The sequence below is a fragment of the Pseudoxanthomonas sp. JC1303 genome, assembly GCF_058448525.1.
In genome coordinates this window covers 1,763,171-1,817,027 of the sequence record NZ_CP185958.1, presented here as the reverse complement: position 1 = coordinate 1,817,027, position 53,857 = coordinate 1,763,171, and the positions used below count along the sequence as shown (strand labels likewise).

Annotated in this window: 59 protein-coding genes and 1 pseudogene (1 of these 60 only partly in view); 34 read left to right on the top strand and 26 right to left on the bottom strand. The window is 68.6% G+C overall.

All coding sequences use genetic code 11. From position 1 onward, the window contains the following. Positions 1 to 89: 89 nt before the first annotated feature. From ACORQU_RS08020 to ACORQU_RS08000, 5 genes are all read left to right on the top strand, one after another. A complete protein-coding gene (locus ACORQU_RS08020) occupies positions 90 to 1,220 on the top strand; it encodes an NADH:flavin oxidoreductase/NADH oxidase (RefSeq protein WP_491644447.1) in 1,131 nt (376 codons plus the stop codon). 74 nt (positions 1,221 to 1,294) lie between these two features. Continuing rightward, positions 1,295 to 2,170, top strand: coding sequence for an NAD(P)-dependent oxidoreductase (locus ACORQU_RS08015; protein WP_491644445.1), 876 nt, complete (start codon positions 1,295 to 1,297; stop codon positions 2,168 to 2,170). A 326-nt stretch (positions 2,171 to 2,496) separates the two neighbouring features. Next, complete coding sequence (locus ACORQU_RS08010) at positions 2,497 to 2,925, top strand: XVIPCD domain-containing protein (RefSeq protein WP_271647849.1); 429 nt, start codon at positions 2,497 to 2,499, stop codon at positions 2,923 to 2,925. A 44-nt stretch (positions 2,926 to 2,969) separates the two neighbouring features. Further along, entirely contained in the window at positions 2,970 to 3,818 is an 849-nt protein-coding gene (purU, locus tag ACORQU_RS08005; protein WP_271647850.1) for a formyltetrahydrofolate deformylase, read from the top strand. A gap of 239 nt (positions 3,819 to 4,057) precedes the next feature. Then, on the top strand, positions 4,058 to 4,813 hold the full coding sequence (locus tag ACORQU_RS08000) for a glutathione S-transferase family protein (RefSeq protein ID WP_271647851.1): 756 nt from the start codon (positions 4,058 to 4,060) through the stop codon (positions 4,811 to 4,813). A gap of 108 nt (positions 4,814 to 4,921) precedes the next feature. On the opposite strand, the gene ACORQU_RS07995 is transcribed toward ACORQU_RS08000, so the two are convergent. Then, positions 4,922 to 5,815, bottom strand: coding sequence for a LysR family transcriptional regulator (locus tag ACORQU_RS07995; RefSeq protein ID WP_491644443.1), 894 nt, complete (start codon positions 5,813 to 5,815; stop codon positions 4,922 to 4,924). Between the two features lie 117 nt (positions 5,816 to 5,932). Here ACORQU_RS07995 and ACORQU_RS07990 point away from each other — a divergent pair, with 117 nt between their 5' ends. The 5 genes from ACORQU_RS07990 (at position 5,933) to ACORQU_RS07970 (ending at position 10,344) form a co-directional block, all read left to right on the top strand. Next, entirely contained in the window at positions 5,933 to 6,568 is a 636-nt protein-coding gene (locus ACORQU_RS07990; RefSeq protein WP_491644441.1) for a glutathione S-transferase family protein, read from the top strand. A gap of 40 nt (positions 6,569 to 6,608) precedes the next feature. Then, on the top strand, positions 6,609 to 7,379 hold the full coding sequence (locus tag ACORQU_RS07985; protein WP_491644439.1) for an enoyl-CoA hydratase/isomerase family protein: 771 nt from the start codon (positions 6,609 to 6,611) through the stop codon (positions 7,377 to 7,379). 67 nt (positions 7,380 to 7,446) lie between these two features. Next, positions 7,447 to 8,121: a peroxiredoxin-like family protein gene (locus ACORQU_RS07980; protein ID WP_491644437.1), complete on the top strand. Its 675-nt coding sequence runs from the start codon at positions 7,447 to 7,449 to the stop codon at positions 8,119 to 8,121. A 50-nt stretch (positions 8,122 to 8,171) separates the two neighbouring features. Beyond that, complete coding sequence (locus tag ACORQU_RS07975; protein WP_491644436.1) at positions 8,172 to 8,888, top strand: SDR family oxidoreductase; 717 nt, start codon at positions 8,172 to 8,174, stop codon at positions 8,886 to 8,888. Positions 8,889 to 9,180: 292 nt separating this feature from the next. Continuing rightward, positions 9,181 to 10,344 carry a serine hydrolase domain-containing protein gene (locus ACORQU_RS07970; RefSeq protein WP_491644435.1) on the top strand — a complete coding sequence of 388 codons (1,164 nt, stop codon included), beginning with the start codon at positions 9,181 to 9,183 and terminating at the stop codon, positions 10,342 to 10,344. 380 nt (positions 10,345 to 10,724) lie between these two features. On the opposite strand, the gene ACORQU_RS07965 is transcribed toward ACORQU_RS07970, so the two are convergent. The 4 genes from ACORQU_RS07965 to ACORQU_RS07950 form a co-directional block, all read right to left on the bottom strand. Next, entirely contained in the window at positions 10,725 to 10,940 is a 216-nt protein-coding gene (locus ACORQU_RS07965) for a tautomerase family protein (protein ID WP_491644433.1), read from the bottom strand. Between the two features lie 100 nt (positions 10,941 to 11,040). After that, positions 11,041 to 11,529 (bottom strand): DUF1097 domain-containing protein, encoded by a 489-nt coding sequence (locus ACORQU_RS07960; protein WP_491644431.1) that lies wholly within the window; start codon positions 11,527 to 11,529, stop codon positions 11,041 to 11,043. Further along, on the bottom strand, positions 11,529 to 12,452 hold the full coding sequence (locus ACORQU_RS07955) for an SDR family oxidoreductase (RefSeq protein ID WP_491644429.1): 924 nt from the start codon (positions 12,450 to 12,452) through the stop codon (positions 11,529 to 11,531). Before ACORQU_RS07955 ends, ACORQU_RS07960 begins: the two co-directional genes overlap by 1 nt. 75 nt (positions 12,453 to 12,527) lie before the next feature. Then, a complete protein-coding gene (locus tag ACORQU_RS07950; RefSeq protein ID WP_491644427.1) occupies positions 12,528 to 13,265 on the bottom strand; it encodes an SDR family oxidoreductase in 738 nt (245 codons plus the stop codon). A gap of 122 nt (positions 13,266 to 13,387) precedes the next feature. Between ACORQU_RS07950 and ACORQU_RS07945 the strand changes: the two genes are divergently transcribed. Continuing rightward, complete coding sequence (locus ACORQU_RS07945) at positions 13,388 to 14,284, top strand: LysR family transcriptional regulator (RefSeq protein WP_491644425.1); 897 nt, start codon at positions 13,388 to 13,390, stop codon at positions 14,282 to 14,284. A 62-nt stretch (positions 14,285 to 14,346) separates the two neighbouring features. Here ACORQU_RS07945 and ACORQU_RS07940 read toward each other — a convergent pair whose 3' ends face one another. Further along, the gene (locus tag ACORQU_RS07940) at positions 14,347 to 15,237 is read right to left on the bottom strand and encodes an alpha/beta fold hydrolase (RefSeq protein WP_491644423.1); all 891 of its coding nucleotides are present in this window, start codon (positions 15,235 to 15,237) and stop codon (positions 14,347 to 14,349) included. 120 nt (positions 15,238 to 15,357) lie between these two features. On the opposite strand from ACORQU_RS07940, the gene ACORQU_RS07935 reads away from it, so the two are divergent. Next, on the top strand, positions 15,358 to 15,954 hold the full coding sequence (locus ACORQU_RS07935; RefSeq protein WP_491644421.1) for a CGNR zinc finger domain-containing protein: 597 nt from the start codon (positions 15,358 to 15,360) through the stop codon (positions 15,952 to 15,954). 41 nt (positions 15,955 to 15,995) lie between these two features. Here the strand turns inward: ACORQU_RS07935 and ACORQU_RS07930 are convergent, their stop codons facing one another. Continuing rightward, complete coding sequence (locus ACORQU_RS07930) at positions 15,996 to 17,330, bottom strand: APC family permease (RefSeq protein ID WP_491644419.1); 1,335 nt, start codon at positions 17,328 to 17,330, stop codon at positions 15,996 to 15,998. Between the two features lie 198 nt (positions 17,331 to 17,528). Here ACORQU_RS07930 and ACORQU_RS07925 point away from each other — a divergent pair, with 198 nt between their 5' ends. Continuing rightward, on the top strand, positions 17,529 to 18,134 hold the full coding sequence (locus ACORQU_RS07925; protein WP_491644417.1) for a TetR/AcrR family transcriptional regulator: 606 nt from the start codon (positions 17,529 to 17,531) through the stop codon (positions 18,132 to 18,134). A gap of 99 nt (positions 18,135 to 18,233) precedes the next feature. Further along, a complete protein-coding gene (locus ACORQU_RS07920; protein WP_491644415.1) occupies positions 18,234 to 18,923 on the top strand; it encodes a type 1 glutamine amidotransferase domain-containing protein in 690 nt (229 codons plus the stop codon). 147 nt (positions 18,924 to 19,070) lie between these two features. On the opposite strand, the gene ACORQU_RS07915 is transcribed toward ACORQU_RS07920, so the two are convergent. Next, positions 19,071 to 19,973: a LysR family transcriptional regulator gene (locus ACORQU_RS07915; protein ID WP_491644413.1), complete on the bottom strand. Its 903-nt coding sequence runs from the start codon at positions 19,971 to 19,973 to the stop codon at positions 19,071 to 19,073. A gap of 97 nt (positions 19,974 to 20,070) precedes the next feature. On the opposite strand from ACORQU_RS07915, the gene ACORQU_RS07910 reads away from it, so the two are divergent. From ACORQU_RS07910 to ACORQU_RS07895, 4 genes are all read left to right on the top strand, one after another. Next, positions 20,071 to 21,132, top strand: a complete 1,062-nt coding sequence (locus ACORQU_RS07910) for an aldo/keto reductase (protein ID WP_491644411.1) — start codon at positions 20,071 to 20,073, stop codon at positions 21,130 to 21,132. A 28-nt stretch (positions 21,133 to 21,160) separates the two neighbouring features. Then, entirely contained in the window at positions 21,161 to 22,165 is a 1,005-nt protein-coding gene (locus tag ACORQU_RS07905) for an aldo/keto reductase (protein WP_491644409.1), read from the top strand. Positions 22,166 to 22,204: 39 nt separating this feature from the next. Next, positions 22,205 to 23,200: an aldo/keto reductase gene (locus ACORQU_RS07900; protein ID WP_491644407.1), complete on the top strand. Its 996-nt coding sequence runs from the start codon at positions 22,205 to 22,207 to the stop codon at positions 23,198 to 23,200. Positions 23,201 to 23,439: 239 nt separating this feature from the next. Continuing rightward, a complete protein-coding gene (locus tag ACORQU_RS07895; RefSeq protein WP_491644405.1) occupies positions 23,440 to 24,435 on the top strand; it encodes an aldo/keto reductase in 996 nt (331 codons plus the stop codon). Between the two features lie 22 nt (positions 24,436 to 24,457). Here the strand turns inward: ACORQU_RS07895 and ACORQU_RS07890 are convergent, their stop codons facing one another. Further along, entirely contained in the window at positions 24,458 to 25,270 is an 813-nt protein-coding gene (locus tag ACORQU_RS07890) for an SDR family NAD(P)-dependent oxidoreductase (protein WP_491644403.1), read from the bottom strand. Positions 25,271 to 25,398: 128 nt separating this feature from the next. Between ACORQU_RS07890 and ACORQU_RS07885 the strand changes: the two genes are divergently transcribed. Together ACORQU_RS07885 and queF are read left to right on the top strand one after the other, a co-directional pair. After that, a complete protein-coding gene (locus ACORQU_RS07885) occupies positions 25,399 to 25,734 on the top strand; it encodes a winged helix-turn-helix transcriptional regulator (protein ID WP_491644402.1) in 336 nt (111 codons plus the stop codon). Beyond that, on the top strand, positions 25,731 to 26,549 hold the full coding sequence (gene queF, locus ACORQU_RS07880; RefSeq protein WP_491644400.1) for an NADPH-dependent 7-cyano-7-deazaguanine reductase QueF: 819 nt from the start codon (positions 25,731 to 25,733) through the stop codon (positions 26,547 to 26,549). Before ACORQU_RS07885 ends, queF begins: the two co-directional genes overlap by 4 nt. 83 nt (positions 26,550 to 26,632) lie before the next feature. Here the strand turns inward: queF and ACORQU_RS07875 are convergent, their stop codons facing one another. Beyond that, a complete protein-coding gene (locus tag ACORQU_RS07875; protein ID WP_491644398.1) occupies positions 26,633 to 27,175 on the bottom strand; it encodes a cytochrome b in 543 nt (180 codons plus the stop codon). Then, positions 27,172 to 28,269 (bottom strand): catalase family peroxidase, encoded by a 1,098-nt coding sequence (locus tag ACORQU_RS07870; protein ID WP_491644396.1) that lies wholly within the window; start codon positions 28,267 to 28,269, stop codon positions 27,172 to 27,174. Before ACORQU_RS07870 ends, ACORQU_RS07875 begins: the two co-directional genes overlap by 4 nt. A 159-nt stretch (positions 28,270 to 28,428) precedes the next feature. Between ACORQU_RS07870 and ACORQU_RS07865 the strand changes: the two genes are divergently transcribed. Together ACORQU_RS07865 and ACORQU_RS07860 are read left to right on the top strand one after the other, a co-directional pair. Then, on the top strand, positions 28,429 to 28,956 hold the full coding sequence (locus tag ACORQU_RS07865) for an RNA polymerase sigma factor (RefSeq protein ID WP_491645006.1): 528 nt from the start codon (positions 28,429 to 28,431) through the stop codon (positions 28,954 to 28,956). Then, complete coding sequence (locus ACORQU_RS07860) at positions 28,953 to 29,699, top strand: anti-sigma factor family protein (RefSeq protein ID WP_491644394.1); 747 nt, start codon at positions 28,953 to 28,955, stop codon at positions 29,697 to 29,699. Before ACORQU_RS07865 ends, ACORQU_RS07860 begins: the two co-directional genes overlap by 4 nt. Before the next feature lie 94 nt (positions 29,700 to 29,793). Here the strand turns inward: ACORQU_RS07860 and dmeF are convergent, their stop codons facing one another. After that, complete coding sequence (gene dmeF / locus ACORQU_RS07855) at positions 29,794 to 30,780, bottom strand: CDF family Co(II)/Ni(II) efflux transporter DmeF (protein ID WP_491644392.1); 987 nt, start codon at positions 30,778 to 30,780, stop codon at positions 29,794 to 29,796. A gap of 56 nt (positions 30,781 to 30,836) precedes the next feature. Between dmeF and ACORQU_RS07850 the strand changes: the two genes are divergently transcribed. From ACORQU_RS07850 to ACORQU_RS07840, 3 genes and pseudogenes are all read left to right on the top strand, one after another. After that, positions 30,837 to 31,109: a metal/formaldehyde-sensitive transcriptional repressor gene (locus ACORQU_RS07850; protein ID WP_271647891.1), complete on the top strand. Its 273-nt coding sequence runs from the start codon at positions 30,837 to 30,839 to the stop codon at positions 31,107 to 31,109. A gap of 72 nt (positions 31,110 to 31,181) precedes the next feature. Continuing rightward, positions 31,182 to 31,679, top strand: a pseudogene (locus ACORQU_RS07845) (flavin reductase family protein); the annotation flags it as partial. After that, on the top strand, positions 31,589 to 32,509 hold the full coding sequence (locus tag ACORQU_RS07840) for an alpha/beta fold hydrolase (protein WP_491644390.1): 921 nt from the start codon (positions 31,589 to 31,591) through the stop codon (positions 32,507 to 32,509). The pseudogene ACORQU_RS07845 and the gene ACORQU_RS07840, both read left to right, overlap by 91 nt. 10 nt (positions 32,510 to 32,519) lie before the next feature. Here the strand turns inward: ACORQU_RS07840 and ACORQU_RS07835 are convergent, their stop codons facing one another. The 5 genes from ACORQU_RS07835 to ACORQU_RS07815 all read right to left on the bottom strand — a co-directional run bounded on the left by ACORQU_RS07835 (position 32,520) and on the right by ACORQU_RS07815 (position 37,630). Then, positions 32,520 to 33,005, bottom strand: coding sequence for a cupin domain-containing protein (locus tag ACORQU_RS07835; protein ID WP_491644389.1), 486 nt, complete (start codon positions 33,003 to 33,005; stop codon positions 32,520 to 32,522). Between the two features lie 35 nt (positions 33,006 to 33,040). Then, a complete protein-coding gene (locus tag ACORQU_RS07830; protein WP_491644387.1) occupies positions 33,041 to 33,943 on the bottom strand; it encodes an NAD-dependent epimerase/dehydratase family protein in 903 nt (300 codons plus the stop codon). Positions 33,944 to 34,102: 159 nt separating this feature from the next. Beyond that, the gene (locus ACORQU_RS07825) at positions 34,103 to 36,292 is read right to left on the bottom strand and encodes a glycoside hydrolase family 3 N-terminal domain-containing protein (protein ID WP_491644385.1); all 2,190 of its coding nucleotides are present in this window, start codon (positions 36,290 to 36,292) and stop codon (positions 34,103 to 34,105) included. A gap of 125 nt (positions 36,293 to 36,417) precedes the next feature. Next, on the bottom strand, positions 36,418 to 36,561 hold the full coding sequence (locus tag ACORQU_RS07820; RefSeq protein ID WP_271647897.1) for a hypothetical protein: 144 nt from the start codon (positions 36,559 to 36,561) through the stop codon (positions 36,418 to 36,420). A gap of 106 nt (positions 36,562 to 36,667) precedes the next feature. Then, positions 36,668 to 37,630, bottom strand: a complete 963-nt coding sequence (locus ACORQU_RS07815; protein ID WP_491644383.1) for an aldo/keto reductase — start codon at positions 37,628 to 37,630, stop codon at positions 36,668 to 36,670. 135 nt (positions 37,631 to 37,765) lie between these two features. Between ACORQU_RS07815 and ACORQU_RS07810 the strand changes: the two genes are divergently transcribed. Continuing rightward, on the top strand, positions 37,766 to 38,587 hold the full coding sequence (locus tag ACORQU_RS07810; RefSeq protein ID WP_491644381.1) for a class I SAM-dependent methyltransferase: 822 nt from the start codon (positions 37,766 to 37,768) through the stop codon (positions 38,585 to 38,587). Positions 38,588 to 38,590: 3 nt separating this feature from the next. After that, positions 38,591 to 38,845, top strand: a complete 255-nt coding sequence (locus ACORQU_RS07805; protein WP_491644379.1) for a DUF2164 domain-containing protein — start codon at positions 38,591 to 38,593, stop codon at positions 38,843 to 38,845. 11 nt (positions 38,846 to 38,856) lie between these two features. Here the strand turns inward: ACORQU_RS07805 and ACORQU_RS07800 are convergent, their stop codons facing one another. Next, positions 38,857 to 40,437 carry a phospholipase effector Tle1 domain-containing protein gene (locus tag ACORQU_RS07800; protein WP_491644378.1) on the bottom strand — a complete coding sequence of 527 codons (1,581 nt, stop codon included), beginning with the start codon at positions 40,435 to 40,437 and terminating at the stop codon, positions 38,857 to 38,859. Positions 40,438 to 40,448: 11 nt separating this feature from the next. Continuing rightward, the gene (locus tag ACORQU_RS07795) at positions 40,449 to 41,087 is read right to left on the bottom strand and encodes a hypothetical protein (RefSeq protein ID WP_491644376.1); all 639 of its coding nucleotides are present in this window, start codon (positions 41,085 to 41,087) and stop codon (positions 40,449 to 40,451) included. Positions 41,088 to 41,253: 166 nt separating this feature from the next. Here ACORQU_RS07795 and ACORQU_RS07790 point away from each other — a divergent pair, with 166 nt between their 5' ends. Beyond that, a complete protein-coding gene (locus ACORQU_RS07790) occupies positions 41,254 to 41,796 on the top strand; it encodes a pseudouridine synthase (RefSeq protein ID WP_491644374.1) in 543 nt (180 codons plus the stop codon). A 117-nt stretch (positions 41,797 to 41,913) separates the two neighbouring features. Here ACORQU_RS07790 and ACORQU_RS07785 read toward each other — a convergent pair whose 3' ends face one another. Then, on the bottom strand, positions 41,914 to 42,333 hold the full coding sequence (locus ACORQU_RS07785; protein ID WP_491644372.1) for a hypothetical protein: 420 nt from the start codon (positions 42,331 to 42,333) through the stop codon (positions 41,914 to 41,916). A gap of 102 nt (positions 42,334 to 42,435) precedes the next feature. Next, a complete protein-coding gene (gene hrpB, locus ACORQU_RS07780; RefSeq protein ID WP_491644370.1) occupies positions 42,436 to 44,940 on the bottom strand; it encodes an ATP-dependent helicase HrpB in 2,505 nt (834 codons plus the stop codon). 70 nt (positions 44,941 to 45,010) lie between these two features. Here hrpB and ACORQU_RS07775 point away from each other — a divergent pair, with 70 nt between their 5' ends. Beyond that, positions 45,011 to 45,805: a TatD family hydrolase gene (locus ACORQU_RS07775; RefSeq protein ID WP_491644368.1), complete on the top strand. Its 795-nt coding sequence runs from the start codon at positions 45,011 to 45,013 to the stop codon at positions 45,803 to 45,805. 18 nt (positions 45,806 to 45,823) lie between these two features. On the opposite strand, the gene ACORQU_RS07770 is transcribed toward ACORQU_RS07775, so the two are convergent. From ACORQU_RS07770 to ACORQU_RS07750, 5 genes are all read right to left on the bottom strand, one after another. Beyond that, entirely contained in the window at positions 45,824 to 46,333 is a 510-nt protein-coding gene (locus ACORQU_RS07770) for a hypothetical protein (RefSeq protein ID WP_491644366.1), read from the bottom strand. 67 nt (positions 46,334 to 46,400) lie between these two features. Further along, positions 46,401 to 47,336 (bottom strand): 2-dehydropantoate 2-reductase, encoded by a 936-nt coding sequence (panE, locus tag ACORQU_RS07765; protein ID WP_491644365.1) that lies wholly within the window; start codon positions 47,334 to 47,336, stop codon positions 46,401 to 46,403. 95 nt (positions 47,337 to 47,431) lie between these two features. After that, on the bottom strand, positions 47,432 to 48,460 hold the full coding sequence (locus tag ACORQU_RS07760) for an OmpA family protein (RefSeq protein ID WP_491644363.1): 1,029 nt from the start codon (positions 48,458 to 48,460) through the stop codon (positions 47,432 to 47,434). A gap of 99 nt (positions 48,461 to 48,559) precedes the next feature. Next, positions 48,560 to 49,363, bottom strand: coding sequence for an ABC transporter permease (locus tag ACORQU_RS07755; protein WP_491644361.1), 804 nt, complete (start codon positions 49,361 to 49,363; stop codon positions 48,560 to 48,562). Beyond that, positions 49,360 to 50,325 (bottom strand): ABC transporter ATP-binding protein, encoded by a 966-nt coding sequence (locus tag ACORQU_RS07750; protein ID WP_491644359.1) that lies wholly within the window; start codon positions 50,323 to 50,325, stop codon positions 49,360 to 49,362. Before ACORQU_RS07750 ends, ACORQU_RS07755 begins: the two co-directional genes overlap by 4 nt. 142 nt (positions 50,326 to 50,467) lie before the next feature. Here ACORQU_RS07750 and ACORQU_RS07745 point away from each other — a divergent pair, with 142 nt between their 5' ends. The 5 genes from ACORQU_RS07745 to ACORQU_RS07725 form a co-directional block, all read left to right on the top strand. Continuing rightward, on the top strand, positions 50,468 to 51,178 hold the full coding sequence (locus tag ACORQU_RS07745) for an FAD-binding oxidoreductase (RefSeq protein ID WP_491645005.1): 711 nt from the start codon (positions 50,468 to 50,470) through the stop codon (positions 51,176 to 51,178). A 95-nt stretch (positions 51,179 to 51,273) separates the two neighbouring features. Further along, the gene (locus tag ACORQU_RS07740) at positions 51,274 to 51,609 is read left to right on the top strand and encodes a hypothetical protein (protein ID WP_491644357.1); all 336 of its coding nucleotides are present in this window, start codon (positions 51,274 to 51,276) and stop codon (positions 51,607 to 51,609) included. Beyond that, positions 51,606 to 52,247, top strand: coding sequence for a hypothetical protein (locus ACORQU_RS07735; protein WP_491644356.1), 642 nt, complete (start codon positions 51,606 to 51,608; stop codon positions 52,245 to 52,247). The genes ACORQU_RS07740 and ACORQU_RS07735 overlap by 4 nt, the downstream gene beginning before the upstream one ends. Beyond that, positions 52,244 to 52,438 (top strand): helix-turn-helix transcriptional regulator, encoded by a 195-nt coding sequence (locus ACORQU_RS07730; protein ID WP_491644354.1) that lies wholly within the window; start codon positions 52,244 to 52,246, stop codon positions 52,436 to 52,438. The genes ACORQU_RS07735 and ACORQU_RS07730 overlap by 4 nt, the downstream gene beginning before the upstream one ends. A gap of 90 nt (positions 52,439 to 52,528) precedes the next feature. Continuing rightward, positions 52,529 to 53,857: the 5' portion of an alpha/beta hydrolase gene (locus ACORQU_RS07725; protein ID WP_491644352.1), read on the top strand. It continues 132 nt past the right edge of the window; the window shows 1,329 of its 1,461 coding nt (coding positions 1–1,329); it begins with the start codon at positions 52,529 to 52,531; its stop codon lies beyond the right edge, outside the window.

The window sequence follows — 53,857 nt, the reverse complement described above, 5'->3', positions numbered from 1 at the left end:
GCCTGAACGCTTCGTCTTCATCGACGGGCTCTGGGCGTGACGCTGCGATCCAGCCGTCCCGGTTGATGCGTGAACGCGCAGGGTGCCCAATGGCACGCCCCCTCGCTTTTGAACCGCCCGTGAGCCAGCTGTTCTCGCCCCTGTCCCTTGGCCCGTTGACCCTGCCCAATCGCGTGGTGATCGCGCCGATGTGCCAGTACTCGGCCGAGGAAGGCCAAGCCACCTCGTGGCATGCGCAGCACCTGGGCAACCTGGCCCAGTCCGGCGCCGGGCTGCTGATCCTGGAAGCCACCGCCGTCGAGGCGCGCGGCCGCATCACCTGGGGCGACCTGGGCCTGTGGGACGACGCCACCGAGGCGGCGCTGCGCGGGGTGGTCGACAACCTCCGCGCCTGGTCGCCGATGGCGCTGGGCATCCAGCTGGCCCATGCCGGGCGCAAGGCCTCCACCCACAAGCCATGGGAACATGGCGGCGCGGCCATCGCGCCGGACGCCGAGCACGGGTGGCAGACCGTCTCGTCCAGCGCGCACCCGTTCAACGCCGGCGACCCGGCCCCCGAGGCACTAGATCAGGCCGGCATCGACGCCATCGTGGCCGCCTTCGCCGACAGCGCGCGCCGCGCGCATGCGCTGGGCTTCGACCTGATCGAACTGCATGGTGCCCATGGCTATCTGCTGCACCAGTTCCTCTCGCCGCTGAGCAACGATCGCACCGACGGTTATGGCGGCACGCTGGAACACCGGATGCGATTGCCGCTGGAGGTGTTCGACGCGGTGCGCGCGGCGGTGCCGGCCAGTGTGGCGGTGGGCATGCGCATCTCGGCCAGCGACTGGGTCGAGGGTGGCTGGGATGTCGCCCAGAGCACGGTCCTGGCCCAGGCGCTGGAGGCACGCGGTTGCGATTTCCTGCATGTCTCCAGCGGCGGCCTGGATCCGCGCCAGCAGATCACCCTGGGCAATGGCTACCAGGTGCCGTTCGCCCGTGACATCAAGGCCCAGCTCAAGGCGATGCCGGTGATCGCGGTCGGCCTGATCACCGACCCGCAGCAGGCCGAGGGCATCGTCGCCAGCGGCCAGGCCGATGCGGTGGCCCTGGCCCGCGGCGTGCTCTACGACCCGCGCTGGCCGTGGCATGCCGCCGCCGCGCTGGGCGCCAGCGTGCATGCCGCCCCGCAGTACCTGCGCTGCCAGCCGCGCAGCGCGAAGGACTTGTTCGGCTGATCCCAGGCCGGCGTCCGCGCATCGCTCACGGTGCGCGGATCACAGTGAGGCTTTCTCTTTTCGGAGTCATGAAGATGCAGATCGGATTCCTGGGCCTGGGCAACATGGGCGCGGCGATGGCACGCAACCTGCTCAAGGCCGGCCACACGGTACAGGTGTGGAACCGCAGCCCCGCCTCGCGCGAGGCGCTGGCCAAAGAGGGCGCGCAGGCCTGCGACACTCCGCAGGCGCTCGCCGGCGCGGAGGTGATCGTCTCGATGCTGGCCGATGACGCGGCCGTGCGCGAGAGCGTGGTCGACAGCGGCCTGCTCGCGGCGCTGCCCCGGGGCACGGTGCACGTGAACATGGCGACCGTCTCGGTCGCCTTCGCCCGCGAGCTGGCCGCCCAGCACGCCGCACGCGGCGTGGGTTACGTGGCCGCCCCGGTGATGGGCCGTCCGGACATGGCCGCCGCGGCCAAGCTCAACATCATCGCCGCAGGCAAGGCCGACGACCTGGCCCGCGTGCAGCCGGTGCTGGACGCGCTGGGGGTGAAGACCTGGGTGTTCGGCGAGGCCCCCGAGCAGGCCAACGCGATCAAGCTGGCGGTGAACTTCTGCCTGGCCAGCGCGGTGGGCACGATGGGCGAAGCCAGCGCCTTCGTGCAGGGGCATGGGCTGGCGCCAGCGGACTTCATCGAACTGATCACCAGCACGGTGTTTGCCGCACCGGTGTATCAGGGTTATGGCGGCCTCATCGCGCGCGAGCAGTACGCCCCGGGCGGTTTCAAGCTGGCACTGGGACTGAAGGACGTGGGCCTGGCGCTGGCGGCGGGCGAAGCCGTGCGCGTGCCGATGCCGCTGGCCAGCACGCTGCGCGACGGCCTGCTGGAAGGCGTGGCGCAGGGCGACGGCGACCTGGACCTGGCCGCGCTGGCCAGGGTCAGCGCGCGCCGCGCCGGGCGAGGATGATTTCGCTCCCTGGACCTGTTCCCTCGGGCAAAACGATGAAGTGCGGGATTCTCCGCTTTGCTGTTGGCGGCGCCCGCCGGTTGCCCGATGCATCTTGATGCTCGCGCCGCCGGACAGCCTCGGTGGACCGCCGCCAGTGAGCGAGGCCGCAACCCGCTGAACGCCTGGCCACGCTGTGCGCCGCGCCACGGATCGCCGCGGCGCGGCTTGAGCATGGCCATGCCCTGCCGCTAAGGTGCGATGCGGCGCGCACCAGGCGCGCGAGGTGTCAACGGAGGACACATGCACCATCGCCACGTGAGCCCCTGCCAGGAGCGAGCGCCGCAATGACGGCGGCCACACCCGCGCAGGCCCACACCTCCGAGGTGATCGGCCCGGACCATCCCGAGCATCCCGAGCACCGGCTGTACGCGCAGATCGCACGCGGCGTGCACCAGCTGGATGCGGAAGTCGGCCGCGCGCCGGACGAGGCCAGCGCGCGCATGATCGCGCGGCTGATGCCGCTGGCCCGCGAGAAGGGCTTCCGGCGCGTCGACCACGTGGTGCTCAGCCGCCACATCGGCTTGGTCGAACAGGGCGAAAACGTGTTCCTGGTGCAGGGCCGGCTGGACGATCCCGCGCACAAGCGCGCCTTCATCAGCACCGACGAGGCGACCGGCACGCCGGTGGCCGATTCGCTGCGCCGGCTCGATGCCGCCAACGCGCGGCGACGCCGGCGCAACAAGCGCGGCCACGCCGAAGAAGACGACGACTGAAACCGTCGCGACCGCGCGCGGGGTCCGCGTAAGATGCGCGGCCTATGCGTGACCACATCCTCACCCTGTCCTGCCCGGATCGCACCGGCATCGTCTACCGCGTCAGCGGCCTGCTGTTCGAGTCCGGCTGCAACATCCTGGACGCGCAACAGTTCGGCGACGCCGAGAGCGGCCGGTTTTTCCTGCGCGTGCATTTCGATCTGCCGCAGGCGCTGGACATCGAGGCGCTGCGCGCGCGCTTCGCGCCGTTGGGCGAGGCGTTCGGCATGGACTGGCAGCTGCACGACGCCAACGCCAAGGCACGGCTGTTGGTCCTGGTCAGCAAGCAGGGCCACTGCCTCAACGACCTGCTGTTCCGCACCCACAGCCGGCAACTGAAGGTGGAGATCGCCGCGGTCGCCTCCAACCACGCCGACTTCGGCCCGCTTGCGGCCTCCTACGACGTGCCGTTCCACCATCTTCCTGTCGATGCGTCCAACCGCCAAGCCCAGGAGCAGGCGATCATCGACCTGGTCGAACGCGAGCGCATCGACCTGGTGGTGCTGGCGCGCTACATGCAGATTCTCTCCCCGCATCTGTGCCAGGCCCTGGCCGGACGCGCGATCAACATCCATCACAGCTTCCTGCCCAGCTTCAAGGGCGCCCAGCCTTACCACCAGGCGCACGCGCGCGGGGTCAAGATCATCGGCGCCACCGCGCACTACGTAACCCCGGACCTGGATGAAGGCCCGATCATCGAACAGGACATCGCCCACGTGAACCATGCCATGACCCCGCGCGACCTGGTCCGCCTGGGCAGCGACATCGAGTCGGTGGTGCTCGCGCGCGCCGTGCGCCGCCATGTCGAGCACCGCATCCTGCTCAACGGCCACCGCACCGTGGTGTTCCGATGATGGGCTGGGGACAGCTGCTGAGCCTGGCCTTGATCGCGATGGCCGCCGGGCTGGTCATCGCCCTGGTGGCGGTGGGAATCAAGCTGCTGCTGGAGAAGCGCGGCAAACGCTGACCGCAATGCGCGTGGGAGTCGCCATGGCAGCGATGAGGCTTCCCCGGTGGGGCCTTTCGCCGCCATGGCGGCTCCCACACCGCGATCGCGCTAGGCTGGGGCATCCACGTCGTCTACGAGGATCACATGCACGAGCCGGTCTATCACATCGTGGGCAGCTACATCTCGCCCTACGTGCGCAAGGTGCTGGTAGTGATGGCCCACAAGGGCCTGCGCTACAGCATCGATCCCATTGCCCCGTTCCTGGGCGGCGACGCCTTCCAGCAGCTCAGTCCGTTGCGGCGCATCCCGGTGCTGATCGACGGCAAGCGGGTCATCAACGACTCCACGGTGATCTGCCAGTACCTGGAGGAGCGCCATCCGACGCCGTCGCTCTACCCGGCCGACCTGGGTGAGCGCGCGCAGGCGCGCTGGCTGGAGGAATACGCCGATGCGCGCCTGGGCGAAGTCATCGTCACCGACATGTTCTACCAACGCGGGCCCAAGCGATTCCTGTTCAAGGAGCCGCTGGACGAGGCGCGCTTCAACCGTGCGCGCGATGTGGAATTGCCGGCCAGCCTGGACTGGCTGGAGGCACAGATGCCGTCCGATGGCTTTGTGCTGGGGGCACTGTCCATCGCCGACATCACCATCGCCAGCTTCTTTCGCAACGCGGCGATGGTGCGCGTGGAGGTCGATGCCACGCGCTGGCCGTTGACCGCCGCCTGGCTACAGCGGGTGCTGTCCCTGCCGGAGTTCGCGCGGCTGGCCAGGATCGAGGACGCCGTCGCCCGGGTGCCCCTGCCCGAGCAGCGCGACCTGCTGCTGTCGATGGGCGAACCGCTGAGCGCGGACACCCTCGGCACCATGACGCCCCGCAAGGGCGTGATGCGGCTGGATTGAGCGGGCCGGGAAGGCGTCGGGTGTTTCGGGGCCACGCGGGTAGCTGACCCACGGGCCACGACGCCGGAAGCAGAAGCCGGTCAATCGCAACCAAGCGTGGAGCGTGGCCTAGCCTGAATCTCCTGCCTGATTGACAGCCACCTCGACGAACTCCGCAAATGCGCGGGCCTTGGCCGTGGCCATGCGGCCGCTGGGGAACACCGCCCACAGGTCGATGTCCGGCAGCGACCAGTCCGACAGCACCGCCTGGACGCGGCCATCGGCGAGCTCGGGCGTGAACATCCATTCGGATGCGATGGTGAGGCCCATGTCGGCCAGCACCGCGGTGCGGATGCCTTCGGCGGCGCTGAAACGGGCCCGGCCGCGGACGCTGACCGAGACGCTGCGGCCGGCGCGCTGGAACTCCCAGGTGCTGTCCTGCTGGCTGAAGACCAGGGTCTGGTGCGCGGCAAGATCGGCCGGGGTCTTCGGTCGACCGGCGCGCGCGAGATAGGCCGGACTCGCGATGACCAGGCGTCGTGTCCTGGCAAGTCGACGTGCGACCAGCCCGGTGTCGGCCAGTCGGCCCATGCGCAGCGAGACATCGATGCCTTCGCCGATGAGGTCGATCGGCCGATCATCCAGCACCACGTCGATCTCAAGCTCGGGATGTGCCTCCAGGAACCTGGGCAACGCCGGGATGACGTGCAGCCGCGCAAAGGTGGTCGCAGCCGAGACGCGCAGCCGGCCGGACAGGTTGGCGCCGGCACCACGCGCGGCCAGCTCGGCTTCTTCCACCTCCTGCAGCACCACTTGCGCGTGCTCGTAGAAGCGCAGACCCGCTTCGGTTGGGGTCAGGCCCTGGGTCGAACGCATCAGCAGGCGCACCTGCAGGTGCTGTTCGAGCTGGGCAATGGTCTTGGAGACCGCGGGCTGGCCCAGGCGCAACACACGGGCGGCGGCGGAGAACGATCCGGTCTGGACCACCTGGACGTAGGTGGACATGGCCTGCAGACGATCCAAGGCTATTCCTGCCGGGAATGAGGATTATCGATTCTACCTGTCTGCCATTCCGAGCACGTGGTGTCCAGACTTTGCTGCACCGGGCGCCCGCCGCCCTTCAAAGCACACGAGCCTGTCATGATCGAGGTCTACGCATTCGCCACCCCCAACAGCGTCAAGGTCCCGATCGCGCTGGAGGAACTGGGGCTGGACTACGCCCTGCACACGATTAACGTGAAGCAGGGCGCGCAGCGCCAGGACGCGTTCCGCGCGCTCAACCCCAACGCCAAGGTGCCGGTGCTGGTGCAGACCGATGCCGCCGGGCAGCGCCAGGTGCTCACCGAGTCCGCCGCGATCCTGATGCACCTGGCCGAGACCGCCGGGCAGCTGCTGCCCACCGAGCCGCAGGCGCGTGCACGGGTCTTCGAACAATTGTTCTTCCACGCCTCGGCGGTGAGCCCGGCGTTCGGCAACGCCGGCTACTTCCGCACCCTTGCCCCCGAACCGCAGCCGCTGGCGCTGCAGCGCTTTGCCGACGAGGCCCGCCGCGTGAGCGCACTGCTCGACGGCCTGCTGGCCGAACGCACCTGGGTCGCCGGCGACACCTATTCCATCGCCGACATCGCCCACTTCGGCTGGTTCTGGCGTCGCGCGTTTGCCGGCATTGCGCTGGAGGACTTCCCGCATTTGCAGCGCTGGTACGCCGCCATCGAAGCGCGTCCGGCCGTGCAGCGCGCCATCGCACGCGTCAACGCCCTCGTCCCCGCTCCCTGATCCGTTCCCGTCCCCAACCCCCACCAACCAAGGCACACCCATGTCCCGCTTCGATCGCTACCGCAACGCCTATCCCAATGCCCGCCTGACCCGTACGCCTGCCGGCGTGCTGGAGGTCGCCCTGCACACCGACGGCGGCAAGCTGGTCTTCAACGGCCACACCCACGAACAGTTCGTCGACCTGTTCCACGACATCGGCTCGGATCCGGACAACCGCGTGGTGATCCTCACCGGCAGCGGCGATGCCTTCATGGATGCGATCAGTCCGGATGGCTTCGACTTCTTCACCCCACGCGGCTACGACAAGATCTTCCGCGAGGGCAAGAAGGTCCTGATGAACCTACTCGACATCGAGGTGCCGCTGATTGCCGCGCTCAACGGTCCGGTCCTGCTGCACTCCGAGTACGCGCTGCTGGCCGATATCGTGCTGGCCACGCCGGAGACGGTGTTCCAGGACAAGCCGCACTTCGACTTCGGCATCGTGCCGGGCGATGGCGTCAACCTGCTGTGGCCCGAAGTGGTCGGCAGCATCCGCGGCCGCCATTTCATCCTCACCCGCCAGGTGCTGGACGCGCAGACCGCAAAGGAATGGGGCGCGGTCAACGAGATCGTGCCGGCCGACCAGCTGCTGGTCCGCGCACACGACATCGCCGCCTCGCTGGCAGCGCTGCCGCCGCTGACCGCGCGCTACACCCGCATCGCCCTGACCCAGAAGCTGCGCCGCATCGTCGATGAAGGCGCCGGCTACGGCCTGGCGCTGGAAGGCATCAGCGCCGCCGAGGTCGCCCGCAACGCGGCGCAGGCCAGCTGACCTCATGCGCGGCGTGGCTCCGCGCCATGCCGCGCGCTTCCCGTCCCGACATCCCTGGAGTACACCCATGACCCTGCAAGACAAACTCGACGCCTTCAAGGCGGATTTCGAAGCCGGCAAGCCGCCTTACAGCGTGCCGCGCTCGGTCATCGACACCATGCACAAGGCCACGGCCGAGCTGATCGCCTCCGGCGCCGCACAGCGCGCACGCAAGGCCGGTGACCGCGCACCGGACTTCATCCTCAACGACCCCGATGGCAAGCAGGTCTCCTCGGCCGAGCTGCTGCAGCGCGGCCCGATGATCATTAGCTTCTACCGCGGGGTGTGGTGCCCGTACTGCAACATGGAACTGCAGGCCCTGCAGGCGGCGCTGCCCGAGCTCACTGCCACCGGCGCCAGCGTCGTGGCCATCTCGCCGCAGATTGCCGCCAACAGCCGCAAGTCGGTGCGGCAAAACGGCTTGGACTTCCCGATCCTGTCCGATCCGGGCAATGCAGTCGCGGCTGCGTTCGGTTTGCGCTTTGCCCTGCCGGATTACTTGGTGGACCTGTACGCGTCCATGCGCAACGACCTGCCGGCGTTCAATGGCGACGACAGCTGGACCCTGCCGATGCCGGCGCGCTACGTGATCGCCCAGGACGGCACGATCGTCTATGCGGAGGTCAACCCGGACTACACCTTGCGCCCGGATCCCTCCGAACTGCTGCCTGTCCTGCACCAGCTCGCCAGCCGCGCCGCCTGATCCATCAAAGGCACGCCCGCGTGATCGCGGCCGTGCCGCAAGGAACCCTCATGTCCCGTACTTTCCTGATTACCGGCGCCGGCAAGGGCATTGGCCTGGCGCTCGCCGAGCGGCTTGCCGCCGATGGCCACCATGTCATCGGCATGGCGCGGAACGCGCCACCCTCGTTTCCGGGAGCCTTCATCCCCGTCGATCTGGGCGACGATATCGCCGCCGCGGCCGCCTTCGCCGTGGTCGCCGAGCGCTTCGACCTGGATGGCGTGGTCAATAACGTCGGGCTGGTGCGTCCGGCACTGCTGGCCGACACGACGCTGGCCGATCTCGATGCGGTCATGCAGCTCAACCTGCATCCGGCGCTGCTGGCCGTCCAGGCCACGCTCCCAGGCATGCAGGCGCGTGGCTGGGGCCGTATCGTCAACATCGCCAGCCTGACCGTGCTCGGCACGACGCAGCGTACCGCCTATGCGGCCGCCAAGGCGGCGCTGGTCAGCTTCAGCCGCACGTGGGCGCTGGAGCTTGCGGGCACTGGCATCACCGTCAACACGGTCGCGCCCGGACCCACCGAGACTGAACTGTTTCGTGCCAACAATCCCCAGGGAAGCGCCGGCGAACACCGCTATCTTGCCGGTGTTCCGATGGGGCGCTTCGGGACACCGGAGGAGATTGCCGCAGCAATCGAATTCCTGTTGACCGAGGATGCGGGCTTCATTACCGGGCAGACGCTGCATGTCGATGGCGGCGCCTCCATCGGCAAGCTGGCAATTTAGCGGCGCTCGGTCATGACGTCTGCGCCAGGCGGGCTTCCTCGCAGGTCCCAGGCGAACCGAAGTCAGGCTCCGGCCTGATTTCCATGGAGTCGAGGAGCGGGGTCACATCCCGTCGCTGCTCAATGCGGGTTTGAGCAACTCGTCTCCGAAAAGGGCAGCACGAGGGCCGCCAAGTCCCCTCCGCCCTCCGTGGGATGACTTTGGATCTAGGACATCGCCCTTGGTCTGCTGTACTACTGCGCGCAAGCTTCTCGCTGATCACGGTCGTTCAACCAAGGAATCGGAGGCAGCCATGCGTAGGGATTCTTTCCGCCTGCTGTTGGGGACGTTCGTTGCGCTGATGGCCACCGGTGCCTGGGCGCGGACGTCCAACGCGCAGATCGACGAGGCCGTCAGGGCAGCGATGGCCCGCACCCATGCGCAAGGTGCCGCCATCGCCCTGATCGACGAAGGACAGGTGGCCTATGTCCAGACCTACGGGGCGCGCAACGCCAAGGGCGACCCGCTCACGCCCGACACCATCATGTATGGGGCCTCCCTGACCAAGGCCGTGTTCGGCTATCTGGTCACGCAGCTCGCGTCCGAAGGCAAGCTGGATCTCGATACGCCCATCGCCAGGATGCTTCCCGAGCCACTGCCAAGCTACGGCAACCTGGATGCCTACGGCCACTGGGGCGACCTGGCGGCCGATGCACGCTGGAAGCGCGTGACGCCCCGCCACGCGCTCAACCACAGCACCGGCTTCGCCAATTTCGCCGACCTGGAGCCCGATCAGAAGCTGCGGTTCCATTTCGACCCAGGCAGCCGCTATGCCTACTCGGGAGAAGGGATCTCGCTGCTGCAGTTCGGCATCGAGCAGGGCCTTGGCCTGAGCGTGGAAGGCGAACTGCAGGCGCGCTTCTTCAAGCCCCTGGGGATGACGCGCACCAGCCTGATCTGGCAGGACAGCTTCGGCGGCAACCTCGCCGATGGCTGGGACGAAGCCGGCAAGATCGAGCCGCACGACGACCGCAGCCGGGTCCGCGCAGCGGGCTCCATGGACACGACCATCCAGGATCTGGCCAAGATGGCGGCCGCCATGGTGCGCGGGGAAGGGCTTCCGCCGAAGTGGCGCCAGGCCTTCGCCGCAGGCACCCAGCCCATCACCAGCAAGAGCCAGTTCCCCACGCTGGACAACCAGGCGCCTGCCGCCGAGCAGACCTCGGCCAAGGCCGCCCTCGGCGTGATTGCCTTCACCGGCCCCCAGGGACGGGGATGGTTAAAGGGTGGCCACAACGAAGTCACCGCCAACACGCTGGTCTGCCTGGAAGAGCGCCAGCGCTGCCTGCTGGTGCTGGGCAACGATGTCCGGATCGAAACTGCGTTTCCCGCCCTCGTGCGCGTGGCGCTCGGCGAAACCGGTGTTCCGTATCGCTGGGAGTATGGGGCGGCCAAGGTGCCCGATTCGCCACAGTAGGCCTACGGCGATCGCCTCAACGAGAAGCGCGATCTTCCACCTGTAGCAAGACACAGGCTTGTAGTAGGGAAGGGCATCGTATGGGCGTCGTTTAGGATTGGCCAGCTTTCAAGGACAGTCCCCGGCGGGGCATCGATGCGCGCGGTGCCTGCGTGGGCGCGTCGACGAGGCGAGCCGGGTTGCCTCGGTGGAGATCGCGTTAGTGTCGACAAGCGAATGGGAACGTCCCTGACCGCGCACCGCCGTTGACGAGACGCCTGAGGCTTGTCGGCCGCTAGGGCGCGTGGATCTTGCCGGCGATGGTGCGCGTCCACATGGCCCGGCCGCTGCCATCAGCGAACTGCGGCAGCGACCGGGGACCCACCGGCTCAAGGCGGCGATTAGGTCTTGGGCGGCAAGCCCATCTTCTCCAGGGTCAGGGTCTCGTCGGCACGACCCCAGCCGCCGTCGGCGACTTCGTCGACCAGCACCATCGTGTAGGGGCGAACACCTTCGCCGAAGTATTCGACGAACATGGCGGTGGTGCGGTGGATGATCTCTTCCTTGCGGGCGGTATCGAGGAGGCCTTCGGGGAACTTGTAGTTGGCAAAGGGCATGGTAGCGAATTCCAGAGAGGGGTTAATCGAAAGTGCGCATGGATGCCGCCTGTCATACGCCCCTGCGCGGCCGGCGGCGTGCGCCGCGCAGGACATGCAATCAGGCCGCCGTACGGCCGTGACCCACACGATGCGGAAGGCTTGCGGCCAACCAGCCGGCGATCGAGCCCAGCAGCACCGCTGTGGCCAGTTCCAGCAGCAATCGCACCGAGGGCGGCTGGTGCGCGGCGAACCAGCAGACCAGGCCGAGGAAGTAAGCCAACGGATTGTTCAAAGGCGTCACGCGCGAGGCGGTCAGCACCACCAGCGCGACCACGAACACCACCATTGGCAAGGTGGCCGCGCCCAGTGACGACGCCAGTGCCGCCAATGCCATGGAGGCCACCACGCCGATCGGGAGACCCGCCAGCACACAGCTCAGGTTCGACAGGCCCTGGCGTAGGTTGAGACCGCGCGAGAAATAGCCGATCCAGCCGATGAACATCGCCCAGACCGGGACCTCGATCAGCAGCGTGGCCGTGCCGGCGGCGGCCGCGGCGATCGCCGATTCGCCCAAGGTGCGCGGCAGGCTCTGGGCAGGTGCGGACATCACGCCACCTCGCGCGGGATCTGTGGGCGCAGCAGATCGCCTAGACCGATACGGCGCAGGAACTCGGCGCGCACGCGGTCGGCCACGGCATTGACCACCGCCGCGCCGTCATCGGACGGATCGACATGCACGCGGAACGGTCGCTGGCCCGCCGGCGTGTTGACGATGCCGACCATCGCGCTGGCGACCTCGGCCACGTCGCTGTCCGGTGGCTCGGCCGCCGCAAGACCGTCGTTGGCCTGCTGCGCCAGCCCGCGCGTTGCGCCCTCGGCGTACTCGGCCGCGCGTGCGGTGTCGGCCGGTGTTCCGCTGTGGGCGAAGTGGTTGGTGCCCTGGGTGAAGGCGCCCGGGACCAGGATGCTGGTCTCGATGCCCCAGCGCGCCAGCTCGCTGGCGTAGCTCACCGCCAGCGCATCCATGCCGGCCTTGGCCGCGAAGTACGGCGCCAGGAACGGCGGCGTGCCGCCGCGGGTGCTGGAGCTGCCCACCCACAACAGCAGCCCGCTGCGCTGGCCGCGCAGGTGCGGCAACGCGGCGCGGTTGACCCGCTGGGTGCCCAGCACGTTGACGTCGTAGAGCTGGGCGTACTGCTCGGGCGTGAAGGCTTCGGCCGGGCCGAACACCATGTGCCCCGCGTTGTGGACCAGCACGTCCAGGCGGCCGTGGTCGGCGATGACCTGGGAGATGGCGGCATCGGCCGATGCCTGCGATTGCACGTCCAGTTCCAGCGCGCGCAGGTCGACGCCGTGGCGGCTGGCGTGTTCGCGCAACGCCTGCACCTGCGGCGCGTTGCGGCCGGCGATGTCGCGCATGCTGGCGTAGACGGTATGGCCGGCGGCGGCCAGGGCACGGGCGCCCAGGGCGCCGAAGCCGCTGGAAGCGCCGGTGATCAGGATGACCTGCTTGTCTTGGTGCGTGTTCATGGCATGGGGACTCCGTCGACGCTGCCTGGCGGCAGCGCCTGTGTGGAATGCAGCGGTAGGAAGCGGCGTTGGTGCTTAGGCGAAACCGCCGTTGGCGCGCAGCACCTGGGCGTTGACCCAGCTGCCGTCGGTGCCGGCGAGGAAGGCCACGACGGCGGCGATGTCCTCCGGCGTGGCCAGGCGCTCCAGCGGCGGCAGCTTGGCCAGCTGGGCGATCTGTTCCTCGCTCTTGCCGGTCAGGAACAACTCGGTCCCGGTCGGGCCGGGGGCCACGGCATTGACGGTGATGTTGCGGCCGCGCAACTCGTTGGCCAGGACCTTGACCAGGCCTTCCACACCGGCCTTGGTGGCGATGTACGGGCCGTAGCCAGGGAAGGACTTGGCAATCACGCTGGTGGACAGCGCCACGATGCGTCCCCCCTCGGCCACATGTTGGGCGGCCTGGCCCAGCACCAGGAAGGCGCCACGCAGATTGGTGGCGACCATCGCGTCGAACTTGTCCAGGCTCTCGGCCGTGACCGGCGCCATGTCCATCACCCCGGCGCTGTTGACCACCACATCCACGCGTCCGAAGCGCTCGACGGTCTGCGCGAACAGGGCCGCCACGGCCGCAGCGTCGGCCACGTCGGCCTGCACCGCGATGGCCTGGCCACCGGCGCCGACGATGGCATCCACCGTTTCGGCGGCCTTGGCCGCGTTACCGGCATACCCCACCACCACGTTGAAGCCATCGGCGCCCAGGCGCTGGGCGATGGCGCGGCCGATGCCGCGGGAAGCGCCGGTGACCAGCGCGGTCTTGTTCGAAGTGCTCATGGCGAAATCCTCATCGTGTGCCGGTCGGGCCGGCGGGATGGGGACAGTCTGGCCATTGGCCCTGCTTGGATAAACCAGCGGCAGTTGCCAGAACCATTCAATCTGGGACAACAATAGTGCGTATGGACCGCTTCGATTCCCTGCACCTGTTCGTCCGCATCGTGGAGCTGGGCAGCTTCACCCGCGCGGCGGCCGAGCTGGACCTGCCCCGGGCCACCGCCACCCATGCGATCAAGCAGCTGGAGGCCCGCCTGGGCAGCCGCCTACTGGAGCGCACCACGCGCCAGGTGCGCACCACCGTCGATGGCCAGGCCTTCTACGAGCGCTGCGTGCACCTGCTGGCCGAGCTGGAGGAGGCCGAAGGCGCCGTGCGCAACGTTGCCGCCCGCCCGCGCGGTCAGGTGCGCGTGGAGATGCACGGCAGCCACGCGGTGCAAGTGGTACTGCCGCGCCTGCACGAGTTCCACGCGCGCTATCCGGACATCGCGCTGGTGATCAGCAGCGGCGACCGGCTGGTGGACCTGGTGCGAGAAGGCGTGGACTGCGCGCTGCGCAGCGGGCCGCTGCGTGACTCCTCCCTGGTGGCTCGGCGGGTGGCCACCCTGCACGAGGTGGTCTGCGCCAGCCCCGCCTACCTGGCCGAACACGGCACGCCCACCCATCCCGAACAGCTGGCCCAGCACCAGGCGGTGGGCTTCTTCGCGCCCAACCACGACATCGACTATCCGTTTGCGTTTCTCGTCGACGGCAAGCCGCGCGACTTCCCCATCGGGGGCTGGTTGAAGGTCAACGAGTCGCGCAGCTACGTGGCCGCCGCCGTGCGGGGATACGGGCTGATCCAGATCCCGCCACTGGGCGTGGCCGATGAACTGGCCAGCGGCGCGCTGGTGCAGGTGCTCGCCGACTGGGCCCCACCGCCGATTCCCGTGCACCTGCTGCTGCCCAGCCGCAACCCGCCGCCACGCGTGCGGGTGTTCGTGGAATGGATCACCCAGGTGTATGCCGAGGCGCTGGGCTGACCGGCGCGTCGTTTGAGCGCAGAAGCGCGCTGCCACGTGCAACGACGCGGCGGCGCCCACGGTCAGCGCGTGAGGTTGCGATCCAGGAATTCCAGCATCGCCTTGGCAATCGCATCGCCGTGCGTCTCGATCGCGAAGTGTCCCGTGTCCAGGAACTGCACCTGCGCCTCGGGGAGATCGCCCTTGAAGGCTTCCGCGCCCGCGGGGACGAAGAACGGATCATGCTCGCCCCAGATGGCCAGCAACGGCGGCTGGTACTGGCGGAAGTACGCATGCAGCTGCGGGTACTGTTTGACGTTCTCGCCGTAGTTGGCGAGCAGGTCGATCTGCGGCGCCTCGCCGATGCGGGCGATCGCCGCCGAGGCCAGCTGATACGTTTCCGGCGCGATCAGCGAGGGCTCCTTGACCCCTTCCTCGTACTGCCACCGGATCATCTCGGGCGTGTTGAAGTGGCGCAGCGCCTCGCGGTTTTCGGCGGTCGGATGCGCCCAGGCGGTGCGCGCATCGGCCCAGCCCTCGCTCAGACCTACTTCGTAGGCGTTGCCGTTCTGGCTGACGATCGCGGTGATCTTGTCCGGATGCTGCACGGCCAGCCGCCAGCCCACCGGCGCGCCGTAGTCGAAGACATAGAGGGCGTAGCGGTCGACGCCCTTGGCTGCGGTAAAGGCGTCGATGACCGAGGTCAGCCGGTCGAACGTGTAGTCGAAGCGCGTCCCGGCCGCGACCTCGGTCTGGCCGAAGCCCGGCAGGTCCGGTGCCAGCACGTGATAGCGCTGCGCCAACACGGGAATCAGGTTGCGGAACATGTAGGACGAGGCGCCGAAGCCGTGCAGCAGCAGGACAGTGGGCGCGTTCGCAGGTCCGGCCTCGCGATAGAACAGGCGAACGCCCTGCACGTCGAGCGTGTGGTGGTGCACCGGAACGGCGGCAGCCAGAGCGGGTGTGATGCTCATGAGGAATTCCTTTGCGGATGGGTTGAGAGTAACCTTTCAAAATCACTTTTGAAGGTTACTTGCCCGCAGTCTAGGCGTGCCCGTGATAACCTATCAATCGGTATTTAAGAGGTTATGTTGATGAGCGAGGCACGACGCGATCCCGCCCCGGGTGAACCGCCGCTGGTGGGCGATCACTGGGCGATGGATCTGCTCAACACGCAGGTGCGCAGCCAAGGCCAGGACGTCGATCTGTGGCGCACGGGCGCGGACGTGAGCGCATGGCTGTCGCGCCTGGGGCTCGAAGCCGCTGAGCCGGACGCGCGCAGCCAGGCGGCGTTGCTGACGCAGGCCCGGTCGCTGCGCGCGCTCACGCGCGCACTTGTCGTCAGTCGCAAGGCGGGCCAGGCCGTGCAGCTCGATGACCTCAACCAGCATCTGCACGCGTACCGCAGCACGCCGCATCTGGCGCACGACATCGACGGCCACCTCGTGCTGCAGCGACGGGCGGCGGGTGACGATGCAGCGGCACGGCTTGGGCCGGTTGCCGAGTCAGTGGCCACGCTGCTGGTCGAGGGCGATTTCGCGCTCGTCAAGCAATGCGAGCACCCCGACTGCATCCTCTGGTTCTACGACCGCACCAAGTCGCACAAGCGCCGCTGGTGCAGCATGGCCCAGTGCGGCAACCGGCATAAGGCCGCACAATTCAGAAAACGCAACAGCGACACCGCGTCGTAACGGCGTCCCTTGCCGCAGCGCGTCAGTCGGTCGACGGCGCCTCAGTCGCCCACGCGCACCTTGCGTCCCAGCGCACGCAGGACGCCGTAGATCAGCACCAACACGAACAGCGCGACGCCGATGGCGTGCCATTCCTTCGAGGAGAGCGTGGTGACGATGGCGGCCATTGCGGCCACCGCCAGCAGCGGGATCAGCGGGCCACCCCACAGCACGAAGGGTTCGCCGCGCTCGCGCAGGTCCAGGCGCTGCGCCTGCCAGGCGGCGATGGCGACCAGCAGGTAGACCAGGCAGTTGGACCCGCCGGACACCAGCGCCAGCGCATCGAAGCTGCCGCCCAGCGCCAGCGACCATGCCAGCAGTGCGTGCACCACCAGCGCCAGCAGCGGCACGCGGTGGCGCGGCGTCACCTTGGCGAAGGCCGAGGGCAGGAAGCCGTCGCGGCCCAGCGCGAACAACGAGCGCGAAGAGGCCAGCAGGTTGCCCAGCAGGAAGCCGGCCATCGAGACACAGGCCGTGATCAGCAACAGCACCCGCGCTGGTGCCCACAACGCCGCGGCGGTCTCGGCCAGCGGCACGCCGCTGTTGGCCAGGGCCGGCCCGAGCAGGCCCTGGCCCACGATCTGCAAGCCCAGGTAAAGCGCCACCACCAGCAGGATGGCCACCATCGTCGCGCGCGGCACGTTGCGCGAAGGGTCGCGCACTTCACCAGACGGAATCAGCGCGGTCTCCACGCCTGAATAAGCAAAGATCACCAGCACCATCGACATGCCCAGCGCGCCCCAGGACGGCACCTCTCCGGGCAGGAAACTCACCTGGCTCCAGTCCACGAACCAGATCCCGCACGCCACCAGGACGAACAGCGGCGTCAGCTTGATCGTGGCCAGCGTGGCGATGGCGCGCGAGCCCAGCTTCACCCCGAACGCGTTGAGCGCGAACATCAGCCCATAGACCGCCGTAAGGAACGCCATGCGCGCGGTCGGCGTGCCCAGCGCAGGGATCAGGTTGGCGACCTGGCTGGACAGGGCCGCGGCCACCCCCGCACTGGAAGCGACATTGCCGATCCACATCAGGGAGCCGGCGATGAACCCCGCAAACGGCCCGAACGTGGTGCCCACGTAGGTATACGGCCCGCCGGTGGCGCTGGCGCGGCTGCCGATGGCGGCAAAGCACAGGGTCACCGGGATGATCGCCAACGCGCCGGCCAGCAGCGCCAGCGGCGCGGCCGCGCCCATCTGCAGCGACAGGGTGGCCGGCATGCGGAAGATGCCCCCGCCCACGATGATGTTGATCACCGCCGCGGTCAGGGCGAAGGCGCCCACGGCGCGGATCAGGGCGGCGTCGCCCTGCAGGGGTTTGGGGGTGGGTTGGCTTGGCATGGAAGGGGGTTCGACAGGACGGCGCAGCCTCGCACGGCCGGCGCCCGCGCGCGAGGTTCAGCAACGGCCTTCAGGGTTCCATCCGATCCCGCAGCCGCCTCATCCCGGCCGGCAGCCGAGGACCCGCCCGTACGAAGCATATTCAATGCACCGAAAGCGCCGCTAGACGACTGGTCTACTTTTCGGTAAGGTAGACGCATGAACGCTGCGATGACTCCCCAGACCAAGGACGTGCGTGAGTCCCTGTTGGAGATAGGTCAACAGACCATGGCCGCCAAGGGGTTTTCCGCGGTCGGGCTGAAGGAAATCCTGGACGCCGCAGGCGTGCCTAAGGGGTCGTTCTATCACTACTTCGCATCCAAGGACGCGTATGGCCAGGCGCTGCTGGAACGCTATTTCGCCGCGTATCTGGCCGAGATCGATGCCACCTTGCGTCTGCCGGGGCTGACCATCGCCCAGCGCCTGAAGCGCTACTTCCAGAACTGGCAGGACACCCAGTCCTTCGCCCACTGCCAGGGCAAATGCCTGGCGGTGAAGCTGGGCGCGGAGGTGGCGGATCTGTCCGAACCGATGCGCCTGGCCATGCAACGCGGCACGTCGGGCATCGTGGATCGTCTGACCGCTGCGCTGGAGGCCGGGGTCGGCGAAGGTTCGCTCTCGATCCAGGGCCAGCCGCGGCAGGTGGCCCAGAGCCTGTACCAGCTGTGGCTCGGTGCCAGCGTGCTGGTCAAGGTCTCGCGCGACGTCCAGCCGTTCCAGGCGGCGATGGCCACGACCCGCCAGCTCCTCCAGCTTCCCCAGTAACCCCCGGCCGCACTCGACTCGCACGCGACATCGCACGCCTCCACCCTAGACGACCGGTCTACTTAGTACGTTCGATCCACTGTCAACAGGAGCAACCACATGAAGATCCTCATGGTTCTGACCTCGCACGACCAACTCGGCGACACCGGCAAGAAGACCGGCTTCTGGCTGGAAGAGCTGGCCGCCCCGTACTACGTGTTCAAAGACGCCGGCGCCCAGATCGTGCTGGCCTCGCCCAAGGGCGGCCAGCCACCGCTGGACCCCAAGAGCGACTCGCCCGATGCGCAGACCGATGACACCCGCCGCTTCATGGCCGATGCCGACGCCAAAGCGCAGCTGGCCAACACCGTGCGCCTGGACAGCGTGTCGCAGGCCGATTTCGATACGGTCTTTTATCCTGGTGGCCACGGCCCGCTGTGGGACCTAGCCGAAGACCGCACCTCCATCGGCCTGATCGAGTCCTTCATCGGCGCCGGCAAGCCGGTGGCCCTGGTCTGCCATGCGCCCGGCGTGCTGCGCCACGTCAAGGCCGCCAATGGCCAACCGCTGGTCCAGGGCAAGCAGGTCACCGGCTTCACCAATAGCGAGGAAGCGGCGGTACAGCTGACCGAGATCGTGCCGTTCCTGGTCGAGGACGAACTCAAGGCCAAGGGCGGGCTGTATTCCAAGGGTGAGGACTGGAGCAGCCATGTGGTCAGCGACGGCCTGCTGATCACCGGCCAGAATCCCGGTTCATCCAAAGAGGCCGCCAACCTGCTGCTGAAGCAACTGTCGGCATCGGCGGCTTGATCCATCGGTGAGACCGGCCGGGCTGGACGCGGGATGCCCCTCGTCTCGAAAGGACGCATCCAATGCCGGTCCCCCTGGGCAGGCCCACGCTTTCTCCGCGAAGGCGTGGGCCTGTGCCGACCGACCAACGGGTCCTGCACCAGCCCATTAGCCCCGATCCGTCGGCCCTTCGCGCAGAAAATCCACGAACACCCGCAGCTTCGGCGGCAGGTGCTCGCGCGCCGGGTAGTAGATGTGGAAGCCGGCGAACGGCTGCTGCCAGTCCTCCAGCACGCTGACCATCCGACCGGCCGCCAGGTCGGCCTGCGCGAATTCGCTGAAGGATTGCACCAGCCCCATGCCGCCGCGCGCGGCCGCGTAAGCGACCTCGCTGTCGTTGCTGATCAGCGGCCCGTGCACCTCGACCTCGAAATCGCGTCCGTCGCCGGTGAACTCCCACGGCATCAGCCGACCACTGGTGAGCCGGTGCACGATGCAGGCGTGATGCACCAGGTCGGCCGGCGTCTGCGGCACGCCGTGACGGGCGAAGTAGTCCGGCGTGCCGACCACCACCTGGCGGTGCATCGGTCCGATCGGCAGCGCCACCATGTCGCGCGCCAGCGACTCGCCCAGGCGCACGCCGGCATCGAAGCCCTCGGCCACCAGGTCGACCATGTAGCGGTCCACGAACAGCTCCACCTGCACCTGCGGATAGCGCGCGTGGAACTCGGGCAGGCGCGGCATCACCAGGCGTTCGGCCACCAGCCGCGGCAAGGTGATGCGCAGCAGCCCGGCCGGCGTATCGCGCACGGCGTCCAGGTCTTGGAAGGCCGCATCGATCTGGTCCAGCCCCACCCGCACCTGTTCCAGGAAGCGCGCGCCGTGTTCGGTCAGGCCCACCCGGCGCGTGGTCCGGTTGAGCAGGCGCACGCCGAGCTGGCGCTCCAGCGCGCGCACGGTCTGGGACAGCGCCGATGGGCTGACGCCCAGCTCGTCGGCCGCACGGCTGAAGCTGGCATGGTGGGCGACGCGGCTGAAAGCGACGACGGCGGGGAGCGGACTGGGCGACATTGTGAAGCTGGACTTCAAGGCAGATGCGGATTGGCCCAGTTTATCCACATGGCGCCCGGGGGCGATCCTGTTCATCCCTCCCCACGCGGTGACCGCCATGTCGCTCGACCATTACCGCCTGCTGGGCCGCTCCGGCCTGCGTGTCAGCCCGCTGGCCCTGGGCACGATGACCTTCGGCCAGGACTGGGGCTGGGGCGCGGATGAAGCCGAGGCCGGCCGCATCCTTGACGCCTATCTGGAACGCGGCGGCAACTTCATCGACACCGCGAACTTCTACACCTTCGGCAGCGCCGAAACGCTGCTGGGCAAGCTGCTGCGGCACCGGCGCGAGCGCGTGGTGCTGGCGACCAAGTACAGCCTGAGCATGGACGCGGCCGACCCCAACGCCGGTGGCAACCATCGCCGCGCGATGCTGCGCGGGGTCGAGGCCAGTCTCAAGCGGCTGAACACCGATGCCCTGGACCTGCTCTACCTGCACGCCTGGGACGGCACCACGCCGGTGGAGGAAGTGATGCGCGCCTTCGATGATCTGGTGCGCGCCGGCAAGGTCATGTATGCCGGCATCTCCGACACGCCGGCCTGGCAGGTCGCGCGCATGCAGACCCTGGCCGACCTGCGAGGCTGGAGCCCGCTGGTGGCGCTGCAGGTCGAATACAGCCTGCTCCAGCGCAGCGTCGAGCACGAGCTGCTGCCGATGGCCGCAGCGCTCGGCCTGGGCGTGGTGGCCTGGTCGCCGCTGGGCGGTGGCGTACTGACCGGCAAGTACGGCGCGGCCGATCTCACGCCACCGGCCGAGGCCGGACCGACCGGCACGCGCCGCGAAGTGGCCATCGCCAATGGCGCGCTCACCCCACGTGCGCTGGACATCGCCGCGGTGGTGCGCGCGGTCGCCGCCGAGACCGGCCACAGCGCGGCACAGATCGCCCTCGCCTGGGCCCTGCAGCGGCCCGGCCCGGGCGCGATCCCCATCATCGGGGCGCGCACGCTGGCGCAGCTGGAAGACAACCTGGGCGCGTTCGAGGTCCACCTCACGCCTGCGCAATGCGCGCGCCTGGACGATGCCAGCGCATGTCCGGCGCCATTCCCGCACGACTTCCTGCGCTCGCCCCTGGTGATGCGCAACCTGTTCGGCACCACGCGGCTGGAGCCGCGCGCCTGATTCCGATTCCACGCAAAGGAGCATCGACATGAAGACCCGCACGCTAGGCCGCAACGGCCCCACCGTCTCCGCCCTGGGCCTGGGCTGCATGGGCATGAGCCACGCCTACGGCGGCTACGACGACACCGAGTCGCTGGCCACGTTGGACCGCGCGCTGGAGCTGGGCATCAACTTCTGGGATACGGCCGACATCTACGGCCCGCATAGCAACGAGCAGCTGGTTGGCCGGGCGCTGCAGGGCCGGCGTGAGCGCGTGTTCCTGGCCACCAAGTTCGGCTTCATCGCCAACAGCGGCCAGTTCGGCACCGCGCAGGGGCCGAAGGTCGACGGAGCGCCCGCGTACGTGCGCCAGGCGGTCGAAGCCAGCCTGCAGCGCCTGGGCACTGACCATATCGACCTGTACTACCTGCATCGCCTGGACCCGGCCACGCCGATCGAAGACACGGTCGGAGCGATGGCGCGCCTGGTCCAAGAAGGCAAAGTGGGCTACCTGGGACTTTCGGAAGTCTCGGCCGACACCTTGCGGCGCGCGCACGCCGTGCATCCGATCACCGCGCTGCAGAGCGAGTACTCGCTGTGGACGCGCGAGCTGGAAGGCAACGGCGTGTTCGACACGGTCCGCGACCTGGGCATCGGCTTGGTGCCGTTCTCGCCGCTGGGGCGCGGCTTCCTCACCGGCGCGATCACCGCGCAGGACCAGCTCGGCGAGGGCGACTTCCGCCGCAGCAATCCGCGCTTCCAGGCCGAGGCGCTGGCCGCCAACCTGCGTCTTGCCGACACGGTCAAGGCCATCGCAGCCGACCTGGGCGCCACCCCAGCCCAGGTCGCCCTGGCCTGGGTCCTGGCGCAGGGCGAGCACATCGTGCCCATCCCCGGCACCAAGCGCCGCAAGTATCTGGAGGACAACGCCGGTGCCGCCACGCTGGTGCTCGATGCCGACGCGCTGGCGCGGCTGGACGCGGTGTTCCAGCCCGATGTCGCCGGCCCGCGCTACGGCGCGACTGAGCTGGCACTGGTCGATCGCGGCCATTGAGCTGCCCTCCCCCCTTTTCGTTCCGTCAGGAGTTTCCGCATGAAGACCCGCACGCTGGGCCGCAACGGCCCCACCGTCTCCGCCCTCGGCCTGGGCTGCATGGGCATGAGTGCCTTTTATGGCGGCCGTGGAGAGGACGCTGCGTCCATCGCCGTCATCCACCGCGCGCTGGAGCGCGGCGTCACCCTGCTCGACACCGCCGACATGTATGGCCCGCACACCAACGAGGTGTTGGTCGGAAAGGCGATCGCCGACCGGCGTGACCAGGTGTTCCTGGCCACCAAGTTCGGCATCAAGCTCGACCCGGACGATCCGTCGGTGCGCGGCATCGACGGCAGCCCGGCCTATGTGCAGGCCGCCGCCGAGGCCAGCCTCAAGCGCCTGGGCGTGGATCACATCGATCTGTACTACCAGCATCGTGTCGATCCGTCCGTGCCGATCGAAGACACGGTCGGTGCGATGGCGCGCCTGGTCGAACAGGGCAAGGTGCGTTACCTGGGCCTGTCCGAGGCCGGGCCGGAGACGATCCGCCGCGCGCATGCCGTGCATCCGATCACCGCGCTGCAGACCGAATACTCGCTGTGGTCGCGCGATCCGGAGGACAACGGTGTGCTGGACACGGTGCGCGAACTGGGCATCGGCTTCGTGCCGTACTCGCCGCTAGGCCGCGGCTTCCTCACCGGCGCGATCCGCTCGGTAGAGGATTTCGACGCCGATGACTACCGTCGCCACAGCCCGCGCTTCCAGGGCGGCAACTTCGCCGCCAACCTGGCGCTGGTGGACCAGGTCAACGCCATCGCCGCCGACAAGGGCTGCACGCCGGGCCAACTGGCCTTGGCGTGGGTCCTGGCCCAGGGTGAGGATCTGGTGCCAATCCCGGGCACCAAGCGCCTGCAGTACCTGGAGGAAAACCTCGACGCACTGGACGTGCATCTGAGCACGGCAGACCTGGCCGCGATCGAAGCGGTGTTCCCCACCGACGCCGCGTCCGGCACGCGCTATCCCGAGACGATGATGTCCTCGCTGAGCCGGTGATACCGGGTGCAGGCACGCGAACGCCCCGTGCTTGCGCGCGGAGCCGCGTGTTGCCGGTTTCGCCATCGACCAGCGGCGTGATGCCTGCGGAGCCGGCCCGCGGGCACACCGGGGCCGGCCGCGCCATGCGCACCATCTGGAACAATGCGATTCGCGGTGATTGCCTTGTCTCGACGTCACCGGTCGGCGCGTGGACGGACAATACGCACCGATCCGTTCGACCCACAGGAGTTACCGCGATGAAGACCCGCACCCTCGGCCGCAACGGCCCCACCGTCTCCGCCCTGGGCCTGGGCTGTATGGGCATGAGCCAGTCCTACGGCAACCGTGTGGACGATGCCAGCGCGATCGGGGTGATCCACCACGCGCTCGACCACGGCGTGACGCTGCTGGACACCTCGGACATGTACGGCCCGCACACCAACGAAGTCCTGCTGGGCAAGGCCATCGCCGGCCGGCGCGATGCGGTGTTCCTGGCGACCAAGTTCGGCTTCACCTTCGCTCCCGGCGCGACGCGGCCCAGCGGCGTCAGTGGCCGACCCGAGTACGTCCGCGCCAGCCTGGAGGCCAGCCTCAAGCGCCTGGGCACCGACCACATCGACCTGTACTACCAGCATCGCGTCGATCCGACCGTGCCGATCGAGGACACCGTCGGCGAGATGGCGCGCGCGGTCGAGGCCGGCAAGGTGCGGTTCCTCGGCCTGTCCGAGGCTGCCCCGGCGACCCTGCGCCGCGCGCATGCCACCCATCCGATCACCGCACTGCAGACCGAGTACTCGCTGTGGTCGCGCGATCCTGAGGACAACGACGTGCTGGCCACCGTGCGCGAGCTGGGCATTGGCTTCGTGCCGTACTCACCGCTGGGGCGCGGTTTCCTCACCGGCGCGATCCGCTCGCCGGAAGACTTCGACGAGGACGACAACCGCCGCAACCACCCGCGCTTCCAGGGCGCCAACTTCGCCGCCAACCTGGCGCTGGTGGACAAGGTCAACGCCATCGCCCGCGACAAGGGCGTCACCCCGGGCCAGCTCGCGCTGGCCTGGGTGCTGGCGCAGGGCGAGGATCTGATCCCGATCCCCGGCACCAAGCGCACTGCCTATCTGGACGAAAACCTGGACGCGCTGAACCTGAGGCTGGACGCGAAGGACCTGGCCGCCATCGAAGCGGTGTTCCCAACCGGCGCAGCCTCGGGCACGCGTTATCCGGAAAGCAGCATGGCGACGTTGAACCGCTGAGTGATGGCCGCGCTCTCAGACCTCAGAGGCCAGGCAGCATGCCGCCATCCACGCGCAGGTTCATGCCCGTGATGTAGGCGGCCTTCGTGCTGGCGAGGTAGGCCACCGCGTCGGCGATCTCGTCCAGCGTTCCCACACGGCCAACCGGCACTTGGGCGAAGTGTGGCAGGGCCATGCGCTCGACCTCTTCCCACGGTGCGTCCTCCGGTACCCCGCCGTCCCGCGCGACCTCACGAAAACGCTGGTCGAGCGCCGCACTGTGAATGGTGCCGGGAGAGATTGCATTGACCGTGATGCCCTCGCTGGCAACGGCCTTGGCCAGCGAGGCGGTCATGGCATTCATCGCCAGCTTGCTGGCCGCATACTCCGGCCGCGATGGCGGCGGCATCAACGCAGCCAGGCTCGAGATGTTGATCACCCGTCCCCAGCGTGCCTGGCGCATGTCCGGCAGGACGCGCGTGATGACGCGTACGGCAGCCAGTACGTTGCGGTCGTAGGAGGCCTGCCACGTCGCGGGCTGCGTGTCTTCCCAGGTTTGCTGCACGCCACCGGAACCCCCGGCGTTGTTGACCAGGATGTCGATTCGGCCGGCCTGCCGTCGTGCCGCGCTGAGCAGTTGGTCCACCGCCGCCTCATCCGTCAGCTCACCGGTGACCACATGCGCCCGGCCACCTGCCTCCAAGATCCCGCGCGCGATACGTTGCGCCTGGACCGGATCGCGCCCGTGCACCACCACCGTGGCGCCTTCATGGGCAAGCGTCCCGGCAATGGCGGCGCCGATGCCCTTGCTGCTGCCCGTCACCAGGGCCACCCTTCCAGCGAGTTGTAAATCCACAGGCCTGCTCCAATGTCTTCCGCTTCGAGACGCCATGGTTGGGTGATGCAGTGGGTGGGACAAGTACGCACGAAAAAGTGCCTATCGCGAGCGCGGCCCGATCCGCCTGCCTGGGGCCAGACGGCTCGGTGGCCCATGTCACGCGGGTGATCCGCATGATCCAGGGGCGATGGAAGTTGCCGATCCTGTTTCGCCTCTATGCCGATCCATCGCTACGCACCGCGCAGCTGCTGCGCGACGTGTTAGGAGTCTCGCAAAAGATGCTGACCCAGCACCTGCGCGAACTGGAGCAGGACGGGCTGGTCGAACGCATCGACTTCAGGGAAAAACCGCTGCGGGTCGAATACCGCATTTCGGAGACCGGCAGGCAGCTGATGCCGGTCCTTAGTGCAGCGCGGGCGTTCTCGCAGGGCTGTCTGCCCTCGCTCCAGTCAGCGAAGCGCTATCGTAAAATAAGCACATGAACACCCCCGAAGATTCCTTGCTCGGCCGCGAGGTCGCCTATCCGTCGCAGTACGACCCTGACCTGCTGTTTCCCATTCCCCGCGCCGCGGCGCGCGCCGAGATCGGACTGGATGCCGACGCCCTGCCCTTCACCGGCCACGACCGCTGGCATGCGTACGAGCTGGCCTGGCTGGATCTGCGTGGCAAGCCGCAGGTGGCGACGGCGACACTGACGGTGCTGGCGCAGGCGCCGAACCTGATCGAGTCCAAGTCGCTCAAGCTCTACCTCAACTCGCTCAATGCCACGCGCTTTGAGGATGTCCAAGCGGTCTGCGCGCGCGTGGCCGCCGACCTGTCGGTCCGCGCCGGTGGTGAGGTTACGGTGCAGGCTGGCCTGCCGCCGTTCGGCGAGCAGCCGGGCACGCTGATCGACACCCTGGAGCTGGACATCGACGATTACGGGCCGCCGAATCCGACGCACTTGGTGGCCGACGCCGGGGACGCCGCCAGCGAAACCCTGGTCTCGCACCTGCTCAAGTCCAACTGTCCGGTCACCGGTCAACCGGACTGGGGCACGGTGGTGCTGCGCTATGACGGGGGGCGCATCGACCGTGCCGGTCTGCTGCGTTACCTGGTGAGCTTCCGTGATCACGCCGGCTTCCATGAGCAGTGCGTGGAGCGCATCTTCGCCGACGTGATGGCGCGCTGCGCCCCGCAGCAGCTATCGGTGGAAGCGCGCTACACACGCCGCGGTGGACTGGACATCAACCCATGGCGGATCACCCCGGGCTGGGAGGCGGGCATCACCGCGCCGATACGCGAACTGCGGCAGTGAGTTATGGGGTGGGAGCCGCCACGGCAGCGATGAGGGCTTACCGGTAGAGCTTCATCGCCGCCATGGCGGCTCCCACGATCGCATCAGCGCGGGGATTTCCCACTGCGCGCCATGCTGGAAAACACGCCGTCGCGGCGCACCCAGGCATGGAACAGCGCCGCGCCCAGGTGCCCCAGCACGGTGGCGAACAGCACATAGGCCAGCACCGTGTGCGCCGGCCGCAGCACGGCGTACAGGTCCGCGCTGTGCGGGGCGATGGCCGGCAGGTGCACGCCGCCGCCCAGGGTGATCGGGTAGCCGCCGGCCGACAGCATCGCCCAGCCGATCAGCGGCATGGCGAACATCAACCCGTACAGCACCCAGTGCGAGGCGTGCGCGGCCAGCTTCTGGATCGCCGGCAGGTCGGCCGGCAGCGGCGGCGGTGGGCTGCGCAGGCGGTTGACCAGGCGCACGACGACCAGCAGCAGGATGGCGATGCCCAACGGCCGATGCAGGTCCAGCAAGGTCGGCCGCCACGCCAGCGAGACCACCATGCCGGCGCCAATGAACAGCATGGCGAGGATCGCGGCGGCCATCAGCCAGTGCAGCGTGCGGGCCAGCGCGTCGAAGTGTCCGTGGCGGTTCATTTCGCTTCTCCCTTGGCGCCGGCGGCGTCGGGCGCCTGGCCGGTGCCGATCTCATGTTCGCGGCGGTTGAAGGACACCGAGTACACGGCCGAGCGTGCGGCCAGGATCGGGTCATCGGACGGCGCCATGCCATCGGGCAACACGGTCGGGTCGTAGTTGAGGTCGCGGCAGGGGCCGGTGTCCTGCGGCTGCATCGCATTGACGGTCAGGGTGCCGGCCACCACCTGCGGACGCGCGTCCGGCCAAGGCTGGGACGGGTCGTCGATGGCATCGCCGTCCTGGGCCAGGGTTACCACCAGATCCCACTGCTGCGGGCCCTGGGCCAGGCGCGTGGCGAACTCCTCGCTGAGGAAGTCCGCGTCGGACTGGGCGCGCTGCTCGGCGCTGAGGTCCTGGAACGGCGCATGCGGCCGCATCGACCAGCGCACTGCGCGGCGCAGTCCCTGCGCGTTGGTGAACCAGAAGCTGTCCACGCCGTTGAACTGGGTGTTCGCCCAGCTGTTGGACCACGGCGCGGACTTGGCCCAGGCGATGAACTTCTTGGCCTCCGGATACTGCTGCAGGAAGGCCGCCATCTTGGCCGGGTCCGGCTTGCCGGTGGCCGGGTCGGGCCGCGAGGCCAGGTTCTGCGCCTGGAAGCCCTGCGGGGTGGCGACAACGAAGAACGGGAAGCTGTTCATCGCCGTGCGCCATTCCTGGCCATCATCGGTCTTCAGCAGCAGCGCCAGGCTGCGCACGCGCGCCTGCGCATCGGCGCCATGCGGGTCGCCGCCGGCGATGGACAGGCGCCCGACCACCGGCGTGCTGGGCTGAGTGAAGATGCGCGCGCGCGACAGCTGCGGCGCCTGCGCGCTGGGCTGGAAGTTGCCCGCCACGCACACGCCTTTGCTGTGGGCACGGCGGAAGCCGGGATGCGGCTTGCCGTTCTCGATGGTGTCGGTCATCTGCTGCGGGGTCAGGCCGCGCCCGCCCAGCCAGCCGCCGACCCAGGCAAAGGCGCCGGCGATGACGGCCACGATCGCGGCGATGCCCAGCAGCGCAGGCCATGCGCTGCGCCGGGCCGGGGGTGGATTGGGGGGAAGAGGCTGCGACATGCGGGTTCCTGCCGTGGGGTGGGATATGGGTATGACGCGCCTGCGTGGAAATTATTCCCGCCGCTGCACACGGCCCCGCGATCCACCGGCGGGAAGCGGGCGATGGAATATCCTGAGTGCCTGCACGTCTCACCCAGGACGCCCCCTTCGGCCCCGACGATGCCTGCCGCCCACGACCTCGATGACGCCACCCTGCGCGCGCTGATTCCGCGCCTGCGCCGCTTTGCGCGCTCGCTGGTGCATGAGCCGGCCGCGGCCGACGATCTGGTCCAGGGCACGCTCGAACGCGCGCTCACCCATGGACGCACGCGGCACACGCCCGACGCGCTGCAGAGCTGGCTGTTTTCCATCCTGTACCGGCAGTTTGTCGATGAACACCGCCGTGGGCAGCGCTGGCGCCGGCTGGCGCAGCTGTTTGGCGGCGGCGAGGCGGACACCGCGCCGTCGGCCGAGCGCGTGGCCAGTGCGCACGCCAGCCTGGCCGCCTTCGACACCTTGCCCAGCGAGCAGCGCGCGCTGCTGCTGCTGGTCAGCGTCGAGGGCTTCAGCTATCGCGAGGTCGCCGACACGCTCGAGGTGCCGGTCGGCACGGTGATGTCGCGCCTGGCCCGCGCCCGCCAGGCCCTGCGGGCGGCCAGCGAGACCGATCCCAAGCCGGCACGTCCCACGTTGAAGGTGTTGCGATGATCCACCTGGCCCCCAGCGAAGCCGACCTGCACGCCTACGTGGACGGGCAGCTTTCGCCCGAGGCACGTGCCGACGTGGAACGCTGGCTGGCCGCGCATCCCGCGCGCGCCGCGCGCGTGGCCGACTGGAAGCGCGATGCCGAACACCTGCGTGCACAGCAGGCCCTGCCCGAGCATTGGCCGGCCAACCCGCAGCTGGACCCGGCGCGGGTGCGACGCCAGGTGCGCGCACGTCGGCGCTCCCGGCTGGGGATCGCCGCCAGCGTGCTGCTGGCCCTGGGCGTCGGCACCGGCGTGGGCTGGCAGGCCAAGCAGGCCCAGGTCGCCGCCGCGCGCCTGCCAATGGCCGACGCAGTCTCGGCCTACCGCATCTTTGCAGCCAGCGACACCGTCCCGACGCTGGACACCGCCTCGCGCGCGCAGCTGCAGGACTGGCTGGAACGGAACTTCGGCGCTGTAGGCACGGTGCCCAACCTGCAGGCGCAGGGCTTCCACTTGGTCGGCGGGCAGCGCCTGTCCACCGAGCAGGGCGCGGCGGCGATGCTGGTCTACGCCGATGCCCAGGGCGCGCGGATCGGCGTGTATCTGCGGCCCGGCGGCTGGTTCCGCGAACCGGGACAGCGTCGTGATGGTGACCTGCTGGCCCAGTACTGGTCCCATGGCAACACCAGCTTCGCGGTGGTCGGCCCGTTCGACGATGCGCGCGCGCGCCGTGTTGCCTCGGTCCTGGGGCCGCGCGGCTGAAGGCTATTCCTGTGGGAGCCGCCATGGCGGCGATGCGACTTCCCCGGTGGAGCCTTTCGCCGCCATGGTGGCCCCTACCTGAGCCCGAAGGGCTCTATGTCGCCGGGGCTGCGTTGATCTCCACGGTGACGTGGACCAGTTCCTCGTGCACCGCCAGCGCCTCGCGCACGCCCTGGGGCGACAGCGGCACGCTGCTGACCAGGCTGACGATCACCGCGTACTGACCACGCCCGACGCGCCAGACGTGCAGATCGCTCAGGGCGGTGGGCTGCGGCAGGGCGGCGACCACTTCGCGCACCTCGGCCACGACGGGGGCGTCCATCTCCGCATCGAGCAGCACCCGCCCGGTGCTGCGTAGCAGGCCGATCGCCCACACTGTCACCAGCACCGCGCCGACGATGCCCATCACCGGGTCCAGCCACACCACGCCAAACAGGCGGCCAGCCAGCAGGGCCACGATGGCCAATACCGAAGTCGCCGCGTCGGCCAGCACATGCAGGTAAGCCGCACGCAGGTTCAGATCGGCGTGGTGGTCGTGCTCGCCGTGGGCGTGGTCATGCCCGGGGTGATCATGGTGGTGATGCGCATGGCCGTGATCGTGCCCGTGGTGATGATGATGGTGGTGGTCGTCCTTCAGCCACCAGGCGCAGACCAGGTTCACGCCCAGCCCGACCACGGCCAACACGATAGCCTGGTCGTAGTGGATCGGCAGTGGCGCCACCAGGCGCTGGGCCGACTGCCAGGCCATCAGCAGCGCCACGCACAGCAGCAGCACGGCGCTGGTGTAGCCGCCGAGGATCTCGATCTTCCACGTGCCGAAGGCAAAACGCCCGTCGCGCGCGTAGCGACGCGCCGCCGCGTAGGCCAGCAGCGACAGGCCCAGCGCCAGCGCGTGCGAGCTCATGTGCCAGCCATCGGCCAGCAGCGCCATGGAGTTGAACACCCAGCCGCCGACGATCTCCACCACCATCATCACCGCGGTCAGGATCACCGCGCGGCGGGTGTTGCGCTCCCCGGCGCTGTTGCCAGTGACGTACTGGTGGTCGTGGCGGTGGGCGGCGAGCGCGGCGTCGAGGGACATGGGGACCGGGAGGCGGGTGTAGGATACCCCCCCATGGTATGCGGAGCGGCCGCGCGATGTCCCACCTGATCCACGATGCGCCGCGCCTGTCGCCGCGCGTCAAACGCCTCAAGGGCCAAGTCGCCGCGCTGGAGCGCGCGCTCGCCGGCGAGCCGGAATGCCTGGCCGTGCTGACTCAGATCGCCGCGATCCGTGGCGCGGCGCAGAGCCTGTTGCTGGAAGTGCTCGAGGGCCACATGCAGTCCCATGTCGCCGACGAGCAGCACGCCGCCACGCGCCGCGAGGAGGTGGCGGCGGTGAACAAGCTGCTGCGCTCGTATCTCAAATAACGGGACACCGGAAAGCAGCGTTGTCGGCATCGACGCGCGGGCACAGGCATCCTGTCGGCCTCCCCTGCGTTCATGGATCCACGCGTGACCGACCTGCACTTCTATCGCCCCGCCGAAGGCCACCGCCTGGCCCACGACCCGTTCAAGGCCATCATCGCGCCGCGCCCGATCGGCTGGATCGGCTCGGTCTCGCCCGACGGCGTGCGTAACCTGGCGCCCTACAGCTTCTTCGGCGCGTTCGGCGATAGCCCGCCGCTGATCGGCTTCAGCAGTTCGGGCTGGAAGGACAGCGTGCGCAATATCGAGGCCACCGGGGTGTTCACCTGGAACCTGGCCACTGCCGCCCAGGCCACGCAGATGAACCAGAGTTCGGCGCCTTACCCGGCGCAGGTCGACGAGTTCGAGCGCAGCGGCCTGCAGGCCTTGGATGGGCAGGTGGTCGACGCCCCGTTCGTGGCCGGCACGCCGGCGGCCTTCGAGTGCCGCCTGACCCAGCTGCTGCAGCTCACCGATGCACGTGGCCAGGCCCTGGAGCAGTGGCTGGTGCTGGGCGAAGTGGTCGGCGTGCACATCGACCCGCGCTACCTGGTCGACGGCGTGTACGACACCGCGGCGGCCGCGCCGATCCTGCGCGCCGGCGGCCCGGGCGCCTATGCGCGCCTCACCCCGGAAGCCATGTTCGACATGCGCCGACCGACCTCGGCATGAGTGCGCGCCCCGACCTGCTGCTGTTGCCCGGGCTGCTCAACGATGGCGAACTGTGGCGCGACCAGCTCGAGGCGTTGTCCGACATCGCCGACTGCCAGGTCGGCGACCTGACCGGTGCTGACACCCTGGGCGAGGTCGCCGAACAGGTCCTGGATGCCGCGCCGCCCGCGTTCGCCTTGGCCGGGTTCTCGCTGGGCGGGTATGTGGCCCAAGAGATCCTGCGTCAGGCGCCGCATCGCGTGACGCGCCTGGCCCTGCTGGATACCTCGTACACAGCCGACACGCCGGAGCGAGCGCAGCAGCGGCGCGCGCAGGAGGCTGCGGTGCGCAAGGGCGCCTTCCACGGCTTCGGCGACAGCCTGATGCGCGCCTACACCGATCCGGTGCACCACGGCGATACCGCGTTGATGCACCGCATCCGGGCCATGACCCAACGCCTGGGCGCCGAGGTGTTCCTGCGCCAGAGCGGGTTCGAGCGCCAAGACGGCGGCGCGGTGCTGCGGGCCTTCGACCGGCCCGCCCTGGTGCTGGTGGGCGAGCACGACGGCATCACCCCGCCAGCCGTGCACGAACAGATGGCTGCCCTGTTGCCCGACGCCACGCTGGTCCGTGTGCCGCAGTCCGGGCATCTCAGCCCGATGGAACAGCCCGAGGCGATCAGCAGCGCGCTGCGCGACTGGCTGCTGCGCTAGCCGCGGCGACTCAGGTCCCGGGGACGGCGGCGAACGCCTGTCCGGTGATCGGGTCGCACGTCGGGTCCGGCACCGCGGCGATAGCCCCCCGCACGTCGACACCGGGCACGTCGAGGTGCAGGTCCCATCGCTGGCCGGGTGGATACGCTCCCACCGCGCAGAAATCGCGCGTGGCCTGCAGGCTCCGATGCGGGGTGCCCGCCGGCAGCAGCAGTGCATCGCCCGGCCCCACGCGCAGCTCGATGCCCTCCGGACCGCCGAGCTGCAGCAGTGCCTGGCCGGCGAACACACCCAGCGCCTCGTGCGCGTTGGCGTGATAGTGCTGCTGGCGGTACAGCCCCGAGCGCCACTGCGGACACCAGCCGTGGGCGATGAAACGCGCCTCGAAGCCGGCCGCATCCAGCGGCTCACCACCTTCGTCCAGCACGCCGCGATACAGGCGCACGGGCAGCCGTAAGTGGTCCGGCATCGGCACCGGCAGGAATTCGATCTGCATGCGGCAAGGCCTTCGATCGTCGAGGAAGGGGCCGCTCAGTCCAACGGCATGTCGGTCTCGATCCAGCGGGTGACCGAATCGTGGCGTGGCGCCCAACCCAGTTCCTCCCGCGCCCGCTTGGCGCGGACCCGCGCATTGGAGCCGAACAACGCAAGCGCCTGGTCATGACCCCACTCGGCAGCCGCCTGTTCGAGCGTCCAGGGCTGCACCGGCCCCAGGTCCAGCCGATTGGCCAAGGCGCCGCCGATCTGGGCGAAGGAGGCCTCGCCGTTCTCCGCGAAATAGAACGCGCCGTCCGGGCCGTGTTCCAGCGCCAGCAGGTAGAGCTCGGCCAGGTCGTCCACGTGGACGTTGGACCAGCGGTTGGCCCCTGCGCCCAGCACATGGACCATGCCATCGCGCTGGGCCGGCTTGAGCAGGCCGGGGATCTGGGCGCTGTGACGCTGCAGGCCACGACCCTCGCCGTAGACCATGGCGTTGCACAGCACGATGCCGCGCAGGCCGCTGTCACCGCCGGCGAGTACGGCCTGGTCCAGCGCGCGGCGTGCCTGCCTGCCCGGCGCGACCGGCAGCGGGTCGTCCTCGTCGAAGATCCGCGCATCGCCGGCCTGGCCGCGGGCGTCGTCGGCGATCACGCCGATGCCGCTGGTATGGATGAGGGTCTTGCCGGTGTCCTGCAGCGCGGCGAGCAGGGCGGTGATGGCCGGGCGATGGTCGCTGCTGGCGGCATTGATCACCGCGTCGGCGCGGCGCGCCTCGCGGGCGAGGATTTCGCCGTCATCCAGGGTGCCCAGCACCGGGGTGATCCCCGCCGCGCCGAGCCGCTCGGCCAGATCCGAGCGCCGGACCAGGCCACGGACCCGATGCCCGGCCGCCAGCAGCCGCTCGGCAACGGTGCCACCGATATAGCCGGTGGCGCCGATGATGAAAACGTTCATGCGCACTCCCATTGCAATGATCGGCCGCGTCCTGGCCGCAACCCGCACGGGTGCGACGCACGACGGGCGGCGGCCCGAGCTTCAAGCTTGGCCGCTCGTGCGTGATCGCGATGCGCAGGCGCGACCCGGCCGGGGGCGCCCGGCCAGGGCCGGGCTCGGTCAGCCCCTGGGCGGCGGCAACAACTCGAACTGCACCGGCGTGCCGCTGGCCGAGCACTGGCTGACCCACAGGTCGAATGCCCCCGGCTCGGCACCAAAGCTCAAATCCGCGCCGGTGAACGCCAGCAGGCTGCGGTCCAGGGTGAAGCTGACCTCGGCCGATTCGCCCGGCTGCAGGGCCACCTTGGAGAAACCCTTCAGTTCGCGCACCGGGCGGACCCGGCTGGCGACCTTGTCGTGCACGTACAGCTGCACCACGGTCTCGCCGGCGACCTGCCCGGTGTTGGTGACCGTGGCGGTGACGGTGAGCGTGTCGTTCCAGCCCAGCGTGGCGGTTGAAAGCCGCGGTGGGCCGTAGTCGAAGGTGGTGTAGGACAGGCCATGACCGAACGGGTACAGCGCATCGGCGGTGATCTCGCGCCAGCGCGACTTGTATTCGGTCACGCCGGGCAGCTCAGGGCGGCCGGTGCGCGGGCGGTTGTAGAACAGCGGCTGCTGGCCCGAGTCCTGCGGAAAGCTCACCGGCAGGCGGCCGGCGGGGTTGTAGTCGCCGAACAGCATGTCGGCCACGCCATGTCCGGTCTGGCTGCCCAGGTACCAGGTCACCGCGATCGCCGCCGCCTCGCGCACCGCACCGGATAGTGCCAGCGCGCGGCCGTTGCGCAGCAGCACCACCAGCGGCTTGCCCGTGGCGGCCAGCGCCTCGGCCAGGGCCTGATGCGCCGGCGGCACGACGATCTGGGTGCGCGACTGGGCCTCTCCGCTGTAGCGCTGCGGCTCGCCGATGGCCAGCACCACCACGTCGCTGGCCTGGGCCGCGGCCACCGCGGCCTCGATGCCGCCCTCGATGGGTGCTTCCAGTCCGCAGCCATCCTCGACCAGGAGCGAGGCCTGGTCCCCCAGGGCGGCACGGACCCCGGCCTCCAGGGTGACGTAGCGCGACTTGTCGCCGAACAGCGTCCAGCACCCCTCGATATTGTCGGTATCGCGCGCGAACGGCCCGACCAGGGCGATCTTCTGCCCGGTCTTCTTCAACGGCAGCACGTCGCCTTCGTTCTTCAGCAGCACGATGGAGCGGCGCGCCGCATCACGACTGAGGGCCTCATGGGCCGGCAGGTGCGAGGTATCGGCTTCGCGCGCCGGGTCGAGCGAGCGGTATGGGTTGTCCAGCAGGCCGATGCGCTCCTTCACATGCAGGACCCGGCGCACACCTTCGTCCAGCTGGGCCATGGACACCTCGCCGGTCTCCACCAGCTCGCCCAGGTGCTTCTCGTAGAAGCCGCTCTGCATGGACATGTCCAGGCCGGCGGTGAAGGCCTTGCGGGTGGCGTCGCGGTCGTCGGCGGCGTAGCCGTGGGCCACCAGCTCCATGTCGGCGGTGTAGTCGCTGACCACCAGGCCCGGAAATTGCCAGGCACCGCGCAGCAGGTCGGTCATCAGCCAGCGGTTGGCGCTGGCCGGCACGCCGTTGATGTCGTTGAAGGCGCTCATCACGGTGATCGCACCGGCATCGAGCGCCGCCTTGAACGGCGGCAGATGGACATCGCGCAGGGTCTGCACAGAGATGTCCACGGTGTTGTATTCCATGCCGCCCGCCACCGCGCCGTAGGCGGCGAAATGCTTGGGCGTGGCCAGCAGGCAATCCTCGGCCTCCAGCCCGGCCTCGCCCTGGAACCCCTTGACGCGCGCGGCGGCGAAGGCGCAGCCCAGCACCACGTCCTCGCCGGCGCCCTCGGCACCGCGGCCCCAGCGCTGGTCGCGGGCGATGTCCACGGCCGGCGCGAAGGTCCAGTGGATGCCCGCGGCCGTGGCCTCGACGGCGGTGGCGCGCGCCGTGCGGCGGGCCAGGTCCGGCTCGAAGCTGGCTGCCTCGCCCAACGGGATCGGGAACACCGTGCGCATGCCGTGGATCACGTCCGACCCCAGCAGCAGCGGGATGCCCAGGCGCGACTCTTCCACCGCGATGCGCTGGGCCTCGCGGCCCAGGGCCGCGCCCACGCCGTTGAACAGCGCGCCGATGCGGCCGGCCCGGATCCCCTCGCGCACCTCGGCCACGCCCTGGGCGTTGGCCTCGGGATTCACATCCGGTGCGAACGGGCGCAGGGCATCGGCAAAGATGCCGAGCTGACCGACTTTTTCCTCGACCGTCATCTGTGCGATGAGGGTTTCAATCCGTTCCGAGTTTGACATCCCATCCCGCCGTGAAAACGTTTACATACATTCTAAGCCACGCTCCGTCGATGCCAAGCCCCATGCGCTGGCAAGCGTGGGAATCTGAACTGCTCCGCCTCGTCTGTCGAGCCCGGCGGGCGTGTTCAGTGAAGCTGGCCAGGATTGTCGGGATCGGTGGCGGGCGGGTCGCCGGCCTGGATCGGAGCGGGTCGCTCCTGCGCGCCGGGTGGCAGGCGCGGCAGTTCGCCCGGGTCGGACGGTGTCGGTTCGGTGCGGGGTGTGGGCATGGCGACCTCCATCGCCGCCCATGCACGGCCGGACGGTCGCAGGCACTCTCGCGCGCGCCGGGTAAGCGCGCGGTGGAGGCCGCGCGCCCTGGATCATGACGTGACATCAACCCGCGCTGGCCTGGTCCAGAGCCTGGAGTTGGTCGGCAGTGAGCTGCAGGGCGGCCGCCTTCATGATGTCCTGCAGCTGCTCCACGTTGCTGGCGCTGGCAATCGGGGCGGTGACCGAATCGCGCGCCATCAGCCAGGCTAGTGCGACCTGGGCCAGGGTGGCCCGCTGCGCGGCCGCCACCTCGTCCAGGGCGGCCAGGATCGCCTTGCCGCGCGGGTTGAGATAGCGCTTGACGACCTGCGCGCCGCGCGCGGTGCTCTTGGCGGCGTCGCTTTCCTGTCGGTACTTGCCGCTGAGAAAGCCGCTGGCCAGCGCGTAATAGCTGATGACCGCGATGTTTTCGGCCTTCACCAGCGGCTCCAGTTCGTCCTCGTAGCCGGCGCGATCGTAGAGGTTGTACTCCGGCTGCAGGCTCTCGTAGCGCGGCAAACCCTGCTCCTGGGAAACCTTGAACGCTTCGGCTATGCGTTCGGCGCTGTAGTTGGAGGCACCGATGGCGCGCACCTTGCCCTTCTGGATCAACCTGGAGAATGCGCCCAGGGTCGCCTCGAGTGGGATGGAGGTATCGTCCTCATGGGCCTGGTAGAGATCGATGTAATCGGTCTGCAGGCGGCGCAGCGAATCGTCGACCGCTGCCTCGATATTGTCCGGCGACAGGCCCAGACGCTCCCCCCACTTGGCCACCTTGGTCGCCAGCACCACCTGGTCGCGCTTGCCACTGGTCTTGAGCCACTGGCCGATCAGTGCTTCGGATTCACCCCCTCGATTGCCCGGCACCCAGGCGGGATACACATCGGCGGTGTCGATCAGGTTGAAGCCTCCCTCGACGAAGGCATCGAGCAGCTTGCCGGCGCCGGCCGCGTCCTTGACGCTCCAGCCGAACACATTGCCGCCGAGGGCCAGAGGCGCCACGGTGATGCCAGAGGCGCCCAGGGGACGCTGGATGGGCTTGGACATGAAGGATCTCCTTGCAACGGGGGGAAGCAACACCGCTCACCGTAAGACGCCTGCGTTTAACCTGACGTGCATGCAAGGTCTGACGCGCCCTTGCGTGCTAGCTTCGGATCCCACCATTTTTGAAGGAAACGGGTCATGCGACGATCACTCGCGGCCTTCGCGCTGTGCGCGCTGATAGCTCCGACCAGCCTCTCGGCACAGACGCCCACCCCGGCTTCGGCCTCGCTGCAGGCGGCGGTGGACGGGCCCTGGCGCCCCGCCGATGAAACCGCTCGCGACCGCTACCGCCATCCGGCGCAGACGCTGGCCTTCTTCGGCATCAAGCCCAGCGACACCGTCGTGGAGATCACGCCCGGCAGCGGCTGGTATTCGGCGATCCTGGCCCCGTACCTGAAAGACGCCGGCCACTACGTGGCCGCGGTGGTCGACCCGGCGGCGGTGGCCGAGGGATCGCGGGCCTACCAGCAAAAATCCCGGGACAGCCTGCAGGCCCGCTTCGACGCGGCACCGGCGCAGTTCTCAGGCGCTCGGATCGTGGGCTACGCACCGGCCACCCCGGTGTTCGGCCCGGCCGGCTCGGCCGACGTGGTGCTGACCTTCCGCAACGTGCACAACTGGCGCATGTCCGACAACGCCGAGGCGATGTTCAAGGCGTTCTTTGCCGTGCTCAAGCCCGGCGGCACGCTGGGTGTGGTCGAGCACCGGGCCAAGGCCGACGTCGCCGACGATGACAAGAGCGGCTACGTCGGCCAGCAGCAAGTGATCGCCCTGGCGACGGGCGCCGGCTTCAAGCTGGCCGACCAGAGCGAGGTCAACGCCAATCCACGCGACACCAAGGACTATCCGGGCGGCGTGTGGACCCTGCCGCCGACCAACCGCCACGCGCAGGCCGAGGACGCCAAGTTCCAGGCCATCGGCGAAAGCGACCGAATGACGCTGAAGTTCGTCAAACCCTGAGCGATGGCGCAGATCCAGTTCAGCGCCGAAGAGAAGGCGGCCATCGTCCGGCGCATCCAGCTGTATTTCGACCAGGAGCTGCGTCAGGAGATCGGCCGCTTCGATGCCGAATTCCTGCTGGATTTCTTCACCGGTGAAATCGGCGGCTATTTCTACAACCGGGGTCTGTACGACGCCCAGGCCGCGTTGTCGGCACGGCTGGACGACCTCAGCGAGGCGATCGTGCAATTGGAGATGCCAACCGAGTTCCCGCGCTGACCCCGGGCCGGTCAGGGGCCGCCGCGGACCGGCGGCGCCTGGCCTGGTGCCTCGGGTTGTCCCACGCCCTGCTGCGGTGCGCCGGTGTGTTGGGCCGGCGCAAGCGACTGCAGCTGGCGCATGGATTCCTGGATCGGCGGGGCCGGCTGCGACAGGTCGATCTGCGCGCGGTAACCGGTCGTGGTGCCGACCACCCACAGGCGACCTTCGCGCTCGACCGCGCCGCCTAGCGCCCCCGGCGCGATGCCTTCGCGGCGCGCCTGCACGGTGGCCTGCATGACCCGCTCATCGGCCATCGTGGCGGGCAGCTGCGCACGCAGGGCCTGGTAGAGCGCGGCATCGGCATGGGCCATGCCAGCGGTGGGCGACGCCGGGACCGGCGCGGGGCGCAGATCGCTGGACGTGGGCGCCGGCACCGGGACACCGACGCCGACCGTCTGGCACTCGAAGCGATCGCGCAGGGCCACATCGACCGGCTCGGCGTTGTAGGCGTCGGGCACCTTGTCCACCTGGCGCTTGGGGACCAGCCGCTCCACGTAGCCTTCCGGTTGCAGCCGGTCGACCTTGCTGCCGATCCGATAGATCAGCATGCCTTCCTCGGAGCGATGGATGACATCGCGTCGCGGGTCGTCCATCACCGGGCGCTTGTCCAGGTAGGGCTGGTCGCTGAGCGCGTTGAGGTAGTCGATCATCAGGTTGCCGCTGCGCGTGGACAGCCCGTCGCGGTGATAGCCCCCGCCGACATCCGAATGTGCACCCGGCACGTAGACGCCCAGGAAGCGTCCATCGGCTGTCTGCCCCGGATCGATGATGTGCGTGGACTTGAACAGACCGCGCCGCTCATCCTCGGAAATCAGCTGGAAGCCGGAGATCACCGAAGGCGGCAGGCGTCGATCCTGATGCTTGACCGGATCGCCCGTGCCCACCGGGTCGAACAGCCCCACCGCCTGCGCCACTTGCCCCGGCGCGACCAGCGGCGGCTTGGTGTAGCTGACGCCCTTGATCTGGCCGTCGCTGTCGCGCTCATAGCGCGCACCGGACGGATCCTGGATGCCGCGCTCATCCACCAGACGCGAGAAACCCGCCGCCTGCTCGGCGCCGCGGCTGAAGCCGATATCGGCGACCGAGATCTGAGCGTTGGGGTTCTCCTGTCGCCATCGCGCCGCCTGATCGATGAACTGCTTGTACATCGCCTCAAGGCGCTGATCGTAGGTGTGCCCGGTCGCTCCATCCAGCGTCCGTGCGAGAATGCCATCCTGCGTCCCTGGACCAGCGACATACCCCACCATGACCTGCGTGTCACCGCTCTTCTTCCTGTCGTTGATCTGATCTCGGATTGCAGCGACGTTGGTGGCGTGATTCGGATCCTTATCCGCGTCGTTGCCCGTCCCGTCGAATGCGGCGACGAAGAGTTTGCGGTCTGGGTGGTCCGGGCCAATCAGCGCGGGGACTTCGAACCCAGAAAGTCTTTCGCCCGCCGCTTGGAATTCATCGAGCCTGCCGGGCCCGGCCGCATAAAAAGAGACGCCGTCTCCAAGGAGACCGTCAGCATCCTGCTTGTGTGGTTCGCCATCCTCTTTGCGGCCACCCATCGTCGTGCTCCTTAGTAGGTCTTGCTCCAGGCCTTGATGAGGTCATCGCGGAAATAGCTGTTCGCGTTTCCCGGAATCTGTGGTTCCTTGGTCGGGATGAGCATCTTCATGTAGACCGAAACCGTTCGGTCGTTGACCTCGATGAAGATATTGGGTTCGCCGGCCGGACCTTCGAAGCTATGATCGGGAATCTGCGCATCCGGCACGGAGTGCAGCACGCGTTCGTCGGCAAAGATCTTGCTTAGATCAATGCTGTCTTCGTGCGTCTGCCCGTCGAGCGAAGTCCACTTCAGCTGCGCAGGCGCGGGGAAGTTCTTGACGTCCAGATACGAGGCTCCCCCCCAGGTTCGCTCCTTGTAATCGGCCGCAGGGGGTGGGCCAGAGCGCTGGCCGGTCGAAGTGCGCGTGTGATTCGTGCCGTCGTAAACGACCTGGCAATCCAGCGTGTTGTAGCAGTACGCGTCGAAGTTGTGTCGTTTGAAGCGCAGCGGCAGCGTGTTGCCTGAGGCATGCATCGAAGCAGAGGCGGCTTGTGTGGACATGGCGGACTGACACCCTGCGATGAAGAAGAAAGTCGTGATCACACCGATCGGTAACCAGCGCGTGATCGCTTGGCCGATATGAGGTGATCTCCGGGGTGGACCATACATGCGTGCTCTCCGGAATCCTTGAAAGCTTGAGGGCTCGAACCTTGACGGCTGGCATGGACCGTCCCGGTCCCGAAGCGCAACGGTAGGTCGCATCGATATGCGGGTCAAATCCACGCCCCTGGCCTTGACCGATAATGCGGCGCCCGTCCCACCGAGCCCGCAACGCGTGCTGATCGCCCTCAACAAGCCCTTCAATGTCCTGTGCCAGTTCACCGACCGCAGCGATCCGCCACGGCGCACGCTGGCCGGGTTCGGCCTGCCAAAGGACGTGTACGCGGCCGGTCGACTGGACTACGACAGTGAAGGCCTGTTGCTGCTCACCGATGACGGCGCGCTGGCGCACCGACTCACCGATCCACGCCACAAGCAGCCCAAGACCTATCTGGTGCAGGTGGAGGGCGCGCCCAGCGAGCCGCAGCTGCAGGCCCTGCAGCGGGGTGTGCAACTGAAGGACGGCCTGACCCGATCGGCGCGCGTGCGCCTGCTGGCCGAGCCCCCCACGCTGTGGATGCGCGACCCACCCGTGCGCATACGCAAGACCGTGCCAGATGCCTGGCTGGAGCTGACCATCAACGAGGGGCGCAACCGGCAGGTGCGACGCATGACCGCAGCCGTCGGTCTGCCCACGCTACGCCTGGTGCGCGCGTCCATGGGCGAAGTGGCACTCGGCAGACTCCAGCCCGGTGAGTGGCGCTTCGAACAGTCCTAGCGGCTCTGCACAGCACAACGCCCCGCTTAGGCGGGGCGCCGGGATGGTCATGACACTGGCTCGACCACATCGCCCCGCGGTGGCGAAGCGGCGTGGTCGAGGACTCAGTTCCGATGATCAGGCGTCGGTCGGGGCCTTCGGCGCCGCCCGCGTATAGCGGGTGACCCGGGCTGCACGCACGCCCGCGTTGCCACGCGTGGTCGCCGGCTCAAGGCGGCGCGAGGTGCTCTCGATCGCCTGCGCCTGCTTCTGCTTGTAGCGCCGGAACACGGCATACCCAAGCAGACCAACGCCCACTGCCGCCACGGCGCTGACAGCCACCGGATTGCGCTTGACGAACGTGCCGGCGGCCTTGCTGCCGGTGCGCACCGCGCCGATGGCGGCGCTGTTGCGGATGAATTTCTGCGTCTTCGAGCGACGTGACGGGATCATGTCGCGCACGCTGCTGCGCGCACTGCGCAGACCGCCGCTTGCCTGGTGGACCAAGTCCAACGCGGTTTCCAGCGCGCGGTCGCTGATATTGGAAAGCTTGCTCATTGCCGGGCCCCGTGAGGATGGAAGGCATTCAGTCTCGCCCCGGCTGTGTGGACAAGGCGTGTGCGGGCATGGATGCAGCCTTCCGCAAGCTGAACCGGCCCGTCAGGTGCCGCGTGGCTTGGCCCGGTACGTGGCCGTTGCACTCCAGGGGTCATCGGGCCAGGGATGCTTGGGATAGCGCCCCTTCATTTCCTTGCGCACCTCGGCGTAGGTGTTGGCCCAGAAGCTGCGCAGGTCCTGGGTGACCTGCAGCGGTTTGCCGCCGGGCGAGAGCAGATGCAGGGTCAGCGCCACGCGGCCGTCGGCGATCCGTGGCGTGTCGCCCAGGCCGAACAGTTCCTGCAGCTTGACCGCCAGCACCGGTGCGCGCGGGCTGCCGTCGTGTTCCACCCCATAGTCGATGCGGCGCTCCAGGCCGGACGGCACGATGATGCGCGTGGGTGCCAGCGTGTCGATGCGCTGGCGCAACGACCAGTCCAGCCCAGACCGGAGGGCTTCGCCCAGTTCGCTTTCGTCCAGGGCATCCAGCCGGGTCTTGCCGGCGAACGCGGGCTTGAGCCAGTCATCCAGCGTATCCAGCAAGGCCGCGTCGGACAGGTCGGGCAGGTCCAGCTCGGTCATCCACTGCCGCAGATTGCGCACCCGGGCGCGCCACTGCTGCAGGCCTTCGGTCCAGGGCAGCGCGTCGATGCCGAGCTCGCGCACCGCCGCGGTCAACGCGTCGGCGGCCTGGGCCGGGTCGACCCGACCGGCCGGTCGTGCATCCAGCACGATCGCATCGAAGCGCGACTCGCGCTGCGCCACCAGCGCCCGCCGCTCCGCATCCCAGCGCACGTGGTCGCCAATGGAGAACCGCGTGGGAAAGGCGCCGCGCAGCGCCGTTTCGTCCACCGGCGCACCGCGCAGGATCAGACCATCGCGCGCTTCGAAACGCAGTTCGCTGGCCACGATCCACGGCTCGCCGCGCAGCGTGCTGTCGTCAAACAGACGCGCGGTGCGGCCGTTGCTGAGGGCATAGCGCAGCGGATCGGTGGGGTGGCGGAAGCCGATGCGATCGGGGAAGGCGTGGGCGAGCAGGTCGCCCAGGACGTGCGCGTCCAGTTCGCGTGGCGCGACGGCATCCTCGCGCACCCGGCGACGCCATTGCCTGGCCGCTGCATCGATAGCCGCCAGGCCACCACGATGTGCATCGCCGGGCACGCGCCCGCCGCGGAACGCGGCCAGCGCGCGCCAACGTGCGGCCAGGCCGTCGCCGGCCTGGCGCAGCGGATCGCGCGCCTCGATGAGTGCGGCCAGGTCGCACGCCACTGCACGCTGCGGACCAGCCGGCGCAGCCAGCAGCATGGCCGCCAGGCGCGGATGGGTGCCCAGGCGCAGCATCCTGCGGCCCGTCTCGGTGATGGTGCCGGCGTCGCTCAGCGCACCCAGCTTGCGCAGCAGGTCGCGCGCGGCGGCCAGGGCGCCGGCCGGCGGTGCATCGGGAAAACGCAGGTCATCACTGCCCCAGGCCCCCAGTTCCAGCGCCAGCGAAGCCAGTTCCACCTGGACCAATTCCGGACGGCGCTGCGGCTCCAGTCGCTGCGAGGCCGGCCACAGTCGCCACGCGACGCCTTCGGCCACGCGCCCGGCGCGGCCGGCACGCTGGTCGGCCGAGGCCTGGGCGATGTGGACCACATCCAGCCGCGAGAAGCCGCTGTTGGGATCGAAACGCGGCTCGCGCGCCAGCCCACTGTCGATCACCACCCGCACGCCGGGCAGGGTCACCGAGGATTCGGCCACGTTGGTGGCCAGCACCACGCGGCGGCGACCCTCCGCATCGGGTTGCAAGACTTCGGACTGGCGCTCGACCGGCAGCTCACCGTGCAGGGCCAGCACGCGCACCTCGCCCAGCGCGCTGCTGTGGCCCAGCGCGGCCTCAACGCGGCCGATCTCGCGCTGGCCGGGCAGGAACACCAGCAGGTCGCCGGGCTGTTCGGCCAGGGCCTGTTCGACCGCGCGGCGCACCTGCGACTCCAGGGCTTCATCGCGACGCGCGGGGAAGTGCGACACCGCCACTGGAAAGCTGCGTCCGTCGCTGGTCAGGCGCGGGGCGTCCAGCCATTGCGACAGGCGTTCGCCATCCAGGGTCGCCGACATCACCACGATGCGCAGGTCCTCGCGCAGGCCGGCCTGCACGTCCAGCGCCAGGGCCAGGCCGAGGTCACCGGCCAGATGGCGTTCGTGGAACTCATCGAACAACAGCGCGCCAACGTCTTCCAGCAGTGGGTCGTCCTGCAGCATGCGGGTGAGGATGCCTTCGGTGACGACCTCGATCCGCGTGCGCGGGCCGACCTTGTTCTCGAAGCGGATGCGATAGCCGACGGTCTCACCGACCGCCTCGCCCAGCTGGCGGGCCATGAAGCCGGCCGCCGCGCGCGCGGCCACGCGGCGTGGTTCGAGCATCACGATCCTGCGATTCTCCCGCCACGGCGCGTCGAGCAGCGCCAGCGGCACCTGGGTGGTCTTGCCGGCGCCGGGCGGCGCTTCCAGCACCAGGCGCGGATGCGTGGCCAGCGACGCGGTGATCTGCGGCAGCAGCGGTGAAATGGGAAAGGACGGCGCGGACATTGCGCACAAGGATAAGGGGCGTGGCGCCAGCGCCCTACAATTGGGCACCCCACATCACGTTTCGCCCTGCATGCAGCTTATCGATATCGGCGCCAACCTCACTCATGATTCCTTCGACCGCGACCGCGACGCCGTGCTGCAGCGCGCGCGCGAGGCCGGCGTGGCCCAGCTGGTAGTCACCGGCGCCAGCCGCGAGCACTCGCCCAAGGCGCTGGAGCTGGCACGCGCGCATCCTGGGTTCCTGTTCGCCACCGCCGGCGTGCATCCACACCACGCGGTCGAATACACCGAGGAGTGCGATGCCGAAATGCGCGCCCTGCTCTCCCAGCCCGAAGTCGTCGCGGTGGGCGAATGCGGCCTGGATTACAATCGCGACTTCTCCCCGCGCCCGGCGCAGCGCAGGGCGTTCGAGCGCCAGCTGCAGACCGCGGTGGACACCGGCAAGCCGCTGTTCCTGCACCAGCGCGATGCCCACCAAGACTTCATGGCGGTGATGAAGCAGTTCGACGGCCAGCTGCCGCCGGCGGTGGTGCATTGCTTCACCGGCACCCGCGAGGAGCTGTTCGACTATCTGGACCAGGACTGGCACATCGGCATCACCGGCTGGCTGTGCGACGAGCGCCGCGGCGCGCACCTGCGCGAACTGGTGCCGCATATCCCGGCGCACCGGCTGATGATCGAGACCGACGCGCCCTATCTGCTACCGCGTACGCTCAAGCCCCTGCCGAAGGATCGTCGCAACGAGCCGGCGTTCCTGGCCCACATCGCCGAGGAAGTGGCGCATGATCGTGGTGAGGCACTGGCGGTCACGGCCACCCAGACCATGGAGACGTCGCGGACGTTCTTCGGACTGCCGGCCGCCTAGCGCGGCACCGGCATCGGCTCACTCCACCTCGTCATCTTCGCGCTTGGCGTCTTCCATGGCTTCGGGCTCCAGCGCTTCGGCGGCGCAGTTGAGCTTGACGAACACGCCCCAGGCGATCAGCAACGCCGCGGCGGCCAGGCCAATGGTCCCTGCATAGGGCAACTTGCTGGGGTCTTCGTGGACCAGTTCGAAGGTCATGACCAGCGTTTCGATCGACAGCGCAATCACGACGACCACCATGAAACGCGACAGGTAGCGACGCACACGGGTCGGCCCGCTGACCTTGACGTCGCGCATCACCTCTTCTTCGAAGATGGTCTGGGCCAGCTCCATCGACACCAGCGCGATGGTCAGCAGGCCAATGCACTCCAGCACCAGATTGAAGCGCGCGCGGGTGTTCTCAACATCCTGCTGGAAGGCGTGCAGCAGCTCGGCGCCGGCCATCCACATCAGGCCCACGCCGCACAGCACGAACAGCGCGATCACGGCCACGTGGCCGATCAGGAACACCTTCTCGAACGCCTTCATTGCCCTGCTCCACGCCGATCTTGGCGTCGGAGCATCGGCAGTGCAGCGTCACCGCGGCGCGAAGGCCTCAGCTGTCAGTCGCCGCCTGGAACACCTGCAGATGGATCCAGGCGGTTTCAAGGCGCGGCGTGCGCAAACCCGCATGCGCGGCGCGATGGACCATGTCGCCCACGATATGCGCCGCCTCCACGCGCTGGCCGCTCTGCAGGTCGCGCAGCATCGAGGCGGTCAGCGGGGAATCGGGCTGGGTCAGCAGTTCCAGCATTGCGACCTGGGCGCTTTCCGGAATCGGAGAGCCAGACGCATCGGCCACCTCCAGGCACTCCCCGTATAGCCCGGTCATGAAGTCGCGCCCGCCCTCGCTGGCCACGATCTGGCCGATGCTGCCGCGCATCAGGCACGTCGCCGCCGCCAGCGCGGTGAGGAAGCTGTACTTGGTCCATTGCGCCACCGCGATATCGGTGCGGTATTCGTAGTCCACGCCCGCCTGCTGGCAGGTGCGGGCCAGGGCCTGCAGCCGCGCATCGCCCGCGCCGTGCCGCTCGCCGAAGGTGAGCGAAGCGCGCTTGCCCAGGTGCAGCACTTCGCCGCGCTCGCCCTTCGTCGCACTGATGAAACACAGCCCACCCAGCACCTGATCCGCGCCGAAGCGGGCATCCAGCGCCGCGTAATGCAGCAGGCCATTGAGGATCGGCAAGACGACGGTGTGCGGGCCGACGGCCGGGGCGATGGCGTCGATCGCGCTGTCCAGGTCATAGGCCTTGCAGCTCAACAGGACCAGGTCGAACGGCTGCTCGGCCGCCAGCGCAGGCAGCGCATCGGCGGTGACCTGTGCCACTGGGAACTGCGCATCGCCCAGCGGGCTGCGGATCACCAGTCCATCGCGCTGCAGTTGCGCCGCCCGCGCCGGCCGCACCAGGAAGGTCACGTCCACGCCGGCCTGGGCCAGTCGCCCACCGAAATACCCGCCGGTCCCACCGGCGCCAAGAACCAGAATGCGCATGCACGTGCCTTGCTGTAGGGGACTCCCATGGAATCACGCAACGGCGGCCAGGGCGACCTGCTGTGTTCAACACAGCGGGCCACCACGCATCATGCTCAGCGCTTGACCAGTTCCACGCGCCGGTTCTGCGCCTTGCCCGTTTCGGTCGCGTTGTCGGCGACCGGATCGGCATCACCGAAGCCGGCCGCGCTCAAGCGCGAGGCGTCGATTCCCTGAGCCGTCACGGCAGCCACGACGGCCTTCGCCCGGCCTTCGGACAGGTCCGTGTTATGCGCCGGGTCACCGGTGTTGTCGGTATAACCGTTCACCGCCAGCTGCAAGGTGGGGTCGTCCTTGAGCAGCTGCACCACCTGGGCGATCTGCGGCTGCGAGTCTGGCAGGATGTCGGTCTTGTCGGTGGCGAAGTTGACGTGCAACGCAACCTTGCCGGCCTTGTCGATCTGCGCCTTCATCTCCGCCGCTGGCAAAAGACCTGCAGTGATCTGGAGCGGCTTGGTCTCGGCGATGACCAGACCGGCGCCGAACTGATAGCTGGCCAGATTGATCCAGATGTCTCGGTCGGCACGATGGACCACGAAGACCTCGACCTGGTTTCCCAGCACGTTGCCCAGGCCATCGTTGAACCGCACGAGCGGCTCGCCGGGCCAGGACTGGAGCTTGTCCTTCGCTTCGTCGGGAATGTTTCCGTCGAAGATTTTCTGACCGCCCATCATGGTGACGGCACGCTCGATGTTGCGGATCAGCTCCAGAGGGGAAAACGTCTTGCCATCGACTGCACTGACGCCGCTCCACCAGATCTTTCCTTCGACGGGTTCAAGTCGATCGCCGGTCCACAGCGGCACTTGATCAAAGTCCGCCTGTTCGGTCTTGTTGGTCGGCTGATAGCCATCCGGCAGCCTGATATAGGGAAATTCGCCCAGCGCCACGGTCGACACGGGCAGGTTGGCTGGATCGAAGGGCTTGGCGGCAGGCAGCGCGGCGTCATTCGACGCGGCAGAGGCCGGCTCGGCCGGCGCACTGGCCGCGGGTGCGGCAGCGTCCTGTGCCGGAGGGCGCTGCGGCTTGCACGCGGCCAGCGCCAATGCGCCGCCCAGCACCGCCATGGTCATGACCAGTTGCCTCATGTCGCACTCCTTTGCCTTGGGGGATGGCCGGCAAGTGTAGTGCGCTGCGGCGCGGCACTGACAGGCCGTGCGTCTAGGACGCACGGCGCTGGGCGGATGTCAGCTGCGCAGGCCCACGCCACGCTTGAGCAGCCACAGGCCCAGTGATCCCAGTGCCACCACGAAACCGAGCATCAGGGTGTAGGCCACCCACAGCGGCACGTCCGAGGTGCCCAGCAGGCCGTAGCGGAAGGCGTTGACCATGTAGAAGATCGGGTTGAGATGCGTGGCGGCCTCAGCCCAGCCCGGCAGCAGCTTGACCGAATAGAACACGCCGCCCAGGTAGGTCAGCGGGGTCAGGATGAAGGTCGGCACGATGGCGATATCGTCGAACTTGCGCGCGTAGGCGGCGTTAACGAAGCCGGCCAGCGAGAAGATGGTCGCGCCCAGCAGCACCGTGGTCAGCGTCACCAACGGATGCGGCACGCGCACCGGGGTGAAGAACATCGCGATCACCAGCACGATGGCGCCGACCATCAGCCCGCGCAGCACCGCGCCGGCCACGTACCCCAGCAGGATCACCCAGTTGGGCATCGGGCTAACCAGCAGCTCCTCGACGTGGCGGCCGAACTTGGCCCCAAAGAAGCTGGAGGAGATGTTGCCGTAGCTGTTCTGGATGACGCTCATCATCACCAGGCCCGGCACGATGAACTGCATGTAGGTGAAGCCGCCCATGTCGCCCACGCGCGAGCCGATCAGCCCGCCGAAGATCAAGAAGTACAGGGTCATGGTGATCGCCGGCGGCACCAAGGTCTGGCCCCAGATGCGCAGGATGCGCGCCACTTCGCGGCGGGCGATGGTCCACAGCGCGGTCAGGTTGCGCTGGGTGTTGCTTGGGCTTGGCGCCAGCTGTTGGGAATTCATGCGGTGGCCTCCTGGGCGGTGGCGGGCGTGGCGGTCATGCGCACGAACAGCTCCTCCAGCCGGTTGGACTTGGTGCGCATCGAGCGCACGCGGATGCCGGCATCGGCCAGCGCGGCGAACACGCGGTTGAGGTCCATCTGTCGTGGCATGTCCAGATCCAGGGTGTGCGGATCGGTGGCGATCAGCGTGGCGCCTTCGATCTGCGGCAACTGCGCGGGCAGCTCGCCGTCGATGTCCAGCAGGAAGCCTTCCACATCCAGCTGCGCCAGCAGCGTGCGCATGGGGCCCTGCTGGACGATGCGGCCGTGGTTGATGATGGCCAGGTTGCGGCAGAGGCTTTCGGCCTCTTCCAGGTAGTGCGTGGTCAGGATGATCGTGGTGCCGGCGGCGTTGATGTCCTTGAGCGTCTTCCACATGCCGCGGCGGATCTCGATGTCCACCCCGGCGGTGGGCTCGTCCAGGATCAGCAGGCGCGGGCGGGTCATCATGGCGCGGGCGATCATCAGCCGGCGCTTCATGCCGCCGGACAGGGTGCGGCTCATCAGGAAGGCCTTGTCCCACAGCTGCGCGCGCTTGAGCTCTTCCTCGGCCCGCGGACCGGCCTCCGCGCGAGGAATGCCGTAGAACCCGGCATAGTTGACCAGGATGTCGTAGGGCTTCTCGAACAGGTTGAAGTTGATTTCCTGCGGCACCAGGCCAATCAACTGCATGGCCGCGCCGCGGTCGGCGTTGATGTCCACGCCGAACACCTTGGCCGAGCCGGAGGTCAGGTTCACCAGCGAGGAGACGATGCCGATGGTGGTGGACTTGCCTGCGCCGTTGGGACCGAGCAGAGCGAAGAAATCGCCGGGCTCGACATTGAGTGATACACCCTTGAGCGCCTCCACACCGTTGTCGTAGCGCTTGGTGAGATCGACGATGGACAGCGCCGGCACCGTGCCGGCGGCGGGGGAAACAGTCATGAAAGAGGCCTTTGCGCGGGCGCCGCGGCCCGCTTGACAGTCGACCGCCTATTATAGGCGTCCCGCCCGGCGCGCCCGGGCATCACACCGTTCCATCGCCTTGGCCATCGTCCAGTTTCCGCTCAAGCTCGTCGAACGGCGCATGATCGCGCCGAGCGTGGGCCATTACGCGTTCGCGCGCGATGACGGGCAGCCGTTTGCCTTCACCGCCGGGCAGTTCCTGCAGGTGCACTTCGACTATGCCGACGGCACGGCGACGCGGCGCAGCTATTCGCTCGCCAATGTCCGCGCGCCGGACGCCACCGCCGATCCCCAGGTTGAGATCGCGGTGAGCTATGTGCCTGGGGGTGCGGCGACGGCCTTGTTCGAGGGCCTGGAGATCGGCGAGACGATCCAGGCCAGCGGGCCCTTCGGACGGTTCTGCCTACAGACCGGTGACCAGAACGCACGTTACGTGCTCATCGCCACCGGCACCGGCGTGACGCCTTATCGCTCGATGCTGCCCGCGCTGGACGCGCTGATGTCCACGCGCGGGGTCGAGGTGGTCCTGCTGCAGGGCGCACGGACGGTGCAGGAGATGCTCTACCACGACGAGTTCCGCACCTTTGCCGATGCGCATCCGGGTTTCCGTTACCTGCCTTGCCTGTCGCGCGGCCTGCCCGGCCAGGCCCATCCAGAGATGCGCCACGGTTACGTGCAGCAGGTCCTGGCGGAGATCGCGCCGGACCCGGCCCGCGACATCGCCTACCTGTGCGGCAACCCGGACATGGTCGATGCCTGCTTCGAGGCGCTGAAGGAATCCGGCCTGCCGGTCCCGCAGGTCCGTCGCGAGAAGTACGTCAGTTCGAAGTAGTCGGCCGCGCGCCGCCAGCGACATGTAAAGCACGCTTGACATGCGCAGAGAGCGGCGCGCAGGATGGTGTCAACTTTCCTTGACACCGGATGCATATGGAGATGGTCCTGCCCGGATTGGCGCTTTGCGCCGGCACCGTCGAACCCGGAGCCACCGCGCGACCGGTGCGGCGCTTGGCCGATGCACCGAACCTGCTGGAAGCCCGGAGTGGCCGTGGCCTGTCTGCGATCGACACGCTCGCCACGCTGGCGCTGATCGGCGCGTTGCTGGTCAGTGCCCGTGTTCTGTATGACCTGGACGCGCTGTGCCGGAGCCTGTTGCCGGTGGTCGCCGCAGGAGCGCTGGTGGCGATGTTCGTGACAGGACGTTGGTACTGCCCGGCCCACGCGCTGATGCCCACGCACGGGAACGTGCCGGAGGATCGAGCATGACCCAGGACAAGACGCAGCCGCCGCGGTCGTTGCGCTGGCGGCTGCCACTGATCGCCGTCTTCGTCGTGGTCACCGCCCTGCTGGCCCTCGTGCCGGGCCTGTTGCCGCAGCTGAGCGCATCGCAGCACGACACGCTACGCGGCATGGCCGCCGGCGCGGCCAGTGTGTTCGCCATCGTGTTGCTGGTGCTGGCGGTGCCGGCCGCGCGCCGCACCTACTTCCAGCTCTTGGAGACGCGCGAGTCGGGCTGTGCACGTGACAGGCGCGTGGCCTGGCTGTCCTGGGCCGCCGTGGCGCTTTACGTGGCCACCTTGGTGCTGGCGCGGTGGGCGGTGCCGCACGCGGCCACGCCGGCCACGGTCATTGGCCTGGGCGTGCTGCCGCTGCTGGCCATGGGCCTGTACACCGCGGCCATGGTGCTGCACCTGCGCCAGCTGGACGAGTTGATGCGCAAGATCGAGATGGAAAGCTGGGCGTGGGCGGCGCTGGTGGTGGCGCAGGCCTACTTCGCCGCCTGGGTGTTGCTCAAGGCCGGCGTGGTCCATGTGGATGCCAGCAACGCGTTACTGTGGCTGGGCGTCTGGCTGTTGATCGTGCGCACCGGCTTCTACGTCCGCTTGATGCGGAAGTACCTGTGAACAGCCGCGTGCGCGAACTGCGCGAGGCACGGGGCTGGTCGCAGGCGGCGCTGGGCGAGCGCCTGGGGGTTTCGCGCCAGACCATCAATTCCATCGAGACCGGCAAGTACGACCCCAGCCTCCCGCTGGCCTTCCAGATCGCCCGCCTGTTCGAGGAGCCGATCGAGGCGATCTTCCTGTTCGAGCCGTAATCCGCGGCCGGGCCTTCTGTCACATCTGCCGGTCCGCGGCGTCATGTCAGCATCCAACACCGGATCGTGATCTACCAAGGAGAGAGTCCCATGCAGCAACGATGGTGGTTTCCCGTCCTGCTTCTGGCCGCCTGCGCGCCCGCGGCCCAGGCCAGGACCCTGGGGAAACTGGAATTCAAGCCCTGTGCGCTCAGCAGCCCGCTGATGCCCACGGTGGTGGAGGCGCAGTGCGCCACCCTGCAGGTGCCGGAGGATGCCAAGGCCCCACAGGGCCGCAAGATCGGCCTGCGCATCGGCTGGATCCCCGCCGAGCAGGACGCCTCGGCCGCGCCCGATCCGGTCTTCATGATTGCCGGCGGCCCCGGGCAATCAGCGCTGGACAGCTATCCGCAGGTGCAACCGGCCTTCGCCAAGGTCACCAAGCTGCGCAACATCATCCTGGTCGATCAGCGCGGCACCGGCGGCTCCAATCCGCTGCAGTGCCCCCAGCCTGAGAAGGCCTTGAACACCGACACCGCACAGGGCGCTGCGGACTATGCGCGGACCTGCATGCAGGCGCTGGAGAAGAAGGCCGACCTGCGCGACTACACCACCGGCGATGCGATTGCCGATCTGGACGCCGTGCGCCAGGCGATCGGCGCGGACACCATCGACCTGGTCGGCGTGTCCTACGGGACGCGCGTGGCCCAGCAGTATGCGGCCACCTATCCGGCTCACACCCGGGCGGTCGTGCTCGACGGTGTGGTGCCCAACTCGCTGGTGCTGGGCAATGAGTTCGCCAAGAACCTGGAGGACGCGCTGGATCTACAGTTCGGCCGCTGCGCCAAGACCCCGGGCTGCACCGCCAAGCTGGGCGATCCGCGTGAGCGGCTCAATGCCTTGATGCGCACCCTGAAAGACGCGCCGCCAGAGGTGGATTTCCGCGACCCGGTCACCGGCCAGGCGCGTCACGAAGCCCTGCACGCCGGCGATGTGGCGATGCTGGTGCGCATGTCCGCCTACCTGCCGCTGATGTCGGCCACCCTGCCCCTGCAGTTCGCCGAAGCCGCGCAGGGGCGCTACGACACCCTGGCGGCCACCGCCAGCATGATCGGCGGTTCGCTCTCCGATGCGATGGCCATGGGCATGCAGCTGTCGGTGATCTGCGCCGAAGATGCCGACGCGCTCAAGGAGGATCCGACCCAGGACGGCTCGCTGCTAGGCAATACGATGGTCGACGCGCTCAAGGCGCAATGCGCGGTGTGGCCCAAGGGCACGCGCGCGGCCGACTTCCGCAAGCCGCTGTCCACCGACGTGCCCACGCTGCTGCTTTCAGGTGAGTTCGATCCGGTCACCCCGCCGCGCTACGGCGTTGAGGTGGCCAAGGCGCTGCCCAATGCCCGCCACCTGGTGCTCAAGGGCCAGGGTCACAACGTGATC

Bases quoted from the DNA above. Each gene is read 5' to 3' on its own strand.
- ACORQU_RS08020 (WP_491644447.1), top strand. From the start codon at position 90: ATGGCACGCCCCCTCGCTTTTGAACCGCCCGTGAGCCAGCTGTTCTCG.
- ACORQU_RS08015 (WP_491644445.1), top strand. From the start codon at position 1,295: ATGCAGATCGGATTCCTGGGCCTGGGCAACATGGGCGCGGCGATGGCA.
- ACORQU_RS08010 (WP_271647849.1), top strand. From the start codon at position 2,497: ATGACGGCGGCCACACCCGCGCAGGCCCACACCTCCGAGGTGATCGGC.
- purU (WP_271647850.1), top strand. From the start codon at position 2,970: ATGCGTGACCACATCCTCACCCTGTCCTGCCCGGATCGCACCGGCATC.
- ACORQU_RS08000 (WP_271647851.1), top strand. From the start codon at position 4,058: ATGCACGAGCCGGTCTATCACATCGTGGGCAGCTACATCTCGCCCTAC.
- ACORQU_RS07990 (WP_491644441.1), top strand. From the start codon at position 5,933: ATGATCGAGGTCTACGCATTCGCCACCCCCAACAGCGTCAAGGTCCCG.
- ACORQU_RS07985 (WP_491644439.1), top strand. From the start codon at position 6,609: ATGTCCCGCTTCGATCGCTACCGCAACGCCTATCCCAATGCCCGCCTG.
- ACORQU_RS07980 (WP_491644437.1), top strand. From the start codon at position 7,447: ATGACCCTGCAAGACAAACTCGACGCCTTCAAGGCGGATTTCGAAGCC.
- ACORQU_RS07975 (WP_491644436.1), top strand. From the start codon at position 8,172: ATGTCCCGTACTTTCCTGATTACCGGCGCCGGCAAGGGCATTGGCCTG.
- ACORQU_RS07970 (WP_491644435.1), top strand. From the start codon at position 9,181: ATGCGTAGGGATTCTTTCCGCCTGCTGTTGGGGACGTTCGTTGCGCTG.
- ACORQU_RS07965 (WP_491644433.1), bottom strand. From the start codon at position 10,940: ATGCCCTTTGCCAACTACAAGTTCCCCGAAGGCCTCCTCGATACCGCC.
- ACORQU_RS07960 (WP_491644431.1), bottom strand. From the start codon at position 11,529: ATGTCCGCACCTGCCCAGAGCCTGCCGCGCACCTTGGGCGAATCGGCG.
- ACORQU_RS07955 (WP_491644429.1), bottom strand. From the start codon at position 12,452: ATGAACACGCACCAAGACAAGCAGGTCATCCTGATCACCGGCGCTTCC.
- ACORQU_RS07950 (WP_491644427.1), bottom strand. From the start codon at position 13,265: ATGAGCACTTCGAACAAGACCGCGCTGGTCACCGGCGCTTCCCGCGGC.
- ACORQU_RS07945 (WP_491644425.1), top strand. From the start codon at position 13,388: ATGGACCGCTTCGATTCCCTGCACCTGTTCGTCCGCATCGTGGAGCTG.
- ACORQU_RS07940 (WP_491644423.1), bottom strand. From the start codon at position 15,237: ATGAGCATCACACCCGCTCTGGCTGCCGCCGTTCCGGTGCACCACCAC.
- ACORQU_RS07935 (WP_491644421.1), top strand. From the start codon at position 15,358: ATGAGCGAGGCACGACGCGATCCCGCCCCGGGTGAACCGCCGCTGGTG.
- ACORQU_RS07930 (WP_491644419.1), bottom strand. From the start codon at position 17,330: ATGCCAAGCCAACCCACCCCCAAACCCCTGCAGGGCGACGCCGCCCTG.
- ACORQU_RS07925 (WP_491644417.1), top strand. From the start codon at position 17,529: ATGAACGCTGCGATGACTCCCCAGACCAAGGACGTGCGTGAGTCCCTG.
- ACORQU_RS07920 (WP_491644415.1), top strand. From the start codon at position 18,234: ATGAAGATCCTCATGGTTCTGACCTCGCACGACCAACTCGGCGACACC.
- ACORQU_RS07915 (WP_491644413.1), bottom strand. From the start codon at position 19,973: ATGTCGCCCAGTCCGCTCCCCGCCGTCGTCGCTTTCAGCCGCGTCGCC.
- ACORQU_RS07910 (WP_491644411.1), top strand. From the start codon at position 20,071: ATGTCGCTCGACCATTACCGCCTGCTGGGCCGCTCCGGCCTGCGTGTC.
- ACORQU_RS07905 (WP_491644409.1), top strand. From the start codon at position 21,161: ATGAAGACCCGCACGCTAGGCCGCAACGGCCCCACCGTCTCCGCCCTG.
- ACORQU_RS07900 (WP_491644407.1), top strand. From the start codon at position 22,205: ATGAAGACCCGCACGCTGGGCCGCAACGGCCCCACCGTCTCCGCCCTC.
- ACORQU_RS07895 (WP_491644405.1), top strand. From the start codon at position 23,440: ATGAAGACCCGCACCCTCGGCCGCAACGGCCCCACCGTCTCCGCCCTG.
- queF (WP_491644400.1), top strand. From the start codon at position 25,731: ATGAACACCCCCGAAGATTCCTTGCTCGGCCGCGAGGTCGCCTATCCG.
- ACORQU_RS07875 (WP_491644398.1), bottom strand. From the start codon at position 27,175: ATGAACCGCCACGGACACTTCGACGCGCTGGCCCGCACGCTGCACTGG.
- ACORQU_RS07870 (WP_491644396.1), bottom strand. From the start codon at position 28,269: ATGTCGCAGCCTCTTCCCCCCAATCCACCCCCGGCCCGGCGCAGCGCA.
- ACORQU_RS07865 (WP_491645006.1), top strand. From the start codon at position 28,429: ATGCCTGCCGCCCACGACCTCGATGACGCCACCCTGCGCGCGCTGATT.
- ACORQU_RS07860 (WP_491644394.1), top strand. From the start codon at position 28,953: ATGATCCACCTGGCCCCCAGCGAAGCCGACCTGCACGCCTACGTGGAC.
- dmeF (WP_491644392.1), bottom strand. From the start codon at position 30,780: ATGTCCCTCGACGCCGCGCTCGCCGCCCACCGCCACGACCACCAGTAC.
- ACORQU_RS07850 (WP_271647891.1), top strand. From the start codon at position 30,837: ATGTCCCACCTGATCCACGATGCGCCGCGCCTGTCGCCGCGCGTCAAA.
- ACORQU_RS07835 (WP_491644389.1), bottom strand. From the start codon at position 33,005: ATGCAGATCGAATTCCTGCCGGTGCCGATGCCGGACCACTTACGGCTG.
- ACORQU_RS07830 (WP_491644387.1), bottom strand. From the start codon at position 33,943: ATGAACGTTTTCATCATCGGCGCCACCGGCTATATCGGTGGCACCGTT.
- ACORQU_RS07825 (WP_491644385.1), bottom strand. From the start codon at position 36,292: ATGTCAAACTCGGAACGGATTGAAACCCTCATCGCACAGATGACGGTC.
- ACORQU_RS07820 (WP_271647897.1), bottom strand. From the start codon at position 36,561: ATGCCCACACCCCGCACCGAACCGACACCGTCCGACCCGGGCGAACTG.
- ACORQU_RS07815 (WP_491644383.1), bottom strand. From the start codon at position 37,630: ATGTCCAAGCCCATCCAGCGTCCCCTGGGCGCCTCTGGCATCACCGTG.
- ACORQU_RS07810 (WP_491644381.1), top strand. From the start codon at position 37,766: ATGCGACGATCACTCGCGGCCTTCGCGCTGTGCGCGCTGATAGCTCCG.
- ACORQU_RS07805 (WP_491644379.1), top strand. From the start codon at position 38,591: ATGGCGCAGATCCAGTTCAGCGCCGAAGAGAAGGCGGCCATCGTCCGG.
- ACORQU_RS07800 (WP_491644378.1), bottom strand. From the start codon at position 40,437: ATGGGTGGCCGCAAAGAGGATGGCGAACCACACAAGCAGGATGCTGAC.
- ACORQU_RS07795 (WP_491644376.1), bottom strand. From the start codon at position 41,087: ATGTATGGTCCACCCCGGAGATCACCTCATATCGGCCAAGCGATCACG.
- ACORQU_RS07785 (WP_491644372.1), bottom strand. From the start codon at position 42,333: ATGAGCAAGCTTTCCAATATCAGCGACCGCGCGCTGGAAACCGCGTTG.
- hrpB (WP_491644370.1), bottom strand. From the start codon at position 44,940: ATGTCCGCGCCGTCCTTTCCCATTTCACCGCTGCTGCCGCAGATCACC.
- ACORQU_RS07775 (WP_491644368.1), top strand. From the start codon at position 45,011: ATGCAGCTTATCGATATCGGCGCCAACCTCACTCATGATTCCTTCGAC.
- ACORQU_RS07770 (WP_491644366.1), bottom strand. From the start codon at position 46,333: ATGAAGGCGTTCGAGAAGGTGTTCCTGATCGGCCACGTGGCCGTGATC.
- panE (WP_491644365.1), bottom strand. From the start codon at position 47,336: ATGCGCATTCTGGTTCTTGGCGCCGGTGGGACCGGCGGGTATTTCGGT.
- ACORQU_RS07760 (WP_491644363.1), bottom strand. From the start codon at position 48,460: ATGAGGCAACTGGTCATGACCATGGCGGTGCTGGGCGGCGCATTGGCG.
- ACORQU_RS07755 (WP_491644361.1), bottom strand. From the start codon at position 49,363: ATGAATTCCCAACAGCTGGCGCCAAGCCCAAGCAACACCCAGCGCAAC.
- ACORQU_RS07750 (WP_491644359.1), bottom strand. From the start codon at position 50,325: ATGACTGTTTCCCCCGCCGCCGGCACGGTGCCGGCGCTGTCCATCGTC.
- ACORQU_RS07745 (WP_491645005.1), top strand. From the start codon at position 50,468: ATGATCGCGCCGAGCGTGGGCCATTACGCGTTCGCGCGCGATGACGGG.
- ACORQU_RS07740 (WP_491644357.1), top strand. From the start codon at position 51,274: ATGGAGATGGTCCTGCCCGGATTGGCGCTTTGCGCCGGCACCGTCGAA.
- ACORQU_RS07735 (WP_491644356.1), top strand. From the start codon at position 51,606: ATGACCCAGGACAAGACGCAGCCGCCGCGGTCGTTGCGCTGGCGGCTG.